Raw genomic sequence first — 57,671 nt, 5'->3', positions numbered from 1 at the left:
CGGCAAGGGCGTGGCGAATCCGCTGGCAACGATTTTGAGCGCGGCCATGATGCTGCGCTTCAGCCTGAACCAGCCCGAAGCCGCCGCCCGCATCGAAAAAGCCGTGGACGCCGTGCTGAGCCAGGGCCTGCGCACACCCGACATTTACAGCGAAGGCACGACCAAGGTCGGCACGGTGCAGATGGGTGATGCCGTGGTCAAAGCCTTGGCCTGACGTTTTTTTGCAGCAAACCACCTCAAACCGGCGTCAAAACACAGGTTTGGGGCGGTTGTCAGCCCCGCTAAAGCCAAGCCTGGCTACAATCGACACCTATGCGCAAAAACCCCGCTTTCACCCATTGCCCCGCCGCCCTGCGCGCGGGTCATGGCGCGCCGGTTTTTGCCCAGATCACCAAAACGACCACCATTAAAGGCTAGCAAGCCTGGTTCGTCGTGCCCCTGCCGGCTCGATGAGCCGGGCCCAAAAGCCATATTTTTGACTTTTTGAAGGGGCAGTTCCAATGAAACTCAAAGGCAATCTCACAGGGCTCGTCGGCTGGCGTGGCATGGTCGGCTCGGTGCTGATCGACCGCATGCAGGCCGAGGGCGACTTCGACCTGATCGAACCGGTGTTCTTCTCGACCTCCAATGCGGGCGGCAAAGCCCCCGCCCAGGCGAAGAATGAGACCACGCTCAAAAACGCCTTTGACATTGAAGCGCTCAAGAAGTGCGACGTCATCATCACGGCCCAGGGCGGCGACTACACCTCCGAGGTCTTCCCCAAGCTGCGCGCGGCCGGCTGGACCGGCCACTGGATAGACGCGGCCTCCACGCTGCGCATGAACAACGACGCCGTCATCATCCTGGACCCGGTGAACCTGCCGGTCATCCAGAACGCCATGGCCAAGGGCGGCACGAACTGGATTGGCGGCAACTGCACGGTCAGTTGCATGCTGATGGGTGTGGGTGCGCTGTACAAGGCCGGCTTGGTCGAGTGGATGACCAGCATGACCTACCAGGCGGCGTCCGGCGGCGGCGCCCAGCACATGCGAGAGCTGCTGACGCAATACGGCACCCTCAACACCGAAGTCCGCGCCCTGCTGGACGACCCGAAATCAGCCATCCTGGAAATCGACCGCCGCGTGCTGGCCAAGCAGCAATCACTGAGTAGCGACGAAACCGCCAACTTCGGTGTGCCGCTGGGCGGCTCCCTCATACCCTGGATCGACAAGGACCTGGGCAACGGCATGAGCAAGGAAGAGTGGAAAGGCGGCGCGGAGACCAACAAGATCCTCGGCCAGGGCGCCAGCTTCGGCACGGCCGAAACCCCTGTGGACGGCTTCTGCGTGCGCATAGGCGCGATGCGCTGCCACAGCCAGGCGCTGACCTTCAAGCTCAAGAAGGACGTGCCGCTGGCCGACATCGAGGCCATGATCGCGGCCGACAACGAGTGGGTCAAAGTCGTACCCAACACGCGCGAAGCCTCCATCAAGGACCTCACGCCCGTGGCCGTCACCGGCACCATGCAGATCCCTGTGGGCCGCCTGCGCAAGCTGGCCATGGGCCCCGACTACCTGGGTGCGTTCACGGTGGGCGACCAGCTGCTGTGGGGCGCCGCCGAGCCACTGCGCCGCATGCTGCGCATCCTGCTACAGGCCTGAAATAATGGAGGTGAGCGACTGCCAACATACAGCCGCCCATCAGTAACTACATGTCACAGGACGTTGTCGTCAGACAACATCCGAAACTTGTAAGTTGCTGCTAACTCGCTGTGTCAAAACTTAAGTGGTGTCTTAGCTTGTCAGCCTAATGCCTTGATGTTAAGGTTGTTTTTCGAAAATTCGCATCGAGGTTTTTGTGCGCATAAGCAGAATAAAGTTACATGCAGACCGAGCACTGGAGGCTCACAACCCCATGAATAATCGCGGTCGTTGGCGCATAGGCGCCCTGGCAAGTGCCATTGCACTGCTTGGCAGCCTGGCAAGTCTGGAAGCCCACGCGCTCGCGCTGGGCCGAATCACAGTTCAGTCCGCATTGGGTGAGCCCCTTCGCGCTGAAATCGAAATCGCCGACATCAGGCCCGAGGAAGCATCCAGCCTCAAGGCCGGCGTGGCTCCGCCCGACACCTTCAAGGCCGCAGGGCTTGAATACGGCAGCGTGGTTTCCGGCGTCGAGGTCAGCCTGCAGCGGCGCTCCGACGGCCGCTCCTTTCTGCGCCTGAGCAGCAGCCGCCCCGTCACCGAGCCGTTTGTCGACCTGATCCTGGAAGCCAGCTGGGCCAACGGCCGTATCACGCGCGACTACACCATGCTGTTCGACCCGCCGGCCCTGCGCTCGGGCAGCACTGCAGCCGCGCCCACCGCGCCGGTCCTGTCGTCCCGTCCCGCGGCGCCGCCCGCCAAGGGCATTGCGTCCATTCCCTATTCCCCCCCCGCCGGCCCCAGCACCCGGTCCGCGCCGGTCGCCAAGGCTCCAGCCGCGCCACTCGAGAAAGTGCCCGCCGGCGGAGATAAACAAGTCACCGTCAAAAGCGGCGACACCGCCGGCAAGATCGCCGCCCAGAACAAGCCCGCCAGCGTGTCGCTGGACCAGATGCTGGTGGCCCTGCTGCGCAGCAATCCGGACGCCTTCATCGGCGGCAATGTGAACCGCATCAAATCCGGTGCCGTGCTGGACATCCCGAGCGCCGAAACCGCCGGCGCGATAAGCGCCGGTGAAGCCAGCCAGACTATCGTCGCGCAAAGCAAGGACTTCAACAGCTTCCGCCGCAAACTGGCCGAAGGCGTGCCGGCCACCCAGGTGGCCAGCGCCGACCGCCAGGCCGGCGGCAAGGTGCAGGCCAAGGTCGAAGACCGCGCGCCCGCCAGCAGCACACCCGACAAGCTGACTCTCTCCAAGGGAGCGGTCCAGGGCAAGGCAGCTCCGACGGCGGCCGAAGACAAGATCGCCAAGGAACGCCAGGCCAAGGAAGCCTCCACGCGGGTGGCCGAACTGTCCAAGAACATCAGCGAACTGAACAAGCTGGGCGCCGCTCCCACGGCAGCGCCCGCAGCCAGTGCGGCCAAAGCCCCCGGCGTCGCCGTTCCCGCGCCCGCCATCGTGCCTGCACCGGCTCCTGCCGCAGCAGTTACCCCTGCGGCACCCGCATCCATCCCGGCCACCATGTCGGCACCAGCCCCGGCTGTTGCCGCCGTCGCGCCGCCGACGCCCGCCGCCAGCAGTGTGCCGGCGGCCGCCGCGTCAGCTCCCGCATCGGCAGCCTCCGAGGCCGCCACTAGCGCATCCCCGGTGGCCGCAGCTTCCCAGTCCACGCCCGCCGCCAGCGCTGCGGTCACACCAGCTCCTGTGGCTGCGGCCAAAAAACCCGCGGCCGCACCGCCGCCGCCACCTGAACCCAGCCTGATCGACGAACTGCTCGACAACCCGCTGATACTGCCCATCGCTGGTGGCCTTCTGTTGCTGCTCGCCGGTTTCGGCTTTTACCGCTACCGCCAGCGCGGCGGCGCGGCCCAGGTCGACAGTTCCTTCCTCGAAAGCAGGCTGCAGCCCGATTCTTTTTTCGGCGCCAGCGGCGGCCAAAGGATTGACACGAACGAAGGCAACGCCACAGGCTCGTCCCTGGTGTATTCGCCCAGTCAATTGGATGCCGCTGGCGACGTCGACCCCGTAGCCGAAGCCGATGTGTACCTGGCCTATGGACGCGACCTGCAGGCCGAGGAAATCCTCAAGGAAGCCATGCGCACCAGCCCGATGCGCGTGGCCATCCATGCCAAGCTGATGGAAATCTACGCCAAGCGCCGCGACAGCAAGGCGTTTGAGACTGTCGCCATCGAGGCATTCAACCTCACCCACGGCAGCGGTCCCGAGTGGGCCTACATCACCGAAATGGGCCGTGAACTCGACCCCGCCAACCCGATGTACCAGCCGGGCGGGCAGCCCGCCGGCGCCGGCCATGGCGGCAGCACCTCCGCCTTCAGCCCGGGCGGCACCGTGGCCATGGTGGCACAGCCGGTGCATGTCCCCGCGCCCACGCCATCGGTGGATGTCGACCTCGACCTGGACTTCTCACTCGGTGACGAACCCAGTGAGCCGACCACGCCGGCAGCCATCTCGGCCCCGCCGCCTCCGCCGCCGGCACCCGTGCGCGTCGAGCCCACGGCGGCCATGAAGGCGCCGGAACCCGCTGCCCTGAACATGGATTTCAGCAGCGCCACGGTGGCGCTCCAGACGGCCGCCAAACCCGCCGCAGCCGCAGCCGACGCGTCTTTCCTCGACGAAGGCCTGAATTTCACGCCCGAACCGTTCACTCCGGCGCCCAAACCGGCACCCGCCCCCGTGAAAGCGGCGGCGCCCGCGCCGGCCCCTGCGCCAGCACCGGCACCGGCACCGGCGGCTGACAACGGCATGCTGGAGTTCGACCTCGGTTCGCTGTCGCTGGACCTGAACGGCCCCACCACGGAAAGCCCCGCCCATCCCGAGGAAGCCTTGTCCATGTCCGGAGACCCGCTGGAAACCAAATTCCTGCTGGCTGAGGAATTCCGTTCGCTCGGCGATTCCGATGGCGCCAGGTCCCTGGCCGAAGAGGTAATGGCCGAAGCCAAAGGCCCGCTGAAGGTCAAGGCGCAGGCCTTCCTGAACGCCCTGTCGTGAGCGCAGCCTGAACGCGCTGCGTTCACTGCGTGCCCGCCTGTGAGGATCGCACTCGGCATCAGCTACAGCGGCAGCGGCTACGAAGGCTGGCAGAGCCAGCTTTCGGGCAACACCATCCAGGACAAGCTGGAGCTGGCGCTCGGCAAGTTCGCCGCCCAGCCCATACGCACCCTGTGCGCCGGCCGCACCGACGCAGGCGTGCACGGCCTTATGCAGGTTGTGCACTTCGACACCCTGTTGCAGCGCGACATCGCCTCCTGGGTACGCGGCACCAATGCTTTCTTGCCGGCCGACATCGCCGTGCAGTGGGCACGCGAAGTCCCGGACGAATTCCATTGCCGCGGCAGCGCCATCGCCCGCCGCTATGCCTACGTGGTGCTGGAGTCGCCGGTGCGCCCCAGCGTGGAAGCCGGGCGCGTCGGCTGGGTCTACCGGCCTCTGGACGAGGCGGCCATGCGCCAGGCCGCCACCCATCTGGTCGGCGAGCATGATTTCAGCTCCTTCCGGGCCGCGCAATGCCAAGCCAAGTCCCCGGTCAAAACCATCAACCGCATCACGATCTCGCACCGTGGAGAAACCGGAGCCCGGTACTGGCGCTTTGAGTTCGAAGCCAACGCCTTTTTGCACCACATGATCCGCAACATCATGGGCTGCCTGGTCGCCATAGGCCAGGGCAGCTACCCGCCGGACTGGCTGGCCGGCGTGATGGCCGCGCGCAGCCGCGACGCCGCTGCGCCGACGTTTTCGCCGGACGGCCTGTATTTCCTGGGGCCGGTGTATGAAGACCACTATGGCCTGCCGGCCCACGCAGCGGCCTATGATTGGCTGCCATGACACCCATTCCCCCTACCCGTACCCGCATCAAGATTTGCGGCCTGACCCGCGAGGAAGACGTGGATGCCGCCGTGGCCGCCGGGGCCGATGCGGTCGGCTTTGTGATGTACGAGGCCAGCCCGCGCCATGTGACGGCCGAACGCGCCGCCGAACTGGCCCGCCGCCTGCCGCCCTTTGTGACCCCGGTGCTGCTCTTCGTCAATGCGCCCGCGGCCCGCATCAGCGCTGCCTGCGCCCTCATGCCCACGGCTTTCCTGCAATTCCACGGCGACGAAACGCCAGAAACCTGCCTGCAGGCCGGCCGGCCTTTCATGCGCGCCGCGCGCATTCCGCTTGATGAAAAAGCCGCCGAAAACACCTCGGGCAACCCGGGCGGCTTTGATCTCGTAAAATACGCCCAGGACTTCAAGGCCGCACAAGCCATCCTCCTCGACGCCCATGTCGAGGGTTACGGCGGCGGCGGGAAAACATTCAATTGGTCACTTCTTCCTCCAAACGTCAACGCTCACCTCGTTTTGTCTGGTGGATTGACGCCTGCAAACGTGATCGATGGCATTTCGCAAGTCAGGCCGCGTTGCACAACGCTGGCCGTTGATGTCAGTTCCGGCGTCGAGATTTCCAAGGGAATCAAAAGCGCCGACAAAATCAACCAGTTCGTCGCGGCCGTGCGCGCCGCCGACGAGTTACTTGCAAAGAGTCCCCATCATGTACGAGTACCACCAGCCTGACGCTTCAGGCCATTTCGGAATTTACGGCGGCAGTTTCGTTTCGGAAACGCTGACCCACGCGATCAACGAACTCAAGGCCGCCTACGCCAAATACCAGCACGACCCGGAATTCATCGCCGAATTCCATTCCGAGCTGGCGCATTTCGTGGGCCGCCCTTCCCCGATCTACCATGCCGCGCGCATGAGCCGTGAACAGGGCGGCGCGCAGATTTACTTGAAGCGCGAAGACCTCAACCACACCGGCGCGCACAAGATCAACAACACCATAGGCCAGGCCATGCTGGCGCGCCGCATGGGCAAGCCGCGCGTCATCGCCGAGACCGGCGCCGGCCAGCACGGCGTGGCCACCGCCACCATCTGTGCGCGCTACGGCCTGGAATGTGTGGTTTACATGGGCAGCGAAGACGTCAAGCGCCAAAGCCCCAATGTCTACCGCATGAACCTGCTGGGCGCCACGGTGGTGCCGGTCGAAAGCGGCAGCAAGACGCTGAAAGACGCGCTCAACGAGGCCATGCGCGACTGGGTCGCCAATGTGGACAACACCTTCTACATCATTGGTACGGTGGCGGGGCCCCACCCCTACCCCATGATGGTGCGCGACTTCCAGAGCGTGATAGGCGCCGAATGCCTGCAGCAGATGCCGGAATTCATCGGCAACAAGCAACCCGACGCGGTGATCGCCTGCGTGGGCGGCGGCAGCAATGCCATGGGCATCTTCCACCCCTATATCCAGCACGCCAAAACCCGGTTGATCGGTGTCGAGGCCGCCGGTGAGGGCCTGGAAAGCGGCAAACACTCGGCCTCGCTGCAGCGCGGCCTGCCCGGCGTGCTGCACGGCAATCGCACTTATGTGCTGCAAAACGAGGACGGCCAGGTCACAGAGACCCACAGCATCAGCGCCGGGCTCGACTACCCCGGCGTGGGCCCGGAACACGCCTTTCTCAAGGACATAGGCCGCGCCGAATACGTCGGTATCACCGACAAGGAAGCCCTGGAGGCCTTCCATTACCTGTGCCGCACCGAAGGCATCATTCCCGCGCTGGAGTCCAGCCATGCCGTGGCCTGCGCCATGAAGATGGCGCGCAGCATGCGCAGCGACCAGAGCCTGCTCGTCTGCCTTTCGGGGCGGGGCGACAAGGACATAGGCACGGTGGCCGACCTCTCGGGCGCCGACTTCTACGACCGGCCGTCCATGCGTGGCCTGTCCGTCAAGGGTGGCACGGCTTCGGCCGCCTCGTTCGATGCCAGCGGTGCCAAGGGCAGCGGGGTGCAGTCATGAGCCGTATTGCCGCCACTTTCTCCACGTTGAAAAGCCAGGGCCGCAAGGCCTTGATTCCTTACGTCACCGCGGGCTTTCCCTTTGCCGACGTCACACCGGAGCTGATGCATGCCATGGTGGCCGGCGGCGCCGACGTGATCGAGTTGGGCGTGCCCTTCTCCGACCCCAGCGCCGACGGCCCGGTGATCCAGAAAGCCGGCGACAAGGCCCTGTCCTTCGGCATAGGCCTGGCCCAGGTGCTGGACATGGTGCGCCAGTTCCGCAGCAAAGACAGCAACACGCCGGTGGTCCTGATGGGCTACGCCAACCCGGTGGAGCGCTACGACATCAAGCACGGTGGCAGCAAGACGGAAAGCGCCTTCATCCGCGATGCGGCCCAGGCCGGCGTGGACGGCGTGCTCATCGTCGATTACCCGCCCGAGGAATGCGTGGAATTCGCCGCCCGGCTGCGCGCGCACAACATGGATTTGATCTTTTTGCTGGCGCCCACCAGCACGGACGCCCGCATGACCCAGGTGGCCGAGGTTGCCAGCGGTTATGTGTACTACGTCTCGCTCAAAGGCGTGACGGGCGCCGGCACGCTGGATGTGGCGGCCGTTGAGGCCACGCTGCCGCGCATACGCAAGCATGTGAGCGTGCCCGTGGGCGTGGGCTTCGGCATACGCGACGCCGCCACGGCCAAAGCCATCGGCAAGGTGGCCGACGCCGTGGTCATAGGCAGCAAAATCATCCAGTTGATCGAAAACCAGCCGCGTGACAAGGTGGCCGCCACCGCGCAGGCGTTTTTGCAGGAAATCCGTACTGCTTTGGACTGACTTTCAAGCGGGCCGGCGTTGGGCCGGAGACCGGGCAAACCGGCGCATAATTGCGCTTTTCGCCCGGCAAGCCCCAGGCGCCGCCCGACACCAAAAGGACTGACTTCATGTCTTGGCTAGAAAAACTTCTCCCCCCAAAAATCAGCCCCACCGACCCGACGGAACGCCGCCAGGTGCCCGAGGGCCTCTGGATCAAATGCCCGAGCTGCGAAGCGGTGCTCTATAAGACCGACCTGGAAAAAAACCAGAACGTCTGCCCGCAGTGCAGCCACCACCACCGCATAGGCGCGCGTGCGCGGCTGGACGCCTTCCTGGACCCGGAAGGCCGCTACGAGCTGGGCCAGGAAGTGCTGCCGGTTGACGCCCTGAAATTCAAGGACAGCCGCAAATACCCCGAGCGCCTCAAGGAAGCCCTGGAAAACACCCAGGAAACCGATGCGCTGGTCGTCATGGGCGGCGCGGTGCACAGCATAGGTGTGGTCGTGGCCTGCTTTGAGTTCGACTTCATGGGCGGCAGCATGGGCAGCGTGGTGGGCGAGCGCTTTGTGCGCGGCGTGCACGCGGCCATTGAACAAAAAGTCCCTTTCATCTGCTTTACCGCCACCGGCGGCGCGCGCATGCAGGAAGGCCTGCTCAGCCTCATGCAGATGGCCAAAACCAACGCCGCCCTGACGCGCCTGGCCAAAAAAGGCCTGCCTTACATCAGCGTGCTGACCGACCCGACCATGGGCGGGGTGAGCGCCGGCTTCGCGTTTGTCGGCGACGTGGTCATTGCCGAGCCCAAGGCCTTGATCGGTTTTGCCGGCCCGCGCGTGATTGAATCGACCGTGCGCGTGACGCTGCCGGAAGGTTTCCAGCGCGCCGAGTTCCTGCAGACCAAGGGCGCGATCGACTTCATTTGCGACCGCAGGGAACTGCGCAAGACCGTGGCCAACTCGCTGGCCATGCTGCTGCGCCAGCCGGCGGATGCCGTCAGCTGAAAAACCGGTAAGCCCTACCCCCCGAAAAGCCCCTCAAGCAAGGCGTATTAGCCGCACGAAAAGTTCGCAGCGCGGGTCACATGGGATGATGTGGTTCACGGCACCCCAGAGCACGATGAGACCATGTCAGAAGCCTTGACCCTGAGCTCCCTTCCCCTGTTTCCGCTGGGTGCGGTGCTGTACCCCGGCGGTGTGCTGCCGCTGCGCATTTTCGAGGTCCGCTACCTCGACATGATCGGCAAATGCCACAAGGCCGGCGCCCCCTTCGGTGTGGTTTCGCTCATCGAAGGGTCTGAGGTCCGCCGCCCCGCCGATGCCGCTGCCCCTACGGGCGACGGCTTTGCGCACGAGATCTTCAGCAGCGTAGGCACCCTGGCCACCATCACCGAATTTTCCATCCCCCAGCCGGGCCTGATGGCCATACGCTGCACCGGCGCGCAGCGCTTTGAAATCTCCCGTCGCAAAAAACTCAAGCACGGCCTGTGGATCGCCGACGTCACCCGGCTGGAAGACGACCAGCCCGTCGCCATTCCACCCGACCTGCAAGCCGCGGCCGACGCGCTGGGCAGGCTGATCAAAAGCCTGCAGGTGCGCGACATACCGCAGGCCCAGATGCCGCTGCAGTCGCCCTACCGGCTGGACGACTGCGGCTGGGTTTCCAACCGCTGGTGCGAACTGCTGCCCATCCCCCTGGAGCTCAAGCAACGCCTGATGCAGCTGGACAACCCCCTGATGCGGCTGGAACTGGTGAGCGACATCCTGGAGCGCACCGGCATCGCGCTCTGACCGCCAGACACGCGTTTTCAGGCATCCGGGCCAAAACGCCCGCGTCACTTAAAATCGACAATTCGGCGCTTTCCAGCTCCCACCCCACGTGGGCGGGGCGCCCGACATCTTTTGACCTTTTTCCGGAACCTTGACCTTATGTCCATCCCCCCGCAAGACGAAAACCAGTTGATCATCGAGCGTCGCGAAAAGCTCAAGGCCCTGCGAAAAAATCAGGCGGACGGCAAAGGCGTGGCCTTCCCGAACGACTTCAAGCCGACCGACCATGCGGCCAAGCTGCACGCCGCGCACGATGACAAGGACGGCGAGGCACTGGCCGCCGAGGCGATTCCGGCGAAGATCGCCGGCCGCATGATGCTCAAGCGCGTGATGGGCAAGGCGAGTTTTGCCACCCTGCAGGACAGCACCGGGCGTATCCAGATTTTCCTCACGCGCGACGAGATCGGCGAAGAACTGTATGCCGCCTTCAAGCACTGGGACCTGGGCGATATCGTGGCGGCCGAAGGCAAGGTCTTCAAGACCAAAACCGGCGAGCTGTCCATCCACGCCACCAGCGTGCGCCTGCTGACCAAGAGCCTGCGTCCCCTGCCCGGCGATTTTTACGGCATGGCCGACCAGGAACAGAAATACCGCCAGCGCTATGTCGACCTGATCACCGACGAGCAGGCGCGCAAGCGATTCACCGCGCGCAGCAAGGCCGTCAGCTCGATCCGCGAATTCATGGTCAAGCACGACTTCCTCGAGGTCGAGACGCCCATGCTGCACCCCATCCCGGGCGGCGCCAATGCCAAACCCTTCAAGACGCACCACAATGCGCTGGACCAGGAGATGTTCCTGCGCATCGCGCCCGAGCTCTACCTCAAGCGCCTGATCGTCGGTGGTTTTGACCGTGTCTTCGAGATCAACCGCAGCTACCGCAACGAAGGCATCTCGGTGCGGCACAACCCAGAATTCACCATGATGGAGTTTTATGCAGCTTACTGGGACTACAACGACCTGATGGACTTCACCGAGGCGCTGATCCGCGACGCCGCGCAAAAGGCCGTGGGCACGCTGCAGCTGAGCTACGGCGGCAAGGAAGAAAAAGTCGACCTCGCCAAACCCTTTGCCCGCCTCACGATACGCGAAGCCATCCTCAAGCATACCGAAGCCGGCGACCATGTCGACGACGCCGCCTGGCTGACCAATGCCCTCAAAAAACTAGGCATGAACGAGGAAAAAGACCGTCTCTCGACGCGCTCGCTGGCCAGCCTGCAGGTGCTGTACTTCGAGGAATTGGTCGAAGAAAAGCTCTGGCAGCCCACCTTCATCATGGAACACCCGACGGAAATCTCGCCGCTGGCGCGCGCCAACGACAGCCGGCCCGAAGTGACCGAGCGCTTTGAGCTCTACATCACCGGCCGCGAATTCGGCAACGGTTTCAGCGAGCTCAACGACGCCGAAGAGCAGGCCGCCCGCTTCAATGCCCAGGTCGCGGCCAAGGACAGCGGCGACGACGAAGCCATGTTCTACGACCACGACTTCGTGCGCGCCCTCGAATACGGCATGCCCCCCACCGGCGGCTGCGGCGTGGGCATTGACCGCCTGATGATGCTGCTGACCGACAGCCCCAGTATTCGCGATGTGATCCTCTTCCCCGCCCTTCGCCGCGAAAGCTAGCCCCCACGCTTTTCACTTCGTGTAATGCGCTGCCCCCCCCGAGGGGGGCGCCCGCCCTGCGGCCCGGCAAAGCCGGCTCCGCGGCTCATGCTGGGTTTAAGAATTCATGGCACCGCTCAAATACCTCGCCGGCTACCCGGACAACCTGCAGACCCAGGTTCAGCAATTGCTGGACAAGGGCCGGCTCGGCGAGGTGCTGCTCGCCAAATACCCCCAGGGCCACGGCGTGCGGACCGACAAGGCGCTATACGACTACGTGATGGATCTCAAGAACGATTTCCTGCGCAGCTCCGAGCCTTTGTCCAAGGTGGCTTTCGACAGCAAGCTCCACGTGATCGCCCACGCACTGGGCACGCACACGGCTGTGTCACGCGTGCAGGGCAACAAGCTCAAGGCCAAACGCGAGATCCGCGTCGCCACCTTGTTCAAGGATGTGCCCGCAGAATTTCTGCGCATGATCACGGTACATGAGCTAGCTCACATCAAGGAAAAAGCCCATGACAAGGCTTTCTACCAGTTGTGCACGCACATGGAGCCGCAGTACCACCAGTACGAGTTTGATTTGCGCGTCTACCTCACGCACATGGACGCGGTGGGAAAGCTGGCCTGGCCGGGAAGCCAGGCCGCCTGAGGTCCAGGGTCGGCAGCGTCAGGGAATCAGCCCCAGCGCGTGCATATACGCCGGCTGCACCATCAGCTCATCCCAGCCAAACGCCCTGCCCTGCGGCAACAAGGCCAGGCGCCGCAACTCGCTGGCCTCCATGGCTTCCCATTGGCCCTTGAGCAGGGCCTCGGACATGCCGTCCAGCAGTTCGTCGACGGGCTGGCCCTCGCCGACGGACTGATTGCACAGCAGCACCATGTCGCAGCCGGCGTTGAGTGCCGTGACGGCCGCCTCGGTGTAGCTCACTTCCTTGCCGTCTATCAGGCGGGCACCGGCCATGCTGAGGTCGTCGCTGAAAATCGCGCCGCCGAAGCCCAGCTGGCTGCGCAGGATGAAATTGAGCCACTGGCTGGAGAAACCGGCCGGCCGGGCATCAACCTTGGGATAGATCACATGGGCGGGCATCACACTGCTGAGCGTGGTGTTGAGCCAACCGTAAGGCGCTGCATCGTCGGCCAGTATGGCCTTGAGGCTGCGCTTGTCGACGGGGATGTCGGTGTGGGAGTCGGCCTTGACAAAACCATGGCCGGGGAAGTGCTTGCCGCAGTTAGCGACGCCGGCCTGCAACAGGCCGTGCATCAGGCTCTTGGCCAGCAGCGTGACAACGCGCGGGTCGCGACCGAAGGCGCGGTCGCCGATCACGCCGCTCTCGCCATAGTCCAGGTCCAGCACCGGCGTGAAGCTGAAGTCGACGCCGCAGGCGCGCAGCTCGGCGCCCAGCACATAACCGCAGGCGGTCGCGGCATTGGTGGCGGCCAGCTGGTCTTTCATCCACAGCAGGCCCAGCTCGCGCATGGGCGGCAGATGGGTAAAGCCGTCGGTCTTGAAGCGCTGCACGCGGCCACCTTCGTGGTCCACGCAGATCAGCAAATCCTCGCGGATGTCCTTGATCTCTGCGCACAGGTCGGACAGCTGCCGGCGATCCTTCCAGTTGCGGGCGAACAGGATGATGCCGCCGGTCAGCGGGTGTTTCAGGCGCCGGCGGTCGGCCTTGGTGAGCGCATGGCCGGCGATATCAATGATGAGGGGAGCGTGCTGGGTCATAAGAAAAATCCGGAGTTGGGAGCTTCCGTTGGTGGGTCAGGAGAGCTTTTCCACCACGCAGAAACTGGCGGCGTAATCGGTCTCGTCGGTTACGGTGATATGGGCAGTGAGCTGGCGCGCCTCGAACCAGGTTTTGAGCGCGCCGTGCAACACGATTTCGGGCTTGCCGCTGGCGGCCTTGGCGATTTCGCAGGAGCGCCAGGTCATGGGCATGCGCATGCCCATGCCTATCGCCTTGCTGAAGGCCTCCTTGGCGGAAAAACGGGTGGCCAGGTAGCTGACGCCGCGGTCCGGCCAGCGCGCGCTGCGGGCCTTCCAGGTGACCAGCTCGCCGTCGGCCAGGATCTTCCTGGCAAAGCGTTCGCCGTGTTTTTCAAGGCTGGCGCGAATGCGGCGCACATCGCAGATATCAGTACCTATGCCGTAGATCATGCAGAAACAAACGCCCGGTCTATGCTGGCCAGATAGCTCCTGACGGTGGCGGCGTAGCCCAGTTCCAGCGCGTCGGCGACCAGGGCGTGGCCTATGGAGACTTCCAGCACGCCCGGCACTTCGCGCACAAACTCCGTGAGATTGTCGCGGTTCAGGTCGTGGCCGGCGTTGATGCCCAGGCCTGCGGCCGCCGCAGCCTGCGCCGCCGCGGTGAAGCGGGCCAGCACCTGTGCTTTTTCGGGGCCGGCCCAGGCGCGGGCATAGGTTTCCGTATAGAACTCCACGCGGTCGGCGCCCACGGCCTTGGCGGCCGCCATGGCTTCGGGCACCGGGTCCATAAAGAGGCTGACGCGCACGCGGCGGTCGTGCGCCTGCTGGATCAAAGGCCGCAGACGCTCGGCGTCCTCGGGAAAGCTCCAGCCGTGGTCGCTGGTGAACTGGTCTTCGCTGTCGGGCACAAAGGTGCACTGGTGCAGCGGCAGGCCGCGGGCGGCCAGGTCGTGCACAAAGTCCATGAGGTTCTGGAAAGGGTTGCCTTCAATGTTGAATTCGCGGTCGGGCCAGTCCTTCATCAGCGCCGCAAGCTCAAAGACGTCGTCGGGACGGATGTGACGCTCGTCCGGGCGCGGATGCACCGTGATGCCCTGGGCGCCGGCCTCCAGGCACAGCTCGGCGGCGCGCAGCACGCTCGGAATGTCCAGGTGGCGGGAATTGCGCAGCAAGGCGACCTTGTTGACATTGACCGACAGTGCGGTCTTGCCGTACACATGGGACACGACGGGAACGGGCGAAAGGATTTTCATGGCGGTGGCTCGTTAAAAAGCTTGCAGGTCCATCATCATTTGCCGGGTTTTCAGGACCTTGACGCCACAATGGTAGTGCAGCAGGCCGCGCAGCTGGGTTTTAAGCTCATTGAAGCCCGGGATACAGGCCCGCACGGTGTCGGAAAACAGGGACTCTTCGCCCAGCGCCTGCTGCAGCGCCTGCCACTGCCCGCCGGGCAGGCTGACACGGTCATCGTCATGCGCTTGCCGCAGGCCCGCCTCGGGCACCAGCACATAGCGGGTGTCGGAATCCAGCGGCGCCAGCGTGGCGGTCTCAAGATCCAGCAGGGGCAAAAGGCCGATATCGCGCAGCAGCCGCAGTTCAAAGGCGCGCAAGGCCAGCTGCAGGGTCTCGGCGCTCTGCGCGGCGAGCAACTGCACCGTGGCCGCATAGGCCTCAAACAGCACGGGGTGCGGATCGTCCCGGGCCAGCAGGCGCATCAGCAGTTCGTTGAGGTAATAGCCTGACAGCAGCGCGTCGCCGGTCGGCATCACATGGCCCCCTTGCCATTCAGCGCTCTTGAGGGTGCGGATTTCCGCGTCGCCGCCGAAGGCGATGTGCAGCGGCTGCAGCGGCAGCAGGATGGGCCGGAAATTGGAACTGGGCTTTTTCGCCCCGCGCGCGACCAGCGCTACCCGCCCGTACTTGCGGGTGAACACCTCCAGGATCAGGCTGGACTCGCTCCAGTCGTAGCGGTGCAGGACATAAGCGGGTTCATCGCCAATGCGTTTAGTGGCCATGGGCGGTGCGCAACTCCGCTTACTCGTAGCCGAATGTTTTAACTCTGGCTTCGTCGTCCGCCCAGCCCGAGCGGACCTTGACCCAGATTTCCAGGAACACCTTGCCGCCCGTGAGGGTCTCTAGTTCGTGCCGGGCTTCGGTGCCTATGCGTTTGAGCTTTTCGCCCTTCTCGCCAATGATCATGCCCTTATGGCCGTCGCGCTCGACAATGATGGTGGCGGCGATCTTGCGCAGGGCGCCCTCTTCCTCGTACTGGTCGATGACGACGGTGGAGGTGTAGGGCAGTTCGTCGCCGGTCAGGCGGAACAGCTTTTCACGGATGATCTCGGCGGCCATGAAGCGATCGCTGCGGTCGGTCAGCTCGTCGGCGCCGTACATCCAGGGCTGGACTGGCAGGTATTTTTCGCAAATGCCGAACAGGCGCTCGATGTCCCTGGCGTTGTTGGCCGACATGGGTACGAACTCGGCAAAATTGTGCCTCTCCTGCATCTCCTTGAGCCAGGGGGCGATGTCGGCACGGCGGTGTATCAGGTCGAATTTGTTGGCCAGCAGGATCGCGGGCGTCTTTTCGGGCAGCAGGGCCAGCACCTTGGCATCGGCCTGGTTGAACTGGCCGGCTTCGACGACGAACACAATCAAGTCCACGTCGTTGACGGCACCGACCACGGTGCGGTTCAGCGAGCGGTTCAGCGCGTTGCCGTGCCGGGTCTGGAAGCCCGGCGTGTCGACGAACACATATTGTGTTGCCTTGACCGTGCGCATGCCGGTAATGCGGTGGCGCGTGGTCTGGGCCTTGCGCGAGGTGATGCTGATTTTTTGCCCCACCAGGGCATTGAGCAGGGTGGACTTTCCCACATTGGGCTTGCCGACAATGGCGATCAGGCCGCAGCGCTGCTCGCCGGCGGACGGCGTGTCGGGGGCGGGCACGGCCGCGCCGCGCGAGGACAGGGCCTGCGCCAGCATGGCTTCGAGCGCATCGGGCGGCTGCACCGCCTCTAAAGCTTTGGCCGGCCGCGCCTTGGGCTTGGTAGCGGGCGCTGCTGCGGCAGCGGCCGGTTTCTTGGCTTCTTTTTTACCTGTACTCATAATTTTGGTGTGTTGGCCCGCAGCCTCTGGGCGGCGGCAGGCTTGGAGTCAGGATTCCAGTGTCTTGACAAACATCAGCATGGCTGCTGCGGCAGCCTGCTCGCCGGCCCGGCGCGAACCGCCTATGCCGCGCTCGGCCCGCCCGAACTCCGCGATTTCACACTCGACGTCGAAGGTCTGCTTGTGGGCGGCACCCATGGTGCCCACCACGCGGTAGATGGGCAGGTTCATTTTGCGCCCTTGCAGCCACTCCTGCAATTCGGTCTTGGGGTCCTTGCCGATGGCCTGCATCTGGGGGTTGATCTCGACATCCTTGAAGAGTCGATGCACCAGCCGCGCGGCGGTGTCAAAGCCTGCGTCGAGGTAGACCGCGCCTATCACGGCCTCCAGCGCGTCGGCAAGAATGGAGGGCCGCTTGTGGCCGCCGGACTTGGCCTCGCCCTCGCCCAGACGCACCATCTCGGGCAGGCCCAGCCCGACCGCCAACTTGTGCAGGGTGTCCTGCTTGACCAGGTTGGCGCGCACGCGCGACAGGTCGCCTTCGGGCAGCTCGCTCAGTTGTTCATAGAGCAGGCCGGCCACCGCCAGGTTCAGGACGGAATCGCCCAGAAACTCGATGCGCTCGTTGTGGTCGGACGAAAAACTGCGGTGCGTCAGTGCCTGCAGCAGCAGTTTGGGGTTGGAGAACTCATGCTCCAGGCGCTTTTGCAGCGCCGGCAGGCCCGGGCTCGAGGTGGCGCTGGCTCGCACTTATTTGGATTTGCCGCTGTACTTGAGCAGCAAGAAGGCGGGGCCGGCCATGTGGATTTCCTTGTTGTAGGCGAAGGACACCACGGTTTTGTCGCCTTCCTTGGTCACTTCCAGGTCCTTGCCGCTGATGGACTTGATGTCGTCAATCTGCGCCGCCTTGTCGAAGATGGTGCGGACTTCAACGACGGTATTGCCGTCCCTGGCCTTGTTGACGGCCTTGGTGATGGCCTGGAGCTCAACCAGCGTGGGGAAAACCTGGGCGGCCAGAATCCCCGCGCAGACCAGGATGACGCAGAAAAACAGAAGGCCGATGAAGGAAATGCCGCGTTGCTGATGTTTCATTTTTTCTCCTGCTCTGACTAGAAAACCCTCCGGCCCGCCGTCCCGGACGGCGCTGCCGCCCATATTGCTATTCGAAAGAGCCGATACGTTTGAGGTTGCCGAAATTCATCCAGACAAAAAAGGCCTTACCCACGATATTGGCCTCCGGGACAAAGCCCCAATAGCGCGAATCCTGCGAATTATCGCGGTTGTCGCCCATCATGAAGTACTGCCCCTCAGGCACCTTGCAGACCATGCCTTCGCTACTGTAACGGCAATTTTGCTTGAAAGGAAAGTCCATGACCTCACGCTCGTCCAGTCCGGCGCGCCGTGTGTCGTCATTGAGCAGGCGGTATTTCTTGCCGCCGTTGACCTCTTCGAATTGCTTGGCGTAGCGCAGCACGTCCTCGTCAAAGAAATCCGGCAACGGCGTCTTGGGCAGGGGTTTGCCGTTGATGGTCAACTTTTTGTTGATGTAGGCCACTTCGTCCCCGGGCACGCCGACCACGCGCTTGATGTAGTCCAGGCTGGGCTTGGGCGGGTAGCGAAACACCATCACGTCGCCGCGCTGCGGGCTCTGGTTGTTGATGACCTTGATGTTCAGCACGGGCAGGCGCACGCCGTAGTGGAATTTGTTGACCAGGATCAGGTCGTTGATCAGCAGCGTCGGGATCATCGAGCCGGAGGGGATCTTGAAGGGCTCGAACAGGAAGGAGCGCAGCAGGAAAACCACCACGATCACCGGGAACAGGCCGGCGGTCCAGTCCAGCCACCAGGGCTGCATGATGAGCCGGGCGCGGGCTTCTCCGAGATTGTTGTTGTCGACCTGGGTAATGCCTTTTTGGGCCAGCTCGGCCTGGCGCCTGGCGGCGCTTTCCTCTAGCGCCGCGGCGGCCCTGTAGCGCTGCGGCAGGAAATAAAAGCGCTCGGCCAGCCAGTAGATGCCGGTGACCACCGATGCCAGGAACAGCAGCAGGGAGAAGTTGCCTTCGACGATGCCGAAGTACCAGGCGGCGCCGTAACCCACAAAGGCCGCCAGCACCACGGCCGTGATCGTGCTCATTGCGCCGCGCATCAGTCTTCCACCTGCAATATGGCCAGGAAAGCTTCCTGGGGTACTTCAACGGAACCGATTTGTTTCATGCGTTTTTTACCCGCTTTTTGTTTCTCTAGGAGCTTGCGCTTACGTGAAATATCGCCGCCGTAGCATTTGGCGATCACGTTCTTGCGAAGCGCCTTGATTGTCTCACGCGCAATAATGTTGGCCCCGATAGCGGCCTGGATCGCGACGTCGAATTGCTGGCGCGAAATGATCTCGCGCATCTTGGCGACCACCGCCCGCCCGCGGTAGGCCGACTGGCTGCGGTGGACGATGATGGACAGCGCGTCCACCTTCTCGCCATTGAGCAGGATGTCGACCTTCACCACATCCGAAGCCCGGAATTCCTTGAACTCGTAGTCCATGGACGCGTAACCGCGCGAGACGGACTTGAGCTTGTCGAAGAAGTCCAGAACGATCTCGCCCAGCGGCATCTCGTAGGTCAGCATGACCTGCTTGCCGTGGTAGGCCATGTTCAGCTGGATGCCGCGCTTCTGGTTGGCCAGCGTCATGACGGCACCCACGTAGTCCTGCGGCATGTACAGGTGCACGGTCACGATGGGCTCGCGGATCTCGTTGACGCGCCCGGCGTCCGGGATTTTGGACGGGTTCTCGACCATGATGGTCTCGCCGTCGGACTTGAGCACCTCATAGACGACGCTGGGCGCCGTCGTGATCAGGTCCTGGTCGAACTCCCGCTCCAGCCGCTCCTGGACGATCTCCATGTGCAGCAGGCCCAGGAAGCCGCAGCGAAAGCCGAAACCCAGGGCTTCGCTGACCTCGGGCTCGTAGTGCAGCGAGGCGTCGTTGAGCTTGAGCTTTTCCAGCGCGTCCCGCAGGGATTCGTACTCGCTGGCCTCGGAGGGATAAAGCCCGGCAAAAACGGCGGGCTGGATTTCCTTGAAGCCGGGCAGCGCCTCGGTGGCGGTGAATGCCGCGCCACCGGTGCCGGGCTTGACCAGCGTGACGGTGTCGCCCACGCGGGCGGCCTGCAGTTCCTTGATGCCGGCGATCACAAAACCCACTTCGCCGGGCTCCAGCGACTGGCGCGGCTCGGTGTGCGGGGTGAAGACCCCCAGTTGCTCGGCGTTGTACATCGCCTCGCTGGCCATCAGCTTGATGCGGTCGCCCCTGGCGAGCCGGCCGTCGACCACCCGCACCAGCATGACCACGCCCACATAGGCGTCGTACCAGCTGTCGATGATCATGGCCCGCAGCGGGCCGTCCGGATTGCCCTTGGGCGAGGGAATCCGGGCGACGATGGCTTCCAGGATTTCGTCGATGCCCATGCCGGTCTTGGCGCTGCAGGGGATCGCGTCGGTCGCGTCTATGCCGATGACCTCCTCGATTTCCTGCTTGGCGTTTTCGGGGTCGGCCTGCGGCAAGTCCATCTTGTTGAGCACCGGCACGACCTCCACGCCGAGATCCAGCGCGGTGTAGCAGTTGGCGACGGTCTGCGCCTCCACGCCCTGGCTCGCGTCCACCACCAGCAGCGCGCCCTCGCATGCGGACAGCGAGCGGCTGACCTCATAAGAGAAGTCGACGTGGCCCGGCGTGTCGATCAGATTGAGGTTGTAAACCTCGCCGTTGAGTGCCTTGTATTTGAGCGCAGCGGTCTGCGCCTTGATGGTTATCCCACGCTCTTTTTCGATGTCCATCGAATCCAGAACCTGCGCGCTCATCTCGCGGTCCTGCAAACCACCGCAGCGCTGGATGAGTCGATCGGCCAAGGTGGATTTGCCGTGATCAATGTGCGCAATGATCGAAAAATTTCTGATGTGATTCATCAACGAGAACGCCTAAGTACTTGAAAGTATTGCGAAGAGATTGGGTGCGATTCGCGAGGGGCCATAAAAAAGGGCGCGTCGATTAGCGACGCGCCCTGAACCAACAATCTATGGCAACTGCGATAGTTGGAACTTCATTGTAGGCAAAAAGCCAGAGCCGAACAGTCCCGAAATTGCCATATTTTTGTCGTTGCAGGCTAGCAACAGGAATCTTATACACAACTTATTCACATTTTTAAACTGCATGTCTCTGAACAACTTGTGGGTGATCTGTGGATCAGTGTGTATTACCCAAAATCAAGTTGGAAAGCGGGATTTTGGAGTCCCCGATATATCCAAAAGACACAGAGGCAAGCCCCTATTCTACCGAAATCCGTCCGTGACTCGATTTCGTTGTAAGTAAACACTAACAAAAAGCAAGTACCGGGCCGTCGAAAAATATATTTTTGGGGAGCTTAAAAAAGGCCCGGATGCCGGCAAAACCCATAAACCCCAGCAGGGTATGGGGGCCTTCCGGGCCCGTCGGCGGCTCTCGGTGCCAGGGCACGGGGCCCGGCCTGAACGAGAACGGGCCCGGTGGTTCAACCTGGGACGGGCCCTGCGATGCCGGTTTAACGCGCGGGCCGGATCAGCGCGTACTGCGCCCATTCACCGCGGCGGAACAGCACATTGATGGCTTTGGTCTTGTCGATCTTGGCAAGGGCCGCTTCGAATTCCTTGACGCTGGTGACTTCCGAATTGGCGATGGCCACGATCACGTCGCCCTCGCGAAGCCCTGCGCGCGAAGCCGCGGCTTCGGCTGTGTCCACCTTGACGCCGCCCTTGATCTTGAGTTCCTTCTTCTGCGCATCGCTCACTTCGCTGACCACCAGGCCCAGCGCCTGGGCCGCACCCACGGCCGGCGCCTTGGGTTCGGGGCCCGAAGCCTTGCGTGCCGGCTTTTCAGGCTCGACCTCGCCGATGGTGACCGAGAGGTCCTTGCTCGCGCCGCGCCTGAAGACGGTCACCACGGCCTTGGTGCCGGGCTTCACGTTGCCGACCATGCGCGGCAGGTCGCTGGATTTTTCGATGGGCTTGCCGTCGAACTTGATGATGATGTCGCCGGCCTCGATGCCGGCTTTTTCGGCGGGTGCGCCGCTTTCAACGCCGCGGACCAGAGCGCCCTGGGCCTTGCCCAGGCCTATGGATTCCGCCACGTCCTTGGTGACCTGGTCGATCTGCACGCCGATACGGCCGCGCGTGACCCTGCCGCTGCTGCGCAGCTGGTCGGATACGCGGGCGGCCTCATCGATGGGGATGGCAAAGGAGATACCCTGGAAACCGCCCGAGCGCGAATAGATCTGGCTGTTGATGCCCACCACTTCGCCGCGCATATTGATCAGCGGGCCGCCGGAGTTGCCCGGGTTGATGGCCACGTCGGTCTGGATGAAGGGCAGGTAGTCGCCGGTGTCGCGCTGCTTGGCGCTCACGATGCCCGCCGTCACGGTGTTCTCAAGGCCGAAGGGCGAGCCTATGGCCATCACCCATTCGCCCACCTTGAGGCGGTTGATATCGCCGATCTTGACGGCCGGCAGGCCGGTCGCCTCGATCTTGACCACGGCCACGTCGCTGCGCTTGTCGGCGCCGATGATCTTGGCCTTGAACTCGCGCTTGTCCGCCAGGGTGACGAGAACCTCATCGGCGCCCTCCACCACGTGGGCGTTGGTCATGACGAAGCCGTCCGCCGTCAGGATGAAACCGGAACCCACGCCGCGCGGCTGGTCTTCGTCGGGTTGCCCGCGGTCGGGCCGCGGCACGCGCGGCATATTGGGCGGGACCGGGATGCCGAAGCGCTTGAAGAACTCCAGCATCTGCTCATCGGCGCTTCCGCCGGCCGAGGGCTTGGCTTTTTCCAGGGTGCGGATATTGACCACCGACGGGCCGACCTGCTCCACCAGGTCGGTGAAATCGGGCAATGTGCGGGTTTGCGCCCAGGTCGGGGCCACGGGCACCAGCGTAGCGACTGCGGCAGCCGCCACCAGACCGGCGGTCAGGCAGGAGCGCAGGGGTTTCCAGTTCAATTCAAGCATCGTCAGCCTCGTCAAAAATAGGGGTCATCAGGCGAACCAGCTCGCCGGGGGGAAGCCGGCAGCGGGAGCGCCAGGGCATATTATTTCTTGCGCTCCAGGCCATTGGCAAAGAGCTTCAGGGTAGCCATGGGGACTTCACCCATGACGGTGACCCAATAAGTGTCGAGCTGGCGGGTGATGGTCTGCGTGGCGCCCATCGACAGGCTGGACTCTCTCTCGTGGCGTTGCCGGTCAAAGGGCTCCACAAAGACGGACACCGAGGCCAGGCCGTCCGAAAAAATCCATTGCAGGGGTTCCTCGCCGGGCACCGGATTGGCGGTCGCCGGCCGCTTGTAGCAACTCATGGGCTTGAAGCCCGCCACCGGCGCCTTCAGGACCCAGCCTTCGGCGCTGGCGGTGGTTTTTACCAGGACCGGTTTCTCGACACGGTAGCCTTCGACTTTGCCCATCATCTGCAGCAGCTTGTCCATCTTGACCGGGGCATCGAGCTGCAACTCGGAAAACGCCGCCTGCTCCAGCACCTTGCCGTCGGTGTCCAGCGTCTGCAGCTTCACGACCAGGCCTTTTTTCTGCTCGGTCCAGACACGGTAACCAAAGCGCATATTGTCCTTGGGCACCAGCAGCACGATGTCGGCTTCGACGCCGGCCACGCGCTCGGCGCCCTCCTGCTTGACCTTGTAGTAATCGGCAATACGGCCGTCGGCCGACTGCAGCAGTTGCGGGAACATGCCCAGCGACTCGCGCTTTTCACTGCGGACCACCTTGTGGTCGGGCATGAAGGTGACCACCTGGTCGTTGTGGCGAAAGATGGAGCGCGGCGCGCCCGTGAGTGTCTCGACCCGCTCCATCTGCTGGTCGCCCTCGCAGACATGCCAGATCTTGGCGCTGGACATGGCACCGCCCGACGAGACCACAAAGGTGCCGATGTAGGAACGCTTTCGGGAGGCCTCATGCATGCGCATCAGCCAGTCGTTGATGCTGCGGGATTCCACGGCCGATGCTGCGGGGGCAGGCGTAGCCTGCGCCGCCACGTAGCCCACGGCCGGCAAGGTGCATCCTGCCAGGGCGAGAAGACGGAGTAGCTTGAGGTTCATGGTGTCGCCAAAGCCCGGTAGCGGTGCAGCCTGCGCTCAGCGCGCCGCATTGCGGGGCGTCTCGAAAGTGGCATTGCGCAGAAAGCCCGAAGGCTCCTGCAGGGCCGAGGTGCCGCCCAGCTGTTTGTGCGCGGCCAGCAGTTCCTCAAGCCGTGCATCGCGCACCACGGGGCCTTGAGGCGAAGCGACCACCACCACCTGCTGGGCAGAAGTGGGGGAAGTGGGCGCCTGGGCCAGCTGCGGCGCGACGGCCGGGGCCAGCAGGCCGGCGGCATTCCATGCGATGGCGGACACCGCCGCGAGCGAGGCAAAGCCCGCCACCAGCTTCCAGCGGAACTCGCCGTCGTTGGCAGCCGAGCTGCGGTGATCAGGCAGGGCCGCAGGCAAATGCTGGACAGCCGGCGGGACGTGACGAGGGACAGAGGCCGGCGAGGCTTCCTGTGCCAGGCGCTGGTTCAGGCGGCTGAGAAATGCCGGGTCCGCGCCGCGCGCATCATGGGAGGAACGCAGCGCATCGCCGATCAGGTGATAGGTGGCCCAGCACGCGACCGCCGAATCATCGTGCCGGCTGGCGTGAAGCGCGGCCGCAAAGTCTTCCCCGCCCAGCTGCCCATCGGCCAGGGCGGACATGAGTTCGCTGGTTTGCATAGACGGTTTCATGATGTTCTTGGTATTCGTGGGGTTCATGGATGGCTCCTGGCTGCCGCGGCCTTACCAGCGCTTGCCGCTCTGGTTTTCCAGCAAAGGCTTTACCTTCTGCGAAATCGCTTCACGCGCCCTGAAAATCCGGGACCGCACCGTGCCTATGGGGCAATCCATGGCCTCCGAGATCTCTTCATAGCTCAACCCTTCGATTTCACGCAGGGTGATGGCCTGGCGGAGCTCCTCCGGCAAGGCTTCCATGGCGGCATTGATGATTTCCGCGATTTCCTTGCTGGCCAGCACGGCATCCGGCGTTTCCGAGCTTGTTAGTTCGTTTTCCAGCGGGGAAGTTTCATCGCTTTCGTCGCTTTGGCCCGATTTGAAGGCATTTTCGGAAACGGTCGGGTCCCGTTTGAGGTCCATCAGGGCTTTTTTCGCAGTATTCACCGCGATCCGGTACAACCAGGTGTAAAACTGGGCCTCACCCCTGAACTGCGCCAGGGCCCGGTAGGCCCGGATAAACGTTTCCTGGGCGATGTCCTCCACCAGATCCACGTCGCGGACCATGCGGCCTATCAGGCGCTGGATGCGCCGCTGGTATTTGATGACCAGCAGCTCATAGGCTTTCTGGTCGCCCGCGACCGTGCGCTCGACCAGCATGGCGTCGCTGTCGGTGGCTTTTTCAAGCGGCAAAAGTGGCAGGTCGGCGCTCATGAAGGGTTTGGCCCGCCGTCTAAGGAGTGCATAGCCCCCGATACTGCCACAGCTGCTTTGTGCGGCGAATAAACCGCCCTGCGCAAGTCCAGCCAGCGCTCGGGCATGCTGCGCCGCTCCATCCAGAGCCATAAACAGGCGTGGGCCTGGTTTTCAAGCCGCAGCAGCAAGATGTTCTGGAAATCAGCCAGGATCGACAGGCCGTATTCGGCAACACCGGCCTGGTAGCCCGGGCTTTCCCAGCGCCAGACCTCGCCGTCCCAGGCAAGCTGGCCTGCCGGGGCGTTTCGCCACCCGATATAGGCCGCTGCACCGGCTGCGGCAACACAAACAAGCGCCAGCGCGATACGCCAGTCGAGCCGCCCCGCACCCTGGAACAACCAAAGCAGGGTCAGCAACAGGCCGCAAAGCCACAGGCCCAGCAAGAGCGCGCCCAGAAAACGCGAACGCCCCAACGGATAAACAACCGGAGGGGCGTTGTGCGTGGCCAAGGGCTTGCGGAGCGCGGGTACCAATCAGGCGCGCTTGAAAACCAACGTACCGTTGGTGCCGCCGAAGCCGAAGTTGTTTTTCACGGCAACTTCGATCCTGGCGTCACGCGCGGTATTGGCGCAGTAGTCGAGGTCGCACTCGGGGTCCTGGTTGAAGATATTGATGGTCGGCGGGATCTTCTGATGGTGCAGAGAGAGCACGGTAAACACCGATTCAATGCCGCCGGCCCCGCCCAGCAGGTGGCCGGTCATGGATTTGGTGGAGCTGACCATCAGCTTTTTAGCATGGTCGCCGAAAGCCGCCTTGATGGCATTGGTCTCGTTAAGGTCGCCCAGCGGCGTGGACGTGCCGTGCGCATTAAGGTATTGGACCTCGTCGGCGTTGACACCGGCGTTCTTCAGGGCCATCACCATGGAGCGGCGCGGGCCGTCGATGTCGGGCGCGGTCATGTGGTACGCATCGGCGCTCATGCCGAAGCCGGTCAGCTCGGCATAAATTTTTGCGCCGCGGGCCTTGGCGTGTTCGTACTCTTCGAGCACCAGCACGCCGCCGCCCTCACCCAGCACAAAACCGTCGCGATCCTTGTCCCAGGGACGCGAGGCCGTTTTCGGGTCTTCGTTGCGGGTGGACAAAGCACGGGCTGCCGCGAAGCCGCCTATGCCCAGGGGCGACACGCAGGATTCCGCGCCGCCGGCCACCATGACGTCGCAATCACCGTACTCAATCATGCGGGCCGACAGGCCGATCGCGTGAAGGCCGGTGGTGCAGGCCGTAACGACCGCGACGTTCGGGCCCTTGAAGCCGAACTTGATGGACACATGCCCCGAGATCATGTTGATGATCGAGGCGGGCACAAAAAACGGAGATATCCGGCGCGGGCCGCGATTGACCAGTTCGGAATGCATCTGCTCGATCATGGGCAAGCCGCCGATTCCCGAACCGATATTGCAGCCTATACGCGTGGCCAGCTCGCCATCAAGTGCCTCGCCGGTCGGCAAGCCGCTATCGGCCACCGCCTGGCAGGCCGCGGCCAGGCCCAGGTGGATGAACCGGTCCATGTGCCGGGCTTCTTTTTCGGGGATGTAGTCCGCGATGTTGAAGCCCTTGACCTCGCCGGCGAATTTGCAGGCGAGGTTGCTGGCATCAAACCCGGTGACAAGATCAATCCCGGGCTTGCCGGCAAGAAGATTGGCCCAGGATTCGGCCACGGTATTACCTACCGGGCTGACGCAACCCAGACCTGTCACGACGACACGACGACGGCTCATTCAGAAATCCTGAAAAGAACCTGAAAAGGCCCTGTGGCTTTTCAGGCTTGGTGACGGCTGAGTCACAGGCGCGAACCTGCGACCTCAGGCCTTTTGATGGGTGTTCGCGTAGTCAATCGCGTTCTGGACGGTGGTGATCTTCTCGGCGTCTTCGTCGGGAATCTCAATGCCGAACTCGTCTTCCAGAGCCATAACCAGTTCTACGGTGTCAAGGGAGTCAGCGCCCAGATCGGCCACAAAGGCTTTTTCATTGGTGACCTGGCCTTCTTCCACGCCGAGTTGTTCGGCAATGATTTTCTTAACACGTGCTTCGATATCGCTCATAGTTCCCTCTGAGGGTTGTAAATTAATCCGTGATTTTACCGCGTTAGAGTCGTTTCCCTAAGCGCCGGGCCGGACGGATAAAAACCGGCTTCGATTTCCCGTGTTTTACCACTGTCAAGCCGCGGTTTTCATGAAACCGCCGCCTGACGGCCCCCAGGCCTACATATACATGCCGCCGTTGACGTGAATCTCCTGGCCGGTGATGTAAGCCGCCTGCGGGCTGGCCACAAAGGCCACGGCGTGCGCAATGTCTTGCGGCTTGCCCAAGTGGCCCAGCGGTATCTGCCCCAGCAGCGCTTTTTGCTGCTCTTCGGGCAAACCGGCCGTCATGTCGGTCTCGATAAAGCCCGGCGCTACACAATTGACGGTGATGTTGCGCGAACCGAGCTCGCGCGCCAGCGCGCGCGTCATGCCGGCCACGCCGGCTTTGGCGGCCGCGTAATTGGACTGGCCCGCATTGCCCGAGGCGCCGACCACCGAGGTGATGCTGATGATGCGGCCGTAACGCTGCTTCATCATGGTGCGCATCACCGCACGGCTCATGCGGAACACGGCCTTGAGGTTGGTGTCCAGCACGGCGTCCCAGTCCTCGTCCTTCAGGCGCATCGCCAGCATGTCGCGCGTGATACCCGCGTTGTTGACCAGCACCTGCAAACCGCCGTGCTCTTTGACGATGGCCTCGATCAGCGCTTCGGCCGCGGCGGCGTCATTCACGTTCAGGTTCTTGCCGGCGCAGCCCGGGAAGGCCGCGAGGGCCTGGCCAATTTTGGCCGCGCCTTCGTCGCTGGTTGCAGTGCCTATGACCTTGAGGCCCTTCTGGGCCAACTCGAGCGCGATGGCCGCGCCGATGCCGCGCGATGCACCGGTGACCAGCGCGACCTGGCCTTCAAACTTCACTTCGCTCATGCCAGTAACTCCTTCACTTCCGCCAGCGAGGCGGGATCAAACAGGGGGATGCCCGTCAATTCGGGATCGATTCTTTTGGCCATGCCGGCCAGCACCTTGCCCGGCCCGCATTCGACCAGCGTCGTGAGGCCGCGCGCCTTGATGGCTTGCACGCACTCCACCCAGCGCACGGGACCGAAGGCCTGGCGATACAGCGCCGCGCGAATGCGGTCCGCGTCTGTCTCGACGGCCACGTCGATGTTGTTGACCACCGGGATTTTCGGCGCCGCGAAATCGACGGCGGCCAGCTTTTCACGCAGTTTCTCGGCCGCGGGTTTCATGAGGCTGGAATGGAAGGGAGCCGACACCGGCAGCGGCAAGGCGCGCTTGGCGCCATTGGCCTTGAGCACTTCACAGGCTTTCTCGACCGCGGCCTTGCTGCCCGCAATGACAGTCTGCATCGGGTCATTGAAATTGACGGCCTCCACCACTTCGGCGGTGTTGCCGCCGAAACTGCGCGCAGCCTCGGCGCAGCCTTCGATCACCCTGGAGGCTTCCATGCCCAGGATGGCCGCCATCGCGCCGACGCCAACCGGCACCGCATCCTGCATGGCCTGCGCGCGAAAGCGCACCAGCGGCGCGGCCTGCGCAAGCGTCAGCACGCCGGAAGCCACCAGCGCGGAGTATTCGCCCAGCGAATGGCCCGCCACAGCGGCCGGCGCTACGCCGGTCTCTGCCATCCAGGCGCGGCAGGCCGCCACGCCGGCGACCAGCATCACAGGCTGGGTGTTGGTGGTCAGGGCCAGCGCTTCCTTGGGGCCCTCCTTGATCAAGCGGCCCACATCCTCGCCCAGCGCCTCCGAGGCCTCGGCCAGCGTCTGCGCGATCACGGGATGGTCGCCCCAGGCGTCCAGCATGCCGACCGACTGCGAGCCCTGGCCGGGAAAAACAATGGCAAACGATTTCAAATGATTACTCCATGGATCGAATTCTTGGATCGCGCAAAGGCGTCCGCATGCATTTTAAGAAGATGAGCAGCCATTTTTTGAAGCGCGTACTGTCAAGCCGAGGACGGCATGCCGCCATGACGCGCAGCCCGCAGCCGCGCAAGACCCCAATTGATTACCGATTTGATGCACTGAAAAATCGCCGCAACCGCCAGCCAGGGGTCTATGAGGTAATCCCACAGATTGGTGGATTCCAGCGCGCCGGCCACCCAGGCCAGCAAAGCCAGGGCCACCAGTGTGGGCAGCAGGCGCAAGCCCCCGGCCCAGCACACCAGCGACAGCGCCAGAAGCACCGCCCAGAGGGCTGGCGAACCCCATCCCAGCCGGTAGGCATCCCAATCGCCCCAGCCCAGAGCCAGCGGATACAGGAACAAGGCGCAGGCCGCGATGGCAAGGCTCAGCGCCATGCGCTCACGCTGCGGAGCGGGGGGCATGCCGTGCAGGCGGCGGTACATGCCCAGGCAGGCGATGAGCACCAGCGAAATGCTCAGGTCCGAGCTGATGCCGCGCACATACGCGACCAGCGGCAAACGGGCCGGGCCCACCGGGCACCACAGCAGTACAAACACCGCGGCACCGGCCCACTTGCCCCAGGGCGTGACGCCATGCCGCCAGCTGAGCAAGCGCAGGCAGCCGGCGCTGAGCACCAGGTTGATGCCAAGCAGGGCGATCAGGTCATTTACCGGGGGAAACATGGCCGGGCGCCGCTTGCGCGGCCTCTAGGGTTTGCAGGGGATCCAGCCGCACATGCTTGATGCGCGTGCGGTGCCAGGTATAGACAAGGTGCAGGTAGCCGTCGCGGCTTTGCAGCAGGTAGGGATAGGAAAACTCCTGGGAGCAGCTCTGGCCGCCGCACAGCTGGCGCCGGGCGCTGGCCACATAGGCCTGGGCCTCGCCGTCGCTGGCGCCGCGGGCCTTGAGTTCCTGGGTCAGCAGGCGCTCGTAGTCGGCCATGGATGTGCGTGCCTGCGGATTGACGGAGGACTCCACGATCCAGGGCGTCACGCCGTCAAATGAGCCACCCGCGGCGGTCTGCAGCAAGGCCAGTGTTTCGCGGTTGCGGGGCGCCGGGTTCAGGGCCAGCCATTGCGTGCCGCTGTTCGTCATGGTGCCGGCCAGGGCGGAATCCGGATTGGGCCAGGCGCTTGCATGGGCCGGCAACCAGGTCTTGCCGGCATCGGTGGTGCTTGAGGCCATCAGCGCCGTGGCATTGCCCGAACGCATATAGACCTGTGCCTTCTCCGGCCCCGACACCAGGACCACTGGCTGCAAGCTGGTGCGGCTGCCCGGGATGCGAACCTTGTCGACAACCTGGCCCTGGGCGTTGAGGCGCAGGACTTCAGCGAACTTGGCGACGAACTCGTGGTACACCGGCAAGCCGGTTTCACCATTCTCGAAGATGACGGGTGTGCCCTTGACCAGGGTGCTGATGTTCAGGAAGGGCGAGGTCACCAGCCGGCGCGGCGCGCTCCAGCTCGCGCCTTCGTCAGTGGAGCGCGCCCAGCTGATGGAACTACCGGCCCACCCCCCCAGCGAAACATTGACCATCCATAGGTTCAGCGAGCCATCGGGCGCGCGGGCAATTACCGGGTTGCCGATTTTCTTGACATAGCGCCAGAGGCCCTGCTGCAGCGCCTGCCGGTCGAACAGCGTGCTTTCCGCGCCCCAGCGCAAACCGGTGGCGTCCGTCGCGGCGCTCTGGATGGTGACGTCGCCTGCGCCTTCGCGCGAGCCCGAAAACCAGACCGCCCGCAACCGGCCGTCGCGCAGTTCCACCAGGGAGGCTGCATGCACGGCCTGGCCGGGAGAGGACGACACAAACTGCGCGTCAAAACGGAAACGGCCGTCGGGTGAGCGCTGCTGTGCCGGCGAATGAGTGCGAGGCGGCCCTTGGAGCGCATCGGTGGACGGCACCGCAAATGGGGAAGCCGCCGGCTGCTGCAGGACCTTCCATCCGGCCAGGGCGAAGGCCAGCACCAGCAAGGCGGCTGTAAGGCGCTCCAGTGCACCGGACGGTTTGAAATTCAAGTGCCCACCTGTCTGTGAAAGCCTGGCGGATGGGTAGGGAGCCGCTCAGTACTTGAGAAGCACCGCACCCCAGGTAAAGCCGCCGCCCACGCCTTCGAGCATGAGGGTGTCGCCTTTTTGGATCTTGCCGCTACGCACGGCCGTATCCAGCGCAAGCGGGATGGAGGCGGCGGAGGTGTTGCCGTGCTGGTCGACCGTGACGATGAGCTTTTCGAGCGGCATCTTCAGTTTTTTGGCCGTGCTCTGCATGATGCGGATGTTCGCCTGGTGCGGGATCAGCCAATCGATGTCGGCGTCGGTCAGGTTGGCTTTTGCCAGCGTGGCGCGCGCGGCGCTTTCGAGCACGCCCACCGCCAGCTTGAACACGGCCTGGCCGTCCATCTTGAGCAGCGGGTCGCCCAGGATCTGGCCGCCCGAGACGTTGCCGGGCACACAGAGGATGCCGACATGCTTGCCGTCGGCATGCAGGTCGCTGGCGAGGATGCCGGGCGTCTCCGAAGCCTCGAGCACCACGGCGCCGGCGCCGTCGCCGAAGAGCACGCAGGTGGTGCGGTCCGAAAAATCCAGGATGCGCGAGAACACTTCAGCACCTATCACCAGCGCCTTGCTGGCCGAGCCGGTGCGTATCATGGCGTCGGCCACGGTCAGCGCATAGACGAAACCGCTGCACACGGCCTGCACGTCAAAGGCCGCGCAGCCGGCGATGCCCAGCTTGTTTTGCAAAATGCAGGCGGCCGACGGGAACACCATGTCGGGTGTCGAGGTCGCCACGATGATGAGGTCGATATCGGATGCTTGCAGGCCCGCAGCCTGCAGGGCATTTTTGGCGGCTTCCACACCCAGGTCGCTGCTGGTCACATCGGGCGCGGCAAAGTGGCGGGCCCGGATGCCGGTGCGCTCCACAATCCATTCGTCGGAGGTTTCCACGCCTCGGGTGGCCAGGTCGGCGGCCAGTTCGGCGTTGGTCAGTCGGCGCGGCGGCAAATAACTACCGGTGCCGGTGATGCGTGAGTAACGGGTCATTAATGAGTGGCCGGTGTTGAAACTGCTGAGTCAACTGGCATTGAGGAGGGCTTCGGCGGGCGCATCGACGGGGGATGCCGCCTGCGCCGCAACCAGCAAGGGGGCCGCATGGGCGATGCGTTCGCGAACTCTCTCAAGCAAATTGTTCCGAGCCGCATCATAAGCCCGATTCAGCGCCCTCTCAAAAGCGAAGGCGTCCGCCGAGCCGTGGCTCTTGAAGACCAGGCCTTGCAGGCCCAGCAAGGCCGCACCGTTGTAACGCCTGTGGTCAACCCGGTTTTTAAATGCAGTTAGAACCGGATAAGCAATGATGGCGGAAATTTTCGTGAAGATATTGCGAGAAAACTCGGTTTTGATGAAACCGCCAATCATGCTGGCAAGGCCCTCGCTAGCCTTGAGCGCCACATTGCCCACAAAACCGTCACAGACCACGATGTCCGTCGTTCCCTTGAAAATATCATTGCCCTCGACATTTCCGTAGAAATTCAAATCACCGGAATTGGAAGCAGATCGCAACAGTTCACCGGCTTTTTTAATCATTTCACTGCCTTTTATCGCCTCTTCTCCGATATTGAGCAGGCCGACGCTGGGCGTGGCGTTGGTGGTGATAGCCGCCACCAGGGCGGAGCCCATCACAGCGAACTGCAGCAGGTGGTCTTCGGTGCAATCGACATTGGCGCCCAGGTCCAGCACGGTGGTGGCACCGCCCAGGGCATTGGGCAACTGGGTGGCGATGGCCGGACGGTCTATGCCTTCCAGGGTCTTGAGCACGTAGCGGGCAATCGCCATCAGCGCGCCGGTATTGCCGGCCGACACGGCCGCCTGGGCCACGCCATCCTTGACCTGGTTCATCGCGACCCGCATCGAGGAATTTTTCTTGCGCCGCAACGCAATTTCGATGGGATCGTCCATGGTGACGATCTCGCTGGCAGGAACAATCTGGCAGCGCGGATGGGCCTGGAGCCACGCATGCAAGGGATGCGCGGCCAGCACCTCGGGCTGGCCCACGAGCACCACGGCAGCGTCGGGATGGCCGTCCAGAAAAGCCATGCTGGCGGGCAAGGTCACGGCGGGACCGATATCGCCGCCCATGGCATCGACAGCAATCCTGATCATGAGGCGACCGGTGCAGTCAAGAGGTGGGATTCAGGCAAAAGAAAGGCCCGCAGGATGAGTGCGGGCCCATGCTCAAAGCGTGGAATTACGCTTCGGATTTGGTTTTCAGCACCTTGCGGCCACGGTAGAAACCGGTGGGGCTGATGTGGTGGCGCAGGTGGGTTTCGCCGGTGGTGGACTCCACGGCAATGCCTGGCACGGTGAGTGCGTTGTGCGAACGGTGCATACCGCGCTTCGAAGGTGACTTTTTGTTTTGCTGGACGGCCATGATCCGCTCCTGATGGGGTGTTAGGTTGGTAAATTACGCACCAAATTCCGAGTTCAGACAGCTGGACCTGAATATCGGCCCATGACAGCCTGAGCGCCATGACACCGTATCCACCGCATTGGTACGCGAAGCCTTTGATTATAGCTTGATGCAGTGGTATTTTCATCACCCCGGCCTCAGACGGACGAAATGTCCATGAATCCAGTGGTTTTTCGCATGAATTTAGTAATTAAAAATTACTACTTTTTATTCTTCAGCTGCGCCAGCACGGCAAAGGGATTGGGTTTTCCGGCAGGCTTACCCGTCTCACCCGGCTCCTCCACATCACCGGCCTGAAGCTTGGGGGTGACCGGGCACTCCTCATGCATGGGCACCAGGGGCAAGGCCATCAGCAGCTCGTCTTCCAGAACGGCGAGCAGGTTGAACTGGGGCTCCATCACCAGCAGGTCCTCTTCGGACTGGTCGTCCTCGGCCATCGCGATGTCTTCGCTGGCCACAAAGCGGTACCACTGGTCCACCTCCACCGGCGTCTGGACCACGCCCATGCAGCGCTGGCAGGTCAGCGGAACGCTTGCCTGGGCCTGCAAGTGCAGCCACACCTCATCATCGGCGCCGGTGCGCGGGCGCAACTCGCCGCGCGCCTCCCATTGAACAGTCGAATCGGCCTGCAGCCCTTGTGTTTCCTCGGCAAGGCGCTCCAGATTTTGTAGCGGAGTGGTTTCAGCGAGCGCCACACCCTCCTGGGCAAACGCTTTCATGTTGAGCCGGCTGGGCTGAAGGGGTCTGGACATGGATGCAGTGTAAGAGAATCGGGGCCATGACCCTTGTTTCCCCTCCCACCATAAGCCGCCCTCTCGTATTGGGTTCGACCTCACGCTACCGCCGCGAATTGCTGGAGCGGCTGCACATTCCGTTTGAGGTGGCCGCGCCCGAGGTGGACGAAACCCCGCAGCCCGGCGAGGCCCCGCAGGCCCTGGCCGAGCGCCTGGCCCTGGCCAAGGCCCGCGCGGTGGCAGCAGCCTTTCCGGGCGCGGTCGTCATAGGCTCCGATCAGGTAGCCGACCTGGACGGCGAGCCGCTGGGTAAGCCCGGCACCCATGAAAAAGCCGTTGCACAGCTGCGCCGCATGCGCGGACGCACCGTGATTTTCCAGACCGCCGTGGCCGTGGTGTGCCTGGAAACCGGCTACGAAGCGCAAAGCCTGGCGCCGGTGAAGGTGAAATTCCGAGCGCTGAGCGACGATGAAATCGAACACTACCTGCGCATCGAGCAGCCTTACGACTGCGCGGGCAGTGCCAAAAGCGAAGGCCTGGGCATCGCGCTGCTGGAATCCATAGACAACGATGACCCGACGGCCCTGATCGGCCTGCCGCTGATACGCACCTGCCGGCTGATCCAGGCCGCAGGCGTCCAGCTGTTGTCCGGAGGCCGGCTATGAGCGCCGCCGTGAAGGGCAAGCTCTACCTGGTGCCGGCACCGCTGGATTTCGGTTGCGACACGCAGGCGCCGCTGCAGGACGTCATGCCGCTGCAAACCCTGCAGCTCGCATCGCGGCTGTCCTGCTGGATTTGCGAGAACGCCAAAAGCACGCGTGCCTACCTCAAGCGCATAGACGCACTGCAGCCGCTGGCCGCGCCGCTGCAGTCGCTGCAGATCCAGGAACTGCCGCGCGAGGTCCATAAAAAAGGCGATCACGGCGGCAACTTCGACGCGCGTCCCCTGCTGGCGGCCGCCCTGGAAGGCCGCGACATGGGCCTAGTCAGCGAAGCCGGCATGCCGGCGATTGCCGACCCGGGCTCCTCCGTGGTGCGCGCAGCGCACGACCTGGGGCTGCAAGTCGTGCCGCTCACGGGCCCGATGTCGCTGATGCTGGCGCTGGCCGCCAGCGGCCTCAACGGCCAAAGCTTCGCCTTTGCCGGCTATGTGCCGCAAACGCCGGCCGAGCGCGCGCAGCGCCTGCGCGAACTGGAATCGCTGGCGCTGAAATCCGGCCAGACCCAGCTCTTTATCGAAACTCCTTACCGCAACGCGGCCCTGCTCCAGTCGCTGCTGCAAACACTGCAGGGCAACACCCGGCTGGCGCTGAGCTGCGGCCTGACCCTGGGTGCGGCCTGGTCGCACAGTGCACAGGTGAGCAGCTGGAAGCGCGACAAGCCCCAGGCGCCGCTGGACTTGCCGACCGTATTTGCAATAGGCCGCTAAAAACGGCCGCCGCAACGGCCACAAAAAAGCCCGCATGACGCGGGCTTTTTAACGAGGCAAACGCCTGGCGATCAACGCAGCGCGGGAATCGCCTTGAAAGCCTTCATCGCACCTTCGCCCATGGCCGCGCCGAACTTCTTGGCCAGGCGTTCGGCCACGTTGTCGCGGCGCGTGTAGTCGATGATTTCGTCGGTCTTGACCACTTCGCGCGCAACGTAATCGAGGTTGCCGAGCTGGTCGGCCAGCCCCAGTTCCACGGCCTGCTGGCCGCTCCAGAACAGGCCGCTGAACATCTCGGGCGTTTCCTTCAGGCGCTTGCCGCGACCGGCTTTCACCACCGCGATGAACTGCTGGTGGATCTGGTCCAGCATGGCCTGCGCGAAGACGCGCTGCTTTTCGTTTTGCGGGCTGAAGGGGTCCAGAAAGCCCTTGTTCTCGCCGGCAGTCAGCAGGCGGCGCTCCACGCCCAGCTTGTCCATCAGGCCGGTAAAGCCGAAGCCGTCCATCAGCACACCTATGCTGCCCACGATGCTGGCCTTGTCGACATAAATCTTGTCGGCCGAGACGGCGATGTAATAGGCGGCGGAGGCGCAGGTTTCCTCAACCACGGCGTAGACCGGCTTCTTGTGCTTGGCCTTCAGGCGCAGGATCTCGTCGTTCATCATGCCGGCCTGCACGGGGCTGCCGCCGGGGGAATTGATCAGCAGCACGATGGCCTTGGCGCCATCGTCCTCAAAGGCCGCGCGCAGGGCCGCATTGACGAACTCGGCGCTGGCATCGGCGCCCGCAGCGATCTCACCCTTGATTTCCACCACGGCGGTATGCGGCACGGTCGCGTCGCTGGCCGGCGTGCCGCGGTGCAGCGCCATCCAGACCAGGGCGACAAAAAACGCCAGCCAGGCCAGGCGCACAAAAGTCTTCCAGCGCCGCGTGGCCTTTTGCTCGTTGAGCGCGGCGAAGGCCAGCTTCTCCAGCGTTGCACGCTCCCAGCCCGGGGCTCCGGTCGGGTCTGCCGCGGATTTTTTCGCCTGGTTCACCGGGTTGTTATAGGGCGGAAGGGATTCCGGCTGATTAGGCCGGAAGTCCGATTCGCGCAGCAAATCGGGATCTGTGGAGGGCTCGGGGCGTTGGGGATCGTTCATGGTCACTAGTTTAGAGAGGTATTAGAACTGTAACGGTTTAAGGTTGTAAGCAGAATGCCAATAAACAACCCCCTCCGATTCGGAAAGTGCGATTTTGATCAGGCCGCCCTGGCAGGGCCCGCCCGCGCACTGGCCGGTGTCGGGGCGGTAGGCGGCGCCATGGCTGGCGCACAGCAGCCATTGGCCCTGGTCGTCAAACACCCGGTTGGGCTGCCAGTCGAGTTCCATCGCGACATGGCTGCAGCGATTGAGATAGGCATGGACCACGCCCTCGAAACGCACGGCGAAAGCACGGCAGGTCTGGCCGGCATAGACCACGTCAAACGGCACCGCCAGCCCGCCTTCGAGCAGGTCGCGACTGTTGCACAGGGCTTGCCGTTCGTCCATGGACTTCGATGCCTCTTAACGCCGGACTTCAGCCATGGGCCAGCAGCCAGTCCTGCAGCTCCGGCACCGAATGCGCGACGTGGCGCGGTGCCAGCACGGCGAAGCTGTCGGGTTCGTGCGCGCCGTAGCTCACGCCCACGCTGGGGCAGCCGGCATTAAGTGCCATTTGCAGGTCATGCGTGGTGTCGCCCACCATCAGCACACGCTCGGGCGCGACGTCGAACTCGGCCATCAACTCGTGCAGCATGCGTGGGTCGGGTTTGCCGGCCGTCTCGTCGGCGGTGCGCGAGCCGTCGAACATGCCCTTGAGCTCCACGGTGCGCAGCACCTCGTCGAGGCCGCGGCGCGACTTGCCGGTGGCCACCGCGAGCAGGTGGCCGCGCGCCTTCAGGGCGTCGAGCAGGGGCAGCACGCCGTCAAACAGGCTCAGGTCGTCGTAGTGCGCAGCGTAGTGGTGGCGGTAGCGCTCGCCGAGCAGCGGGTATTTTTCAGGCGGCACGTCGGGCGCGGCGTGGGCCAGCGCCTGCATGAGGCCCAGGCCGATCACGTAACCGGCTTCCTTGTCAGTCGGCACCGTGCCGCCCACGTCGTGCACCGCGGCCTGGATGCAGCGCACGATGATGCCGGTCGAATCAAACAGCGTGCCGTCCCAGTCAAAGGCGATCAGGTCGAAATTTCGGGTTTGCATATCGCCCTATTGTCGCCGTGGCCGCCGCACCTTGTCGCGGCATGGGCCTTAAACCACGTTCTCAGTCGCCGCCGGCAAAAACTGCTGCAGCTCGGGCGGCAGGGGCGCCTGCAGGTGCACGACCTTGCGCAGCTTGGGGTGATTGAATTTCAGGCTCCAGGCATGCAAAAACATGCGCTTGAGCGGCACCGCGCCGCCCGCGGTTTTCTGCAGCGCCCGGTTCAGCTCGAAATCGCCGTATTTGTCGTCGCCCGCAATCGGGTGGCCTTCATTGGCCAGGTGCACGCGGATCTGGTGCGTGCGGCCCGTCTTGATGGTGACTTCCAGCAAGGTAAAAGGCGTCGCCGGCGCCAGCGAGCTGGCGGGAACGGCCGCCCTGACTTTCACCAGCGTCACAGAACGCATGCCGTCGGGATGGTCGTTGTCCACCACTTTGACGCGCCGCTCGCCGTCGGGCAGCAAATACTTGTGCAGTGCCTTATCGATCACGCGGTGTCTGGCCGGCCAGTCGCCGCCGACCAGCGCCAGGTAGACCTTGTCGGTTTCACGCTCGCGGAACTGCTCCTGCAGCAGCTTGAGCGCCATGCGCCGCTTGGCGATCAGCAGGATGCCGCTGGTTTCGCGGTCCAGCCGGTGCACCAGTTCCAGGAAGTCGGCGTCCGGCCGCGCCATGCGCAACTGCTCGATCACGCCAAAGCTCACGCCGCTGCCGCCGTGTACGGCCACGCCGGCCGGTTTGTCGATGGCCAGCACAAAATCGTCTTCAAACAGGATGGGGAATTCGCGCGACGGCGCATAGCCTCCCGTGGTGGAACTCGCGCCGTGGCGGGCGATTTCCTGGGCCATGGCCTCGGCCTTCTGGCCGGCGCGCTCGGAGGTGCGCACCGGTGGCAGGCGCACCACGTCGCCGGCCTCCACGCGCGTGTCGGCCTGCGCCCTGCCCTTGTTCACCCTGACCTCGCCGCTGCGGATGATGCGGTAAACATGGGTTTTGGGCACGCCCTTGAGCTGGCGGATCAAAAAGTTGTCCAGCCGCTGGCCGGCGTAGTCCTCGTCAACAGTCACCAGCGTGGCCTGGGGCGCCGCCGGGGCCGGCGCCTGGGCAATGGGCGGAGTTGAGGCGGCTACAGGTTTGGGCCTGGCGGCGGCCACGGGCGGGCGACCCGGTGTTTTCCCGGGTTTCCTTGCCAAGCCCCTGGCTGACCCTATAATGTGTTTCACTAGCGATGCGCTGTAAGTGGTTGATTTGTCTGGAGTTTAGTCCACACACGTCCCCGGCCCTGAAAAGGCGAACAAGCAGCCTCGCTGGAAGGTCGATGCCCACGCCGGCAATTGCCCGCAAGCGACGAGTGCCAGGCACCTCGCGGCGAGCATCTTGCACGGTAGACGAGTCGACGTTTTGCGAACACAACTACGGAATACCATGTGCGCAGCCCAAGTCATGAACAACAGGCTGCTCACGGATCCAGCCGAGATCAAGTCCTTTAACGGGTAGCCCTCTGATGACAACACTGGTCAGTCTGATTTATATATGCCTGCGGCGCCTCACGACATTCGTGGGCCCCGCATTCGGCATGAATCAGCCGCCAGCCTTTGTGCAGTGGGCGCCAGCAGCCGCGCTTTGCGCGGCACCCACCCGTTTGACCCCTGCTCGCTCCATCCACGCGCCTACGCCCAGACCACGTCGCTGACCGATTCATTTCGGTCGGCCGCGCGCCGTCAAAAGCTCTCCGGCAATTCCTCCACGTTCGCACTGCGTCCCTCCGGCGTCGTTGGCCCATTTTGGGCATGTGATTGATGTTCGAGACATGACATCAAAACGAAGAACGATAAGGAAGGCTACCCATGAAACGGATGCTGGTAAACGCCACTCAGGCTGAAGAACGCCGCCTGGCGATCGTCGACGGACAAAAACTCCTCGACTACGAAATTGAAATCGAAGGGCGCGAACAGCGCAAGGGCAACATCTACAAGGCCGTCGTCACGCGCGTCGAGCCCTCGCTGGAAGCCTGCTTCGTCGACTACGGTGAAGACCGCCACGGCTTCCTGCCGTTCAAGGAAATCTCCAAGCAGTACTTCGCCCAGGGCGTGCCTGTCAGCCAGGCGCGCATCAACGACGTCATCAAGGAAGGCCAGGAACTGCTGGTCCAGGTCGAAAAGGAAGAACGCGGCAACAAGGGCGCGGCCCTCACCACCTTCGTCTCCCTGGCCGGCCGCTATGTGGTCCTGATGCCCAACAACCCGCGCGGCGGCGGCGTGAGCCGGCGCATCGAGGGCGACGACCGGGCCGAGCTTAAAGAAGCGATGGACCAGCTCGAGTACCCGGGCGGCATGAGCATCATCGCGCGCACCGCCGGCATAGGCCGCAGCGCTCCCGAGCTGCAGTGGGACCTGAACTACCTGCTCAAGCTCTGGACCGCCATCGACGGCGCCGGCAAGGGCGGCAAGGGCGCTTTCCTGATTTACCAGGAATCCAGCCTGGTGATCCGCGCCATCCGCGACTACTTCAACAGCGACATCGGCGACATCCTGTTCGACACCGACGACGTCTACGAGCAGGCCAAGCAGTTCATGGCCCACGTGATGCCCGAGCACGAGCACCGCGTCAAGCGCTACCGCGACGACGCGCCGCTGTTCAGCCGCTTCCAGATCGAACACCAGATCGAGTCGGCCTATGCCCGCACCGTACAGCTGCCTTCCGGCGGCGCCATCGTGATCGACCACACCGAGGCCCTGGTCTCGGTCGACGTCAACTCGGCCCGCGCCATCAAGGGCGGCGACATCGAGGAAACCGCCACCCGCACCAACCTGGAAGCCGCCGACGAAGTCGCGCGCCAGATGCGTTTGCGCGACCTGGGCGGCCTGATCGTCATCGACTTCATCGACATGGAAGAGTCGCGCAACCGCCGCGACGTGGAAAACCGCCTGCGCGACGCGCTGCGCCAGGACCGTGCCCGCGTGCAGTTCGGCACCATCAGCAAGTTCGGCCTCATGGAAATGAGCCGCCAGCGCCTGCGCCCGGCGCTGTCCGAAGGCGCGTCGATTCCCTGCCCGCGCTGCGGCGGCTCCGGCCATATCCGCGACACCGAAAGCTCGGCGCTGCAGATCCTGCGCATCATCCAGGAAGAGTCCCTCAAGGACAGCACGGCCTCGGTGCTGTGCCAGGTACCGGTCGACGTGGCCTCCTTCCTGCTGAACGAAAAGCGCTCCGAGATCGCCAAGATCGAAGTCAAGCAGCGCATCAACGTGCTGCTGGTGCCCAACAAGACGCTGGAAACCCCCAACTACCGCCTGGAACGCCTGAAACACGACGACCCGCGCCTGGACAACATCGCCGCCAGCTACAAGATGGCCGACGAAATCGAGGACCCGACCACCGTCACGCGTCGCAGCCAGGAAAAGCACAACAAACAAGAGCCGGTCATCAAGGGCGTGCTGCCCGATGCGCCCGCCCCAGTGGCACCGCCCAAGCCGGAACCCGTTGCGCATGCGGCGGCGCCCAAGCCGGCTGCCCGCCCCGCACCTGCGGTGGCGGCACCCGCTGAAAAAGGTTTCTTCGGCTGGATCAAGAGCCTGTTCGGCGGCGCCGAAGCGCCGGCCCCGGCGCCTGCGGCCAAGGAAGTGAAAAAAGACGAACGCGGCGAAGGCCGGCGTGAAGGCCGTGGCGGTGAAGGCCGCGGCGGCGAGCGCTCCGATCGCGGCGGTGAGCGCGGCGGCCGTGATGGCCGGCGCGGCGGCCGTGGCCGCAGCGAAGGCCGTGGCGGCGAGGGCCGCAGCGCTGAAGGTCGTGGCGAAGGCCGCGAGGCACGCCCCGAAGGCCGTGGTGAGCGTGGTGAAGGCCGCGGCGGCGAGCGCCGCGAACGCAATGCCGAAGGCCGCCAGGAACGGCCGGCCGGTGAAGCCCGCCCCGAAGGCGCGGGCGAGCAGCCGCGCGGCGAGACCCCCAACCGTGAAGGCCGCGAAGGCGGCCGCAACCGCCGTGAACGCGGCGAGCGCGGCGGCGAACGTGGCGAGCGCGGTGAACGCATCCAGCGCGACGCCGTCGAGCAGGACCTCGCGTTGGCCAACCAGGCCGCCATGGCAGCAGCCATGGGTGGTGAAGCCGCCGAGCCGCGCCAGGAGCGCGCACCCCAGGACGGCGAACGCCAGGCCAACCGCGAAGCACGCGGCGAGCGCGGCGAAGGCCGCCGTGGCGACCGCAACGGCCGCCGAGGCGAGCGCCGCGGCAGCGACCGCCCGGAAGGCACCGAAGGCCAGAATGCCGGCACCGGCTTCAACCCCGAGGCCACAGCGGCACCCGTGCTCGACGAAGCCGGCAATCCCGTCGCTCCCGTGCAGAACGGCCAGGGCGACGAGCAACGCCAGCCGCGCGAACGCCGCAGCCGCGACCGTTATGGCCGCGACCGCCGCGAACGCAGTGAGAACGGCGAACGCGGCGAGCAGCAGCCCGCCGAAGGTGTCGACGCCGGCCAGACCGGCTTCGCGGAGCCTCAGCAGCAACCGCAAGTCCGCGAAGAGCGCGCGCCGGAAATCGTCGCTGACTACGCGGCACCTGCGGCACCCGCGGCACCTGCGGCCGCTGTAACGCCCGCAGCGCCTTTTGTGCCTGAAGCGGCGCCAGCGCCAGCGCCCGCGCCCGCCTACACAGCCCCCGTGGCCGTTGCCGCACCGGCGCCCGCAGCTGCGGCGGCAGCGCAGCCCGCATCGGCCACCGCACCCATCAGCCTGCCCAAGGTCCAGTCCTACGCACTGCCTCTCGATGAACTGGCTCAGGTAGCCCAGTCCTCGGGCCTGCAATGGGTGAACTCCGACGCGGCCAAGATCGCAGAAGCCAAAGCTGCCATCGCTGCCGAGGTCAAGCCGGTGCATGTGCCGCGCGAGCGCCCACCGCTGGTGGTCGCCGACGAAGGCCCGCTGGTGCTGGTAGAGACCCGGCGCGACCTGGGCGCCATGAAGCTGCCTTTTGAGCAGCCAACCGGCCAGTAAGCCATAACGCCCCCTTGAAAAGGCCCGCAAATGCGGGCCTTTTCTTTAGGTTTTTCTCTTTGAGTGTGCTCTTTGAATGATCGGCATGGAGCCCGCTTATCTGCGGGCTGGCCGCCTGGTGCGTGGGAATGGAATGGATTGACCGCGCACAAGCCAGGGCAGGCGCTCAACGCGCAAGCCAGTCAGAACGCTTAAATCTGCGCGGCGCGCTTGTAAGCCTGCGCGGCGGCGGCTTCGTCCTCGCGCTGCTCGGCCAGCACGGCCAGCGCGCGCCAAGCATTGCGGTGCAGCGTCACGTCCTGCAGGGCCGGCGCAGCCTGCGACAGCAGCTGGCGGGCCTTGCCCCAGAGCTGGCGGTTCAGGCAGGCCATGCCCGCCAGGTATTGCAGGTTGGCGTCGCGCGGCCGGCTCAGCTGCGCCGTTTCAATGCGCGCCAGCCAGGCGGCGTCCAGCGAATCCAGGCCGGCTTCCAGCACGCCGATCAACTTGATACGCAGGTTGTCGCCTATGTCCGAGCGCGGCTGCATCATCGCGTCCCAGACCGTCAGCAGCCAGTTGCGCGCGAGGTCCGGCTCGCCGTGCAACGCCATCAGTCGCGACGCGGCATGCACCACCAACTCGGGCATGGCGCGCTCGCTTTGGTCGAGTGAAAGCCAGGCCTGCTGCAGTTGCACCGGGTCATGCGCGTCGTTAAGCAGCTCCAGCGCCAGGCCGCGGATGATGCTCTGCGCCGCCGCCTGTGAAAACGCGCGGTGCTTGGCCAGCAGGCGCGCGGTTTCCAGCGCCTGCGAAGTCTGCCGCGCGTGGCGCGAGGCACGCAACTTCATGCGCAGGGCCAGCGTGCGGCGCGAGGCGCCCTGCGGCAGCTGGGCCAGCCAGTCGAGCGCGGCGCCCGCATCGCGGTCGTCCAGCGCCCACCGCGCCGCGCGGAACTGCACGCCCTCACGCACTTCCTGCGCATGGCGCGGCGCCGAGCTTTTCAGCGCCTGGCGCAGGTGCTGGTCGCGCAGGCCCTTGTTCTGCAGCGACTGCGCGGCCTCGGCCACCAGCAGATGGGCCAGCGCGCGCAGCTGGGCGCCGCGGCTGGAACTGTGGCCGGTCACGTGGCTGTAGTGGTCGGCCAGCGGGCGCAGGCTTTTTTCCTGCGCCAGCGCGTTCTGCGCCGATTTGGTCGAGCGTATATAGCGCCCGGCCAGCAGGTGGGCCAGCGAGTCCATGAGGGCGCCGTACATGGCGCGCTCTTTTTGCTGGGCGCGCCAGCGACGCGCCTCGGCCGGCAGCGAGAACACCGCCGACACCGCGCGCAGCGCCAGGTAGAGCACAAAAAACAGCGCGGCCAGCAGCATCACCGCCAGGTTGAAGGAAATATCGACCCGGTGCGGCGGCCAGAAAACAGTCACCACGGCCTGGTTGTTGCCCGCGAACAGCGCCACGGCAACCGCCACGCCAAAAAGGGCCAGTAGCCAGAGGGCGGCGCGCATGCGTGTGTCCTGCCTTTGCGAAGAATCAGCGGCCCGCGGCCGCCGTGGCCAGCGCGGCCATGGTTTCGTCAAGGCGCGGCAGCTCGCTGGACTTGAGCTGGCCCTGCACCTGGGCCAGCAGCTGGGCCGCGGCCTGGGTCTTGCGCGAGGAAGGGTCGAAGTATTTGCCCAGCCAGGCGCTGGCGCTGGCAAGGTCGGTACGCACCGAATCGCTCTGGCGCGACAGCAGGGCCAGGCGTGCATTGAGCAGTCGCAGCTTCAGGTTTTCGCGCAGGAAGAAGGACTGCTCGGGCGACAGCAGGGCCGCCTCGGGCTGCTCGATGCGGCTCACGCGAAGCAGCTTGCGGGCTTCCTCGCGCAGGTTGTCCAGCGTGCGCTGCGACCAGGCGCTCAGCGAAAGTTTGTCGAACATCCCTTCCGAAGGCTTGTCGACCACCGGCGCGCTGGCGCGTGCGGCCGGGGCGGTCGCGGCCAGGGTGGGTGCAGCACGCAAGGGACTGTTGGCCACCATGGCATTGGCCACCGGCAGGTCGTCGGCCAGGCGGGCCAGTTCGTCAAGCTTGAGCATCAGCACCGGCACGTCGGTCAGCGTGGCGGCCTTGATGCGATCCATGTCACGGGCGATGGCGCGCTGCAGCGGGTTCAGCCGCGGCTGCGCGGCGCGCGCCAGGCGCTGGTCGGCCGACCTGAGCGCAGCCAGCAGCGGTTCGGCACTCCCGGTGAGCTGGGCCTGCTGCTGCGCAAGGCGCAGCGCGGACTCGACGTCCACCACCAGGTTCTCATCCCGCGAGCGCGACAGGCTTTGCATCAGTTCTTCAAGCTGCGTGCGCTGCAGGCTGACTTCGCTGATGCGGGTTTCCTGGATGGCCAGCCGCGCCGAGAGTTCGCGCGTGGCCTCCTGGGCCTGGCGCGCCAGCGCGCGCGCTTCGATGGCCTGCGCGCCGGAGTCCAGGCTGCGGCGGGCCAGCTCTTCCTGGATGGTGCCGAGCTTTTGCCACAGCAGGCCGCTGGCCAGCAGGCCGCCGGCCGCCAGCGCGGCCACCAGCAGCGCCCACTTGCGCGGCACCAGCCAGTTGTCGGGCGCCGTGACGTGCGGCTCGGCCACCACCAAAGCGCGCTCCAGCACAGGCTCCTTGTCGGGCGTGGAAGGCGTGGGCTGGGCTATGTGGGGATCGCTCATGGATGAAGAGATTCTATCGAGGCCAATGTCTCCCTGATGTCCGTCAGGGCGGGGCGTGACGCCACAACAACACCCCAGCCTGCGGCGCGCACCGCATCCACAATGCGTGGATGCGTCGCCACCGCGCGGGCGCCGCGCCAGTCGACACCGGCCAGCGCCGGCTCGCGAATGAGGTTGGCCAGCGCTTCCGAACTGCTGAACAGCCACACCGAGCCGTCCGCGCTGGCGGCGCGCGCGCGCGCCAGCTGCGCTTCGCTGAGCTGGGGCGCGCGGCGCTGGTACACGCCGACAAAATCCACCTGCGCGCCGGCGGCCTCCCACTGGCGGGCGATCCAGTCGCGCCCCGACGATACCGCGCTGCCCGCGGCGTCCGGACTTTCACCCCGCACCACCAGCACGCGCTTGCCCCGCCAGTCGCGCCGGCCTGCCACGGCCCACAGCGCCTCTGAATCAAATTGTTCGGCGTCCACACCCGGCGCATCGACCTGCGCGCCAGGCACGCCCGCGGCCAGCAAGGCCGCCACGGTGCCGGGCCCAGGCGCCATCAGGCGCAGGGACGGCGGCAATCCTCCCGCCAGGGGGGATTTGAAAAAATACGCCACCGCATTGCCGCTGACAAACATGCAGGCCGCGTAGCGGTCCAGCGTTTGCCAGGCCTGCGCCAGCGCGCCGGTGTCAAGCGCGGCTGCGATATCGATAAGAGGCAGCGCTTCGGCCGCGAAGCCGGCCTGCCGCAGCTCGCGCACCCAGTGCTGCGCGTCCGCCGCGGGGCGCGTCACGATGACGGGGGCCGCACCGGCCGCAGGCGCCGGCATGGGAGGCATCAGGCCTGGCCCTTGCCGGCCCAGACTGCGCCGCCGGCGCGCAGTCGCGCCGCCACGGCCTCGCCCAGCGCCTCGGCCTCGGCGAAATCGCGCACCTGGGCGCTCTGCTTCACCTGCACAAGGGGCGCCAAGGGGGCAGCATTGCCGGACGGGGCCTCGGCCGTGGCCGGGTCGCCCCAGGCCGCGCTCAGCTGCATGCTGCCGCCCGCCGCCGCGCCTTGCGTAAAGGCCGCCAGCGGCATGGAGCAACTGCCGCCCATGGCGCGCGAAACCGTTCGCTCGGCTGTCACGGCCAGCCAGGTCGGCTGGTGCGCCAGCGTGGCCAGCGCGGCCAGCAGGTCGGCGCGGTCGGCGCGCACCTCGATGCCCAATGCGCCCTGCCCCGCGGCGGGCAGCATCTGGGCCGGTTCAAAGGTGGCGCGTATGCGCGATTCCAGCCCCAGGCGCTTCAGGCCCGCGGCCGCCAGCACGATGGCCTGGTACTGGCCTTCGTCGAGCTTGCGCAGGCGCGTGTCCAGGTTGCCGCGCAGCGGCTGTATCACCAGGTCGGGCCGCAAGGCCTTGAGCAGCACCAGCCGGCGCAGGCTGGAGGTACCCACCACCGCGCCCTGCGGCAAATCGGCCAGGCCGGCGAATTGGTTAGACACAAAAGCATCGCGCGGATCCTCGCGCTCCAGCACGCAGGCCAGCGCGAAACCCTCGGGCAGGTCCATGGGTACGTCCTTGAGCGAATGCACGGCGATGTCGGCCCGGCCTTCACTGAGCGCCACCTCGAGCTCCTTGACGAACAGGCCCTTGCCGCCGACCTTGCTCAGCGAACGGTCCAGGATCTGGTCGCCCTGCGTGGTCATGCCCAGCAGCTCGACGCGCCAGCCCAGGCGCGACTCGAGCAAGGCCTTCACATGCTCGGCCTGCCACATCGCCAGGCGGCTCTCGCGTGTGGCGATGACCACCTTCTTCGTATCGGGGGGGTTGGATTCAGACACTGCGGACACTCGTAACCTGCTTGTAATACTTGGGGGGAAGTGAATGCTAGCATGCAGGGCTTGAGAACAAGCTTAAGAACTAGAGGGTAGAGATGGTCACTTCCGCGCGCGCCAAGAGGGTTCAACAACACGCCAGCGAGGGCGCCAGGGACGGCGCCGCAGCCGCCGCGCCCAAGGCCTCCACCCGCTCGCGGGACAACGAACGCCCCCTGGTGGAGGACATACGCCTCCTGGGCCGCATCCTCGGCGACGTGATCCGCGAACAGGAAGGCGTGGCCGCCTACGAGTTGATCGAGCAGGTGCGCAAGCTCTCCGTCGCCTTCCGGCGTGACGCCGACCAGGAGGCCGACAAGGCCCTCAAAAAGCTGCTCAAGGGCCTGTCGGGCGACCAGACGGTCAGCGTGATTCGCGCCTTCACCTATTTCAGCCACCTGGCCAACCTGGCCGAAGACCGCCACCACATTCGCCGCCGCGCCGTGCACGAGCGCGCGGGCGACACCCAGGAAGGCAGCATCGACGTGGCGCTGGCCCGACTGCGTTGGGCCGGCATCTCGACCCGTACCATCTCCAACACCCTCGCGCACAGCTTCGTCTCCCCTGTACTCACCGCCCACCCCACCGAGGTGCAGCGCAAAAGCATCCTGGACGCTGAACGCGACATCGCCCAGCTGCTGACCGCGCGCGACGACATCAAGGCGCTGGCCCTGGCCCACAACGCCGCCAAGGACGCCCTCACGCCGCGCGAACTGGCCGCCAACGAGGCCCAGCTGCGCGCCCGCGTCATGCAGCTGTGGCAGACCCGGCTGCTGCGCTTTTCCAAGCTCACCGTGGCCGACGAGATCGAGAACGCGCTCAGTTACTACGAAGCCACCTTTCTGCGCGAAATCCCCAAGCTCTACGCCAACCTCGAGCGTGAACTCGGCAACCAGCCGGTGCACAGCTTTTTGCGCATGGGCCAGTGGATAGGCGGCGACCGCGACGGCAACCCCAATGTCAGCGCCGAAACCCTCAACTACGCGCTGGGCCGGCAGGCCGAGGTGGCGCTGCGCCACTACCTGACCGAGGTTCACTTCCTGGGCGGCGAGCTCTCGCAGTCGGCCATGCTGGTCGATTTCAGCCCCGAGATGCGCGCGCTCGCCGAAAGCTCGCCCGACACCAGCGAACACCGCAAGGACGAGCCTTACCGCCGCGCCCTGACCGGCGTCTACGCCCGCCTGGCCGCCACCCTGAAAGAGCTGACCGGCGGCGATGCCGCGCGCCACGCCGTCGCGCCGCAGAACGCCTACCTGAAGTCCGAGGATTTCCTGGCCGATTTGCGCACCATAGAAACCTCGCTCCAGGCCCACCACGGCGAAGCGATCGTCGCCCAGCGCCTGCACCCGCTGATACGCGCAGTTGAGGTCTTCGGCTTCCACCTGGCCACCGTCGATTTGCGCCAGAGCTCCGACAAGCATGAGGAAGTGGTGGCCGAGCTGCTGGCCGTCGCGCGCATAGAAGCGAACTACGCCAAGCTCGACGAAGCCGCCAAGCGCGCGCTGCTGGTGGGACTGCTCAACGACGCGCGGCCGCTGCGCGTGGTCGGCAGGGACTACTCGGCCCATGCGCAAAGCGAACTCGCGATTTTTGAGGCCGCCCGCATCGCGCGCGCGCGCTTCGGCAAGGAAGCGATACGCCACTACATCATCAGCCACACCGAAACCGTCAGCGATTTGCTCGAGGTGCTGCTGCTGCAAAAGGAGGTCGGCCTGATGCACGGCACGCTGGACAGCAATGCCAGCAACGACCTCATCGTGGTGCCGCTCTTCGAAACCATCGAAGACCTGCGCAATGCCGCGCCCATCATGCGCGAGTTCTACGCCCTGCCCGGCATTGCCCAGCTGGTCAAGCGCAGCGGCGCCGAGCAGGACATCATGCTCGGCTATTCCGACAGCAACAAGGACGGCGGCATCTTCACCAGCAACTGGGAGCTTTACCGCGCCGAGATCGCGCTGGTCGAACTGTTCGATGTGCTCGCCAACTCGCACAATATTCAATTGCGCATGTTCCACGGACGCGGCGGCACCGTGGGCCGCGGCGGCGGCCCCAGCTACCAGGCCATCCTGGCCCAGCCCCCCGGCACGGTGCGCGGGCAGATACGCCTGACCGAGCAGGGCGAGGTCATAGGCTCCAAATACGCCAATCCCGAGATCGGCCGGCGCAACCTCGAAACCCTGGTCGCCGCCACGCTGGAAGCCACGCTACTGCAGCCGACCAAACCCGCAACCAAGGCCTTTTTGCAGGCCGCGGCCGAACTCTCGCAGGCCAGCATGGCGGCCTACCGCACGCTGGTCTACGACACCCCGGGCTTTACCGAATACTTCTTCAGCGCCACGCCGATACGCGAAATCGCGGAACTCAACATCGGCTCTCGCCCGGCTTCGCGCAAGGCCTCGCAAAAAATCGAAGACCTGCGCGCCATCCCCTGGGGCTTCAGCTGGGGCCAGTGCCGCCTCACGCTGCCCGGCTGGTACGGCTTCGGCTCGGCGATCTCGCACATGCTGGCCCAGGGCGGCACGCCCGCCGCGCGCAAGGAAGCCCTCGCCCTGCTGCAGAAAATGTACAAGCAGTGGCCCTTCTTTCGCACCCTGCTCAGCAACATGGACATGGTGCTGGCCAAGAGCGACCTGGCCCTGGCCTCGCGCTATTCCGAGCTCATGGGCGACGCGCGCCTGCGCAAAAAAATCTTCAGCACCATCGAAGCCGAATGGCACCTCACCGCCGAGGCGCTGGCCCTGATCACCGGCGAAAAACAACGCCTGGCCGGCAACGCCGCGCTGCAGCGCTCCATACGCCACCGCTTTCCCTACATCGACCCGCTGCACCATTTGCAGGTCGAACTGGTGCGGCGTTATCGTGCTGGTCAGGCGGACCAGCGCGTGCAGACGGGTATACATATTTCGATCAACGGGATCGCGGCTGGGCTTCGGAATACGGGGTAGGGCTTTCCTCCCTCTCCCTCCCTTTGCTAAGTTCTGCTGGCCGGGGGTTGCCCGGCGGCAACTCACTTTTCTTTTGCTTCGCCAAAAGAAAAGTAAGCAAAAGAAAAGGCGACCCTGGTGTCTGCGTCCCTCCGCTTCGCTACGGGCAACCTGCGGTGCTCGGTCCAGACGGGGTCTCGCTAAACTCGCTACGCTGCGCTTCGCTCAAACAACGCGATCCCTGATCCGTCTGGCCCTGCGCTCCTCGGCGCATCCACAAGGGGTGGGGACAGGAATACCAAACAGCCGAAAACCGAATGCCGAAAACCACAAGGACACGCCATGGCGTGTCCTTGTTTGTATTTGTCTTCTTGGTTTTCTGTCTTCTGTCCCCGCTCCCGATTGTCCCGTCCTGGCTGGGCCGAGGAGCGCAGAGACAAGCGGATCAGGGCAAAAACGTGTTTGAGCCGAAGGCGAGTTGTTTTTGACCCCGCTTGGCTCGAGCACCGCAGGTTGCCCGTAGCGTAGCGCAGGGGACCCAGACTGCGGGTCGCCTTTCTTTTGGGTACTTTTCTTTGGCGAAGCAAAGAAAAGTGCCTCGCCCGCCGGGGCGAGTCCCGGCCAGCAGCCTCAGAAAAAACACTTGCCGCCGGGTTAGCAAACCATAGGGGTATTCGAGAAGCGCATACTCCCCCGTTGTGTAGGCTTTGTCCTAGACAAACTCCAGCGTCTTCCGATGGCACCTTGCGGTGCCGGGTCTTAGCATGGTGCTAGAAGCTGTTCATGGCCCCGTTTGGATCGTGAACGGCTTCTTGAACTCGGAGCAATGCCGCATTCCGCACGCATTGCCCACCCCAGCCCGGAGCGCAAAATCATGACCACTTTGGAGATCATGGCCGACACACCGTCGGCCATTCATAACGATTTTGTTTCCACCGACGCCGCTGACCTGGCGTCGCACATGGACCAGTGCGCGCATTCGCGCGGCCGTTTCTTTACGCTCCAGAGCGGGCTGCAGTCCGCGCATTCCGTGGTTTCGCCGCGCATCGTGACGGTCGCGCTCATCATGGCGATCTGTGTCGGCCTGCTTGCCCTAGCCTGAGCGTGTGACTACGCCGGTCATAGAGCGGCTGGACACTTTAAGCGCCTACGCCCGGCAACTTCTCGCCTCCCCCCGCGGCGACATCCAGCAACCCATACGCGCCGAATTGTTCGGCGCCCAGCGTTTTGAGGAACACGGCCGCAGCCTGGCCGCGGCGCAAAGCGTGTTGCCCGCCGGCAGCACCGGCACCGGCCCGCCGTTTTTTCCGCGCGTGCAGGAAAACATCGCCGCCATACGCCTGGCCTACGACTACATCGCGCTGACCTCGCGCAGCGGCCACTACGTCACACCGGCCGCCGAATGGCTGCTGGACAACTTTCACCTGGTCGAGGCGCAGCTGCAGCAGATTCAGGACGGCGTTCCCCACCGCTACTACGCCGACCTGCCCAAGCTGGCCGACAAGCCGCTGCAGGGCCTGCCGCGCGTCTACGGCATCGCCTGGGCCTATGTGGCGCACACCGACAGCGTGCTCGACCCCGTCCTGTTCACCGCCTTCCTGCACGCCTACCAGGAAGTCAGCGAGCTCAACCTCGGCGAGCTCTGGGCCCTGCCCACCACCTTGCGCGTGGTTCTGCTGGAAAACCTGCGCCGCATGGCCGACCGCATCGCCTGGAACAAGGTCGCGCGCGAGGTCGCCCATGCCGCCTGGGACAAGGCCGAAGCACTGAGCCTGCGCGAGCTCGACGAGCTGCTGGCCCTGATGCAGGCCCACGGCCTGGAGCGCAGCTACCTGACCCAGCTCTGGCAGCGCATGCCGGCCGGCCATCCCGAGCCCGACGCGCCGCCACCCCTGCCGCTGGTGCGTTGGGCCGCGCAGCACTGCACCGACGCCCTGGGCATGATAGGTGAGGGCCAGACCGTGCAGGTGGCCGCCAACCTCACGGTCGGCAACATCATCACCACGCTGCGGCTCATAGGCCAGGTCGAATGGGCGGAACTGATAGAGCCCGTGAGCCACTCGCTGCAGGTGCTGCGCCGCCTGCCGAGTTTTTCGCGCGAAAGCGAGATCACGCGCCAGCAGATCACGCGCGCCATGGAAAGGCTGGCGCAGCAGTGCGGCAAGTCCGAACGCGCCGTCGCCGAAGCCGTGCTGGCCGCCGCGCGCCAGCCCAATAACTCCATGGTCGCGCGTACCGCCGGCTACTACCTGATAGGGCCCGGCCGCCCGCTGCTCGAGGCCGCGCTGCGCCCATCCACCGGCCCGCGCAAGCCCCTGCCGGCCGCCGGGACGCCGCTCGCCTGGCGCCTGCCGCTGTTCGCCGCGGTGTGGTCCGCCGGCACCGCCGCGCTGCTGGCCTGGGCCGCGCATCCGCTGGCCGAGCTGCCCTGGCCCGGCTGGGTGGCGGTCCTGCTCATGGCCTGGCCGGCCTCGGAAGCTGTGGTCGCGCTGATGCACCGGCTGATCGCCGAGTCCACCCGCATACAGCCGCTGGCCCGCCTGGACTTCGGCGCCGGCATACCGGCCGAGCACCGCGTGCTGGTGGTCATTCCCTGCATGCTCACGTCGACGGAGGCCAATGCCGAACTGGTACGCCGGCTGCAGCTGCACTGGCTGGCCTGCCGCGAGGCGCACGCGCAGTTCGCGCTGCTGAGCGACTGGGCCGATGCCGACACCGAGCGCGCACCCGGCGACCAGGCGCTGCTCGACGACGCGCTGGCCCGGCTGCGCGCCCTCAACGCCAGCTACCCGGCGGCCCCCGGCCAGCCCGCTCGCTTTGTGCTGCTGCACCGGCCGCGCAGCTGGTCGGCGACGGAGCGCCGCTGGATAGGCTGGGAGCGCAAGCGCGGCAAGCTCGAGATGCTGCTGCGGCACCTGGCCGAGCGCGCGGCCTCCCCCTTCACGCCCGTCGGCGCGGAGATGCGGCTGGCCGAAGGCACGCCATATGTGCTGACCCTGGACAGCGACACCGGCCTGCCCGCCGGCGCCCTGCGCGAACTGGTGGCGATTGCCGCCCACCCCCTCAACACGCCGCAAGTGGACCGCAAGAGCCGGCGCGTCGTCGCCGGCTACGGCATCCTGCAGCCGCGCGTGGCCACGCCCCTGCCGACGCGCCGCGAGCGCTCGCCCTTTCACAACCTGTTCGCCGGTCAGCGCGGCCTGGACCCCTACAGCAGCGGCACCTCCGACCTCTACCAGGATGTGTTCGGCATGGGCAACTTCACCGGCAAGGGGCTGCTGCATGTGCAAGCCGTGCACGCCGTGCTGGGCCAGCGCCTGCCCGAAGGCGCCATCCTGAGCCACGACCTGCTCGAAGGCAGCATCGCGCGCTGCGGTTATGCCGGCGACGTGGTGCTCATGGAGGACCAGCCGCACCATGCCGGCGTGGCCGCCTCGCGCGTACACCGCTGGACGCGCGGCGACTGGCAGTTGCTGCCGCTGATGCTGCGCGCCCGCACCTTCGGCATAGATGCCCTGGGCCTGTGGCGCATGGCCGACAACCTGCGCCGCTCGCTGGTCATGCCGACCGGCTTCGCGCTGCTGGCCTGGGTGGTCTTTACCGGGGCGCTACCCCTGCCGACCGCCGTCGCGCTCACCTTCATGGCGTTTCTGACTGGGCCTCTGGTGGGCGCGCTGGCCGGGCTGGTGCCCACGCGGCGCGGCATCGCCTGGCTGCATTTTTTCGACATCGGCGCACGCGACGTGGGGCGCGCCCTGGCGCAGGCGGCCTGGCAGTTCAGCCAGCTCGCGGTGCAGGCCGCGCTGCTGCTGGATGCGATCACGCGCGCGCTGTGGCGCATGGCCGCCAGCCGCCGGCGCCTGCTGCAGTGGACCACCGCCGCCCAGGCCCAGGCCTCGGCCCGCTACACGCTGGGCGCTTTTGTGCGCGGCCACGCGGGCGTGTCCGCGCTGTGCCTGGCGCTCGCCGTGGCCGCCTGCTGGAGCCCGCATCCGCTCATGGGCCCCGCGCTGTTTGTGCTGTGGGCACTCGCGCCGCTGGTCGCGTGGTGGGGCAGCAAACCCCAAGCGGCGGACCCGGACACCGCACCCCATGCCGCCGACCGCGACTACCTGCTCAAACTGGCGCGCCAGACCTGGAGCTTTTTTGAGCGCGTCGTCGGCCCAGAAGACCATCACCTGCCACCCGACAACCTGCAGATGGAGCCTGAGCCCACGCTGGCCCACCGCACCTCGCCCACCAACATAGGCCTGTACCTGATGGCCGCGGCCTGCGCGCGCGAGTTCAATTGGATCTCCACTGGCGAGATGATTGCGCGACTGTCCGCCACGCTGGACACCGTGGAGGCCCTGCCCAAGCACAAGGGCCATTTGCTCAACTGGTATGAAACCCGCACGCTGCAGGTGCTGCCGCCGGCTTATGTCTCCACGGTCGACAGCGGCAACTTCGCGGGCCACCTGCTGGCGGTGGCGCAAGCATGCAGACTGCTGGCCGGGCAGCCGGACACCGCCGGGGCCGAATGCGCACCGCTCATGCAGCTGGCCGGTCGCTGCGAACGACTGTGCATGGCCATGGACTTCAGCGGCCTTTACAGCGCCAAGCGCCACCTGTTCCACATCGGCCTGCGCGTGCATGAGCAGGCGCTGGACGCGAGCTATTACGACCTGATCGCCTCCGAGGCGCGCCTGACCAGCTTCCTGGCCATCGCCAAGGGCGACGTGCCGCGCCGCCACTGGCAGGCGCTGGGCCGCGCCTTCCTGACGGTGGGCGTCACGCCGGGGCTGAAATCCTGGTCGGGCTCCATGTTCGAATACCTGATGCCCTCGCTGGTCATGAGCGAACCCGATGAAGGCTTGCTGCATGTCTCGGGCCTGGCCGCCGTGAAAGAGCAGCAAGCCTATGGCCAATCCCAGGGCCTGCCCTGGGGCGTGTCGGAATCGGCCTATTTCGCGCAGGACCATACCCTGGCCTTCCAGTACTCGCCCTTCGGCGTGCCGCGCCTGGCCCTGCGCCGCACGCCGCCCACAGACCGCGTGGTCGCGCCCTATGCCAGCATCATGGCCGCCCAGTTCATGCCGCGCGAGGCCGCGGCCAACCTGCGCCAGCTCGAGCAGTGGGGCGCGCGCGGCGAATACGGTTTTGTCGACGCGCTGGATTTCACCGTCGCGCGCCAGCCCGGCGCGCAGGCCGTGAGCCTGGCCAACACCTTCATGGCGCATCACCAGGGCATGTCGCTGGTGGCGCTGTGCAACCTGCTGTGCGATGAAGCGCCGCGCCGCTGGTTCGCCTCGGCGCCGCTGGTGCAGGCCTTTGACTCGCTGCTGCACGAAAAAACCCCGCGCCAGATCATCGAGAGCGCCGACCCGCGCGTGCTGCCCGAACCCGAGGACGCCGCCGAAGCCCGGCTCTACCATTCGCGCGCGGTCGATCCCACGGCGCCCGGCTGGCAACCCACGCAGCTGCTGTCCAACGGCCGCTACAGCGTGGCGCTGCGCGCCAACGGCGCCGGCGTCAGCCGCTGGCGCAGCGGCAACCGCAGCTACAACATCACGCGCTGGCGCGACGATCCGCTGCGCGACGCCTGCGGCAGCTTCATCTACCTGCGGCCCGCCGGCCAGGACCGTGTCTCCTCGCTCACGCAGCACCCGGCGCCGCATCCGGACTGGCGCTACCAGGCCACCTTCCTGGCAGACCGCGTCCAGTACGAGATGGCGTCAAGCACGCTGGAGGCGACGCTCACCGTGCTGGTCAGCCCCGAGGACGACACCGAGCTGCGCACCGTCAGCTTGCGCAACATCTCGGATGCCGAGGTGACGCTGGAGCTCATTTCCTGCTTTGAGGCCGTGCTGACCGACCCGCGCGCCGACGAGGCGCACCCGGCGTTTTCCAATCTCTTCGTGCAGACCGAGTGGCATTCCGAGTGGCGCGCCCTGCTGCTGTCGCGCAAGGCCCGGCTGCAGGGCGACCCGGCCATGGCGGTGGCGCATTTCCTGGCCGACTCCGAGGCCAATGTGCGCGCCATCGACTTCATCTCGGACCGGCGCGCCTTCCTGGGCCGCAACCGCGGCGCCGGCGAGCCGGCCCTGCTGGCCGAAGCCCGCGACGAGGGCGGCGCGCCCATCAACGGCCTGGACCCGGTGGCCGGCCTGCGCGTGCGCATACGCATTCCCGCCGGCGGCCTGGCCCGGCTCAGCTTTGCCACCGCCGCCGCGGCCGACAAGGACGAGCTGGCCGCACGCATCGACAAATACCTGCAGCCCATGCACGTGGAGCGCGCCACCCGCATGGCCGCCACGCTGGCCCAGGTGCGGCTGCGCGACCTGGGCGTGGACCCCGGCGAGAACGCCGCGCTGCAGGACATCAACACCGCGCTGATGTACAGCTGCGCCCGGCCGGCGGCCGGTCGCGGCCTGATCGACCAGCGCCAGCTCTGGCGCTTCGGACTCTCGGGCGATAAGCCCATCGTGCTGGTGCTGATCCACTCGAGCAACGGCATGGCGCTGGTGCATGCGCTGCTGCGGGCCCAGCCCTGGTGGAGTTTTTGCGGCCTGGCCGCCGACGTGGTCATCCTCAACAGCGAGGCCAACTCCTACCTGATGCCGCTGCAGCGCGACATCCTCGCGCTGCGCGACCGCACGCTGCAGCAGGCCGAGAACAGTTTTCCGCGCAGCGACGCGGGCGGCTTTTTCCTGCTGCGCGAGCAGGAGATCGTGCCCTCCGAAAAAGCCGCGCTGACCGGCCTGGCCCGCCTCATCCTCGCCGCCGACGGCCGGCCGCTGGAGCAGCAGGCCGGCGCCCTGCAAGCCCTGGGCGGCGCGCCCAGCCGCGCCGGCACGGCCCCCGCCCCGCGCAGCCCGCGGGCGGCGCAGCTCCCGCAAACACCGCAGGGCCGCTTCGACCCGGCCACCGGCGAATTCCAGTTCGAGGCCGATGAGCTGCACCGCCCGCCGCGCCCCTGGGTCAACGTGATCGCCAACGCCTCCTTCGGCTTCCAGGTTTCGGAAACCGGCGCCGGCTACACCTGGGCCGGCAACAGCCGGCTGCACCAGCTCACGCCCTGGTCCAACGATCCGGTCACCGACCCCAGCTTCGAGCACTACCTGCTGCAGGACCTGGACACCCAGCAGCAGCTGCCACTCGGCGCCTCCGCCGAGGCCGGGGCATCCTGCCGCGTGCGCCACGGCCAGGGCTACAGCGTGTTTGAGCGCCTGCACGGCGCGCTCAAGGTGCAGGCCACCTGGTTCGCCGACCTGAAGGACGCCGTCAAGTGCGTGCAAGTGCACCTGCACAACCAGGGAAACGATGTGCGCCGCCTGCGCGCCCTGGCCATGGCGGAGTGGCAGATGGGCGCGGCGCGCCACGAACGCCGCACCGTGCACACCTGGCGGGCCAAAGACGCCGACCTCCATGCCGTCTTCGGCCAGCAGCGCGAAAGCCGCGCCGGCTTCG

Annotated in this window: 49 protein-coding genes (2 of these 49 cut by a window edge); 17 read left to right on the top strand and 32 right to left on the bottom strand. The window is 65.3% G+C overall.

All coding sequences use genetic code 11. The features are described 5' to 3' along the window. From leuB to ACEN8I_RS02275, 11 genes are all read left to right on the top strand, one after another. On the top strand, positions 1 to 214 hold the 3' end of the coding sequence (leuB, locus tag ACEN8I_RS02325; RefSeq protein ID WP_413325865.1) for a 3-isopropylmalate dehydrogenase. Its footprint begins 857 nt before the window's first position; only the last 214 of its 1,071 coding nucleotides appear in the window; its start codon lies beyond the left edge, outside the window; it ends in the stop codon at positions 212 to 214. A gap of 286 nt (positions 215 to 500) precedes the next feature. After that, complete coding sequence (gene asd / locus ACEN8I_RS02320) at positions 501 to 1,640, top strand: aspartate-semialdehyde dehydrogenase (RefSeq protein WP_413325862.1); 1,140 nt, start codon at positions 501 to 503, stop codon at positions 1,638 to 1,640. 253 nt (positions 1,641 to 1,893) lie between these two features. After that, the gene (locus ACEN8I_RS02315; protein WP_413325859.1) at positions 1,894 to 4,629 is read left to right on the top strand and encodes a FimV/HubP family polar landmark protein; all 2,736 of its coding nucleotides are present in this window, start codon (positions 1,894 to 1,896) and stop codon (positions 4,627 to 4,629) included. Between the two features lie 39 nt (positions 4,630 to 4,668). Beyond that, complete coding sequence (gene truA, locus ACEN8I_RS02310; RefSeq protein ID WP_413325857.1) at positions 4,669 to 5,463, top strand: tRNA pseudouridine(38-40) synthase TruA; 795 nt, start codon at positions 4,669 to 4,671, stop codon at positions 5,461 to 5,463. Next, positions 5,460 to 6,191: a phosphoribosylanthranilate isomerase gene (locus ACEN8I_RS02305; RefSeq protein WP_413325855.1), complete on the top strand. Its 732-nt coding sequence runs from the start codon at positions 5,460 to 5,462 to the stop codon at positions 6,189 to 6,191. The genes truA and ACEN8I_RS02305 overlap by 4 nt, the downstream gene beginning before the upstream one ends. Beyond that, the gene (gene trpB, locus ACEN8I_RS02300) at positions 6,169 to 7,470 is read left to right on the top strand and encodes a tryptophan synthase subunit beta (RefSeq protein ID WP_413325853.1); all 1,302 of its coding nucleotides are present in this window, start codon (positions 6,169 to 6,171) and stop codon (positions 7,468 to 7,470) included. Before ACEN8I_RS02305 ends, trpB begins: the two co-directional genes overlap by 23 nt. Further along, the gene (trpA, locus tag ACEN8I_RS02295; protein ID WP_413325851.1) at positions 7,467 to 8,285 is read left to right on the top strand and encodes a tryptophan synthase subunit alpha; all 819 of its coding nucleotides are present in this window, start codon (positions 7,467 to 7,469) and stop codon (positions 8,283 to 8,285) included. Before trpB ends, trpA begins: the two co-directional genes overlap by 4 nt. Before the next feature lie 107 nt (positions 8,286 to 8,392). Further along, the gene (gene accD, locus ACEN8I_RS02290; protein ID WP_007866591.1) at positions 8,393 to 9,265 is read left to right on the top strand and encodes an acetyl-CoA carboxylase, carboxyltransferase subunit beta; all 873 of its coding nucleotides are present in this window, start codon (positions 8,393 to 8,395) and stop codon (positions 9,263 to 9,265) included. A gap of 123 nt (positions 9,266 to 9,388) precedes the next feature. Further along, a complete protein-coding gene (locus ACEN8I_RS02285; RefSeq protein ID WP_413325848.1) occupies positions 9,389 to 10,051 on the top strand; it encodes an LON peptidase substrate-binding domain-containing protein in 663 nt (220 codons plus the stop codon). A 138-nt stretch (positions 10,052 to 10,189) separates the two neighbouring features. Continuing rightward, positions 10,190 to 11,710, top strand: a complete 1,521-nt coding sequence (gene lysS, locus ACEN8I_RS02280; RefSeq protein WP_413325845.1) for a lysine--tRNA ligase — start codon at positions 10,190 to 10,192, stop codon at positions 11,708 to 11,710. Between the two features lie 106 nt (positions 11,711 to 11,816). Beyond that, positions 11,817 to 12,341 (top strand): YgjP-like metallopeptidase domain-containing protein, encoded by a 525-nt coding sequence (locus ACEN8I_RS02275; RefSeq protein ID WP_413325843.1) that lies wholly within the window; start codon positions 11,817 to 11,819, stop codon positions 12,339 to 12,341. A gap of 18 nt (positions 12,342 to 12,359) precedes the next feature. Here ACEN8I_RS02275 and nagZ read toward each other — a convergent pair whose 3' ends face one another. The 24 genes from nagZ to ACEN8I_RS02155 all read right to left on the bottom strand — a co-directional run bounded on the left by nagZ (position 12,360) and on the right by ACEN8I_RS02155 (position 34,180). Beyond that, positions 12,360 to 13,418 (bottom strand): beta-N-acetylhexosaminidase, encoded by a 1,059-nt coding sequence (gene nagZ / locus ACEN8I_RS02270; RefSeq protein WP_074577663.1) that lies wholly within the window; start codon positions 13,416 to 13,418, stop codon positions 12,360 to 12,362. Between the two features lie 36 nt (positions 13,419 to 13,454). After that, a complete protein-coding gene (gene acpS, locus ACEN8I_RS02265) occupies positions 13,455 to 13,850 on the bottom strand; it encodes a holo-ACP synthase (protein WP_413325841.1) in 396 nt (131 codons plus the stop codon). Beyond that, the gene (locus ACEN8I_RS02260; RefSeq protein WP_413325839.1) at positions 13,847 to 14,653 is read right to left on the bottom strand and encodes a pyridoxine 5'-phosphate synthase; all 807 of its coding nucleotides are present in this window, start codon (positions 14,651 to 14,653) and stop codon (positions 13,847 to 13,849) included. The genes acpS and ACEN8I_RS02260 overlap by 4 nt, the downstream gene beginning before the upstream one ends. A gap of 12 nt (positions 14,654 to 14,665) precedes the next feature. After that, the gene (recO, locus tag ACEN8I_RS02255) at positions 14,666 to 15,415 is read right to left on the bottom strand and encodes a DNA repair protein RecO (RefSeq protein ID WP_413325837.1); all 750 of its coding nucleotides are present in this window, start codon (positions 15,413 to 15,415) and stop codon (positions 14,666 to 14,668) included. A gap of 19 nt (positions 15,416 to 15,434) precedes the next feature. Then, positions 15,435 to 16,379 carry a GTPase Era gene (era, locus tag ACEN8I_RS02250; RefSeq protein WP_413326372.1) on the bottom strand — a complete coding sequence of 315 codons (945 nt, stop codon included), beginning with the start codon at positions 16,377 to 16,379 and terminating at the stop codon, positions 15,435 to 15,437. A gap of 171 nt (positions 16,380 to 16,550) precedes the next feature. After that, positions 16,551 to 17,252, bottom strand: a complete 702-nt coding sequence (gene rnc / locus ACEN8I_RS02245) for a ribonuclease III (protein ID WP_007873895.1) — start codon at positions 17,250 to 17,252, stop codon at positions 16,551 to 16,553. Beyond that, positions 17,253 to 17,594 carry a DUF4845 domain-containing protein gene (locus ACEN8I_RS02240; protein ID WP_413325835.1) on the bottom strand — a complete coding sequence of 114 codons (342 nt, stop codon included), beginning with the start codon at positions 17,592 to 17,594 and terminating at the stop codon, positions 17,253 to 17,255. 67 nt (positions 17,595 to 17,661) lie between these two features. Beyond that, positions 17,662 to 18,636: a signal peptidase I gene (gene lepB / locus ACEN8I_RS02235; RefSeq protein ID WP_413325834.1), complete on the bottom strand. Its 975-nt coding sequence runs from the start codon at positions 18,634 to 18,636 to the stop codon at positions 17,662 to 17,664. Between the two features lie 11 nt (positions 18,637 to 18,647). Beyond that, on the bottom strand, positions 18,648 to 20,459 hold the full coding sequence (gene lepA / locus ACEN8I_RS02230; protein ID WP_074577666.1) for a translation elongation factor 4: 1,812 nt from the start codon (positions 20,457 to 20,459) through the stop codon (positions 18,648 to 18,650). 611 nt (positions 20,460 to 21,070) lie between these two features. Further along, entirely contained in the window at positions 21,071 to 22,528 is a 1,458-nt protein-coding gene (locus ACEN8I_RS02225; RefSeq protein ID WP_413325831.1) for a DegQ family serine endoprotease, read from the bottom strand. Between the two features lie 80 nt (positions 22,529 to 22,608). Continuing rightward, positions 22,609 to 23,622: a MucB/RseB C-terminal domain-containing protein gene (locus ACEN8I_RS02220; RefSeq protein WP_413325829.1), complete on the bottom strand. Its 1,014-nt coding sequence runs from the start codon at positions 23,620 to 23,622 to the stop codon at positions 22,609 to 22,611. Between the two features lie 36 nt (positions 23,623 to 23,658). Then, positions 23,659 to 24,309, bottom strand: a complete 651-nt coding sequence (locus ACEN8I_RS02215) for a sigma-E factor negative regulatory protein (protein ID WP_413325827.1) — start codon at positions 24,307 to 24,309, stop codon at positions 23,659 to 23,661. Between the two features lie 24 nt (positions 24,310 to 24,333). Next, positions 24,334 to 24,978: an RNA polymerase sigma factor RpoE gene (gene rpoE, locus ACEN8I_RS02210; protein WP_413325825.1), complete on the bottom strand. Its 645-nt coding sequence runs from the start codon at positions 24,976 to 24,978 to the stop codon at positions 24,334 to 24,336. Next, on the bottom strand, positions 24,975 to 25,469 hold the full coding sequence (locus ACEN8I_RS02205) for a hypothetical protein (protein WP_413325823.1): 495 nt from the start codon (positions 25,467 to 25,469) through the stop codon (positions 24,975 to 24,977). The genes rpoE and ACEN8I_RS02205 overlap by 4 nt, the downstream gene beginning before the upstream one ends. A gap of 24 nt (positions 25,470 to 25,493) precedes the next feature. Further along, positions 25,494 to 26,738 (bottom strand): beta-ketoacyl-ACP synthase II, encoded by a 1,245-nt coding sequence (gene fabF / locus ACEN8I_RS02200; protein ID WP_413325821.1) that lies wholly within the window; start codon positions 26,736 to 26,738, stop codon positions 25,494 to 25,496. Between the two features lie 84 nt (positions 26,739 to 26,822). Then, a complete protein-coding gene (acpP, locus tag ACEN8I_RS02195; RefSeq protein ID WP_007873885.1) occupies positions 26,823 to 27,062 on the bottom strand; it encodes an acyl carrier protein in 240 nt (79 codons plus the stop codon). Positions 27,063 to 27,221: 159 nt separating this feature from the next. Then, positions 27,222 to 27,968 carry a 3-oxoacyl-ACP reductase FabG gene (gene fabG / locus ACEN8I_RS02190; protein WP_007873884.1) on the bottom strand — a complete coding sequence of 249 codons (747 nt, stop codon included), beginning with the start codon at positions 27,966 to 27,968 and terminating at the stop codon, positions 27,222 to 27,224. Next, positions 27,965 to 28,915 (bottom strand): ACP S-malonyltransferase, encoded by a 951-nt coding sequence (fabD, locus tag ACEN8I_RS02185; protein ID WP_413325818.1) that lies wholly within the window; start codon positions 28,913 to 28,915, stop codon positions 27,965 to 27,967. Before fabD ends, fabG begins: the two co-directional genes overlap by 4 nt. Positions 28,916 to 29,007: 92 nt before the next feature. Beyond that, a complete protein-coding gene (locus ACEN8I_RS02180) occupies positions 29,008 to 29,649 on the bottom strand; it encodes a hypothetical protein (protein WP_413325816.1) in 642 nt (213 codons plus the stop codon). After that, positions 29,630 to 30,982: a sialidase family protein gene (locus ACEN8I_RS02175; protein ID WP_413325814.1), complete on the bottom strand. Its 1,353-nt coding sequence runs from the start codon at positions 30,980 to 30,982 to the stop codon at positions 29,630 to 29,632. The genes ACEN8I_RS02180 and ACEN8I_RS02175 overlap by 20 nt, the downstream gene beginning before the upstream one ends. A 45-nt stretch (positions 30,983 to 31,027) precedes the next feature. Continuing rightward, on the bottom strand, positions 31,028 to 32,005 hold the full coding sequence (locus ACEN8I_RS02170; RefSeq protein ID WP_413325812.1) for a beta-ketoacyl-ACP synthase III: 978 nt from the start codon (positions 32,003 to 32,005) through the stop codon (positions 31,028 to 31,030). A 30-nt stretch (positions 32,006 to 32,035) separates the two neighbouring features. Next, a complete protein-coding gene (plsX, locus tag ACEN8I_RS02165; RefSeq protein ID WP_413325810.1) occupies positions 32,036 to 33,121 on the bottom strand; it encodes a phosphate acyltransferase PlsX in 1,086 nt (361 codons plus the stop codon). A gap of 85 nt (positions 33,122 to 33,206) precedes the next feature. Then, entirely contained in the window at positions 33,207 to 33,389 is a 183-nt protein-coding gene (gene rpmF / locus ACEN8I_RS02160) for a 50S ribosomal protein L32 (protein WP_007873878.1), read from the bottom strand. Positions 33,390 to 33,628: 239 nt separating this feature from the next. Next, on the bottom strand, positions 33,629 to 34,180 hold the full coding sequence (locus tag ACEN8I_RS02155) for a YceD family protein (RefSeq protein WP_413325808.1): 552 nt from the start codon (positions 34,178 to 34,180) through the stop codon (positions 33,629 to 33,631). Between the two features lie 26 nt (positions 34,181 to 34,206). Here ACEN8I_RS02155 and ACEN8I_RS02150 point away from each other — a divergent pair, with 26 nt between their 5' ends. Further along, the gene (locus tag ACEN8I_RS02150; RefSeq protein WP_413325806.1) at positions 34,207 to 34,827 is read left to right on the top strand and encodes a Maf family nucleotide pyrophosphatase; all 621 of its coding nucleotides are present in this window, start codon (positions 34,207 to 34,209) and stop codon (positions 34,825 to 34,827) included. Then, the gene (locus ACEN8I_RS02145; RefSeq protein ID WP_413325804.1) at positions 34,824 to 35,591 is read left to right on the top strand and encodes an SAM-dependent methyltransferase; all 768 of its coding nucleotides are present in this window, start codon (positions 34,824 to 34,826) and stop codon (positions 35,589 to 35,591) included. The genes ACEN8I_RS02150 and ACEN8I_RS02145 overlap by 4 nt, the downstream gene beginning before the upstream one ends. Before the next feature lie 71 nt (positions 35,592 to 35,662). On the opposite strand, the gene ACEN8I_RS02140 is transcribed toward ACEN8I_RS02145, so the two are convergent. Genes ACEN8I_RS02140 through ACEN8I_RS02125 form a run of 4 tightly spaced genes read right to left on the bottom strand, consistent with a single transcriptional unit; the run spans position 35,663 to position 38,960 of the window. After that, a complete protein-coding gene (locus tag ACEN8I_RS02140) occupies positions 35,663 to 36,733 on the bottom strand; it encodes a S49 family peptidase (protein ID WP_413325802.1) in 1,071 nt (356 codons plus the stop codon). Positions 36,734 to 36,754: 21 nt separating this feature from the next. After that, positions 36,755 to 37,120, bottom strand: coding sequence for a Rieske (2Fe-2S) protein (locus ACEN8I_RS02135; protein ID WP_007873873.1), 366 nt, complete (start codon positions 37,118 to 37,120; stop codon positions 36,755 to 36,757). 28 nt (positions 37,121 to 37,148) lie between these two features. Next, complete coding sequence (locus tag ACEN8I_RS02130) at positions 37,149 to 37,808, bottom strand: HAD family hydrolase (RefSeq protein WP_413325800.1); 660 nt, start codon at positions 37,806 to 37,808, stop codon at positions 37,149 to 37,151. Between the two features lie 48 nt (positions 37,809 to 37,856). Further along, positions 37,857 to 38,960, bottom strand: coding sequence for an RluA family pseudouridine synthase (locus ACEN8I_RS02125; protein WP_413325798.1), 1,104 nt, complete (start codon positions 38,958 to 38,960; stop codon positions 37,857 to 37,859). 693 nt (positions 38,961 to 39,653) lie between these two features. Here ACEN8I_RS02125 and ACEN8I_RS02120 point away from each other — a divergent pair. Beyond that, complete coding sequence (locus ACEN8I_RS02120; RefSeq protein ID WP_413325796.1) at positions 39,654 to 42,794, top strand: Rne/Rng family ribonuclease; 3,141 nt, start codon at positions 39,654 to 39,656, stop codon at positions 42,792 to 42,794. Positions 42,795 to 42,985: 191 nt separating this feature from the next. Here ACEN8I_RS02120 and ACEN8I_RS02115 read toward each other — a convergent pair whose 3' ends face one another. From ACEN8I_RS02115 to hemC, 4 genes are read right to left on the bottom strand one after another with little or no spacing between them, the layout of a single operon-like run. Then, a complete protein-coding gene (locus ACEN8I_RS02115) occupies positions 42,986 to 44,275 on the bottom strand; it encodes a heme biosynthesis HemY N-terminal domain-containing protein (RefSeq protein ID WP_413325794.1) in 1,290 nt (429 codons plus the stop codon). A 25-nt stretch (positions 44,276 to 44,300) separates the two neighbouring features. After that, positions 44,301 to 45,455, bottom strand: a complete 1,155-nt coding sequence (locus tag ACEN8I_RS02110; RefSeq protein WP_413325792.1) for a uroporphyrinogen-III C-methyltransferase — start codon at positions 45,453 to 45,455, stop codon at positions 44,301 to 44,303. Beyond that, complete coding sequence (locus ACEN8I_RS02105; protein WP_413325790.1) at positions 45,452 to 46,279, bottom strand: uroporphyrinogen-III synthase; 828 nt, start codon at positions 46,277 to 46,279, stop codon at positions 45,452 to 45,454. The genes ACEN8I_RS02110 and ACEN8I_RS02105 overlap by 4 nt, the downstream gene beginning before the upstream one ends. After that, entirely contained in the window at positions 46,279 to 47,274 is a 996-nt protein-coding gene (gene hemC, locus ACEN8I_RS02100; RefSeq protein ID WP_413325788.1) for a hydroxymethylbilane synthase, read from the bottom strand. Before hemC ends, ACEN8I_RS02105 begins: the two co-directional genes overlap by 1 nt. Positions 47,275 to 47,357: 83 nt before the next feature. On the opposite strand from hemC, the gene ppc reads away from it, so the two are divergent. The 3 genes from ppc to ACEN8I_RS02085 all read left to right on the top strand — a co-directional run. Continuing rightward, positions 47,358 to 50,243: a phosphoenolpyruvate carboxylase gene (gene ppc / locus ACEN8I_RS02095; RefSeq protein WP_413325786.1), complete on the top strand. Its 2,886-nt coding sequence runs from the start codon at positions 47,358 to 47,360 to the stop codon at positions 50,241 to 50,243. 805 nt (positions 50,244 to 51,048) lie between these two features. Continuing rightward, positions 51,049 to 51,324 carry a hypothetical protein gene (locus ACEN8I_RS02090; RefSeq protein ID WP_413325784.1) on the top strand — a complete coding sequence of 92 codons (276 nt, stop codon included), beginning with the start codon at positions 51,049 to 51,051 and terminating at the stop codon, positions 51,322 to 51,324. Positions 51,325 to 51,328: 4 nt separating this feature from the next. Further along, on the top strand, positions 51,329 to 57,671 hold the 5' portion of the coding sequence (locus tag ACEN8I_RS02085; RefSeq protein ID WP_413325782.1) for a GH36-type glycosyl hydrolase domain-containing protein. 1,805 nt of this gene lie beyond the right edge of the window; 6,343 of the gene's 8,148 nt are visible here — the first part of the coding sequence; its start codon is at positions 51,329 to 51,331; its stop codon lies beyond the right edge, outside the window.

It is taken from the genome of Polaromonas sp. CT11-55 (assembly GCF_047303325.1).
Taxonomy (GTDB): domain Bacteria; phylum Pseudomonadota; class Gammaproteobacteria; order Burkholderiales; family Burkholderiaceae_C; genus Polaromonas.
This window is presented reverse-complemented; position numbering and strand designations above follow the sequence as displayed.

Coding starts and splice junctions, on each gene's coding strand:
- asd (WP_413325862.1), top strand. CDS start 501: ATGAAACTCAAAGGCAATCTCACAGGGCTCGTCGGCTGGCGTGGCATG.
- ACEN8I_RS02315 (WP_413325859.1), top strand. CDS start 1,894: ATGAATAATCGCGGTCGTTGGCGCATAGGCGCCCTGGCAAGTGCCATT.
- ACEN8I_RS02305 (WP_413325855.1), top strand. CDS start 5,460: ATGACACCCATTCCCCCTACCCGTACCCGCATCAAGATTTGCGGCCTG.
- trpB (WP_413325853.1), top strand. CDS start 6,169: ATGTACGAGTACCACCAGCCTGACGCTTCAGGCCATTTCGGAATTTAC.
- trpA (WP_413325851.1), top strand. CDS start 7,467: ATGAGCCGTATTGCCGCCACTTTCTCCACGTTGAAAAGCCAGGGCCGC.
- accD (WP_007866591.1), top strand. CDS start 8,393: ATGTCTTGGCTAGAAAAACTTCTCCCCCCAAAAATCAGCCCCACCGAC.
- ACEN8I_RS02285 (WP_413325848.1), top strand. CDS start 9,389: ATGTCAGAAGCCTTGACCCTGAGCTCCCTTCCCCTGTTTCCGCTGGGT.
- lysS (WP_413325845.1), top strand. CDS start 10,190: ATGTCCATCCCCCCGCAAGACGAAAACCAGTTGATCATCGAGCGTCGC.
- ACEN8I_RS02275 (WP_413325843.1), top strand. CDS start 11,817: ATGGCACCGCTCAAATACCTCGCCGGCTACCCGGACAACCTGCAGACC.
- nagZ (WP_074577663.1), bottom strand. CDS start 13,418: ATGACCCAGCACGCTCCCCTCATCATTGATATCGCCGGCCATGCGCTC.
- acpS (WP_413325841.1), bottom strand. CDS start 13,850: ATGATCTACGGCATAGGTACTGATATCTGCGATGTGCGCCGCATTCGC.
- ACEN8I_RS02260 (WP_413325839.1), bottom strand. CDS start 14,653: ATGAAAATCCTTTCGCCCGTTCCCGTCGTGTCCCATGTGTACGGCAAG.
- recO (WP_413325837.1), bottom strand. CDS start 15,415: ATGGCCACTAAACGCATTGGCGATGAACCCGCTTATGTCCTGCACCGC.
- era (WP_413326372.1), bottom strand. CDS start 16,379: ATGCTGGCGCAGGCCCTGTCCTCGCGCGGCGCGGCCGTGCCCGCCCCC.
- ACEN8I_RS02240 (WP_413325835.1), bottom strand. CDS start 17,594: ATGAAACATCAGCAACGCGGCATTTCCTTCATCGGCCTTCTGTTTTTC.
- lepB (WP_413325834.1), bottom strand. CDS start 18,636: ATGAGCACGATCACGGCCGTGGTGCTGGCGGCCTTTGTGGGTTACGGC.
- lepA (WP_074577666.1), bottom strand. CDS start 20,459: ATGAATCACATCAGAAATTTTTCGATCATTGCGCACATTGATCACGGC.
- ACEN8I_RS02225 (WP_413325831.1), bottom strand. CDS start 22,528: ATGCTTGAATTGAACTGGAAACCCCTGCGCTCCTGCCTGACCGCCGGT.
- ACEN8I_RS02220 (WP_413325829.1), bottom strand. CDS start 23,622: ATGAACCTCAAGCTACTCCGTCTTCTCGCCCTGGCAGGATGCACCTTG.
- ACEN8I_RS02215 (WP_413325827.1), bottom strand. CDS start 24,309: ATGAACCCCACGAATACCAAGAACATCATGAAACCGTCTATGCAAACC.
- rpoE (WP_413325825.1), bottom strand. CDS start 24,978: ATGAGCGCCGACCTGCCACTTTTGCCGCTTGAAAAAGCCACCGACAGC.
- fabF (WP_413325821.1), bottom strand. CDS start 26,738: ATGAGCCGTCGTCGTGTCGTCGTGACAGGTCTGGGTTGCGTCAGCCCG.
- acpP (WP_007873885.1), bottom strand. CDS start 27,062: ATGAGCGATATCGAAGCACGTGTTAAGAAAATCATTGCCGAACAACTC.
- fabG (WP_007873884.1), bottom strand. CDS start 27,968: ATGAGCGAAGTGAAGTTTGAAGGCCAGGTCGCGCTGGTCACCGGTGCA.
- ACEN8I_RS02180 (WP_413325816.1), bottom strand. CDS start 29,649: ATGTTTCCCCCGGTAAATGACCTGATCGCCCTGCTTGGCATCAACCTG.
- ACEN8I_RS02170 (WP_413325812.1), bottom strand. CDS start 32,005: ATGACCCGTTACTCACGCATCACCGGCACCGGTAGTTATTTGCCGCCG.
- plsX (WP_413325810.1), bottom strand. CDS start 33,121: ATGATCAGGATTGCTGTCGATGCCATGGGCGGCGATATCGGTCCCGCC.
- rpmF (WP_007873878.1), bottom strand. CDS start 33,389: ATGGCCGTCCAGCAAAACAAAAAGTCACCTTCGAAGCGCGGTATGCAC.
- ACEN8I_RS02155 (WP_413325808.1), bottom strand. CDS start 34,180: ATGTCCAGACCCCTTCAGCCCAGCCGGCTCAACATGAAAGCGTTTGCC.
- ACEN8I_RS02150 (WP_413325806.1), top strand. CDS start 34,207: ATGACCCTTGTTTCCCCTCCCACCATAAGCCGCCCTCTCGTATTGGGT.
- ACEN8I_RS02145 (WP_413325804.1), top strand. CDS start 34,824: ATGAGCGCCGCCGTGAAGGGCAAGCTCTACCTGGTGCCGGCACCGCTG.
- ACEN8I_RS02140 (WP_413325802.1), bottom strand. CDS start 36,733: ATGAACGATCCCCAACGCCCCGAGCCCTCCACAGATCCCGATTTGCTG.
- ACEN8I_RS02135 (WP_007873873.1), bottom strand. CDS start 37,120: ATGGACGAACGGCAAGCCCTGTGCAACAGTCGCGACCTGCTCGAAGGC.
- ACEN8I_RS02130 (WP_413325800.1), bottom strand. CDS start 37,808: ATGCAAACCCGAAATTTCGACCTGATCGCCTTTGACTGGGACGGCACG.
- ACEN8I_RS02120 (WP_413325796.1), top strand. CDS start 39,654: ATGAAACGGATGCTGGTAAACGCCACTCAGGCTGAAGAACGCCGCCTG.
- ACEN8I_RS02115 (WP_413325794.1), bottom strand. CDS start 44,275: ATGCGCGCCGCCCTCTGGCTACTGGCCCTTTTTGGCGTGGCGGTTGCC.
- ACEN8I_RS02110 (WP_413325792.1), bottom strand. CDS start 45,455: ATGAGCGATCCCCACATAGCCCAGCCCACGCCTTCCACGCCCGACAAG.
- ACEN8I_RS02105 (WP_413325790.1), bottom strand. CDS start 46,279: ATGCCTCCCATGCCGGCGCCTGCGGCCGGTGCGGCCCCCGTCATCGTG.
- ppc (WP_413325786.1), top strand. CDS start 47,358: ATGGTCACTTCCGCGCGCGCCAAGAGGGTTCAACAACACGCCAGCGAG.
- ACEN8I_RS02090 (WP_413325784.1), top strand. CDS start 51,049: ATGCCGCATTCCGCACGCATTGCCCACCCCAGCCCGGAGCGCAAAATC.